The organism is Armatimonadia bacterium, assembly GCA_039679385.1.
GTDB lineage: Bacteria > Armatimonadota > Zipacnadia > Zipacnadales > JABUFB01 > JAJFTQ01.
Map to the genome: position 1 here is coordinate 1 of JBDKVB010000068.1, position 57,671 is coordinate 57,671.

Below are 57,671 nucleotides of genomic sequence, written 5' to 3' on the forward strand. Positions count from 1 at the left end.
TTCCTATCACTGACCCGACACGTGGCACACCTCGAGCAGGAGTTGACGACCCGTGACCTTTGATGCCTCCGCCTCCGAGCAGCAGTCCACGCCGGCCCATGCGGCAGATCTGGCACGCCGCCTTTCCGAGACCCTGGGCAAGGCGATCGTCGGCAACGAGAACACGATCCAGGCCTTGTTGGTAGCGGTCCTTGCCGGCGGGCATGTGCTGCTGGAGGGCGTCCCCGGCACCGCCAAGACCCTCCTGGTCAAGGCCCTCTCCCTGGCTCTGGGGATGGAGTTCAAGCGGGTGCAGATGACCCCCGACCTGATGCCCTCGGATATTGTCGGGACGAACGTCTACGACGCGAACGCCCAGAGTTTCCGGCTGCGTCGGGGTCCCATCTTCACGACTGTGCTCCTCGCCGACGAGATCAACCGAGCGCCTGCCAAGACGCAGTCGGCTCTGCTCGAGGGGATGCAGGAGCGCCAGGTGACCATCGACGGCGAGCGCCATCAACTCTCGGCCAACTTCACCGTCTTCGCCACGCAGAACCCGATCGAGTACGAGGGGACCTATCCGCTGCCTGAGGCTCAGCTTGACCGCTTCATGCTCAAGCTGCTGGTTCCCTATCCGGCGGCCCAGGCCGAGGACGAGCTGCTGAAGCGCTACAACGAGGGCTTCGATGCCGACCAGCTCGAGGCAGCAGGCGTCAAGCCCGTCACTGACGACGGTGAGCTTGCCACCGTGCGCCGACAGGTCCGGGCGCTGTCTGCGGAGCCGGCCGTCTTGCATTACATCGGCGAGCTAGTGCGGGCGACCCGCCTCAACCCCAACCTCGTTCTCGGCTGCAGTCCAAGGGCCGCCGTCATGCTCCTCCAGGCCTCCAAGGTCTTGGCGGGGCTTCGCGGCAGGACCTTCGTGACACCCGATGACGTGAAGGCGATGGCCCTGCCCGTCCTGCGCCACCGGATCGTTCTGCGGCCAGAGGCCGACATCGAGGGTCTCAGCGCCGATGACATCTTGCAGGGAGTGCTGGCGACGGTGCCGGTCCCACGTTGAGTTCGCCGGCAGGTTACCGGGTCTGAAGGAAACGCGATGCAACTGACACTCTCGGGTCTGGCGCTGCTTCTGGGCGCCGTCCCAGTCTTCCTATCAAGCGCCTACGAGCCACGCCTCGCCCGGGTCGGGGGCTGGTGGATGGCGGCTGTTGTGCTACTTGCGCTTCTCGACGCGCTGGTCACTCGTCGCGTGGCGCGGGTCGAGGCCCTCCGCGAAGTCGACGCCAAGCTCTCCCTTGGCGCGGCGAATCGCGTCCGGATCAAGCTCCGCAACCGTTCGCGCTGGCCCCTGAAGCTGCAAGTGAAGGATTCGCCGCCGGTCAGATTCCGCACACCCGAGCGGATGCGGTCGCTATCCCTCGAGCCCTTCGGCAGCGGCGAGGTCACCTACGTGACGACGCCGCTGGAGCGGGGCGACTTCACCTTCGGCGACCTGTACCTGCGCGGCCGCGGGCGTCTCGGACTGACCGCCTGGCAGCGTCGCCTGCCGGCGACCCAGGAGGTCAAGGTCTACCCGAACCTGGTGGAGGTGGAGCGCTACGACCTCCTCGCACGGTCGCAGCGGCTGACGGAGGTCGGCTTCCATGCGCTCCGGCAGAGGGGAGAGGGGACGCAGTTCGAGAGCCTGCGGGAGTACGTGCCCGACGACGAGTTCCGCAGCATCGACTGGAAGGCCACGGCCCGGCGTGGCAAGCCCATCACCCGCCAGTACGAGGTGGAGCGCAGCCAGAATGTGATCCTCATGCTCGACACGGGGCGCATGATGCGGGCGCAGGTCAGCTCGCGTCCGCCGGGGACGGCCGGGGGAGAGCCCTTGCCCATGTCGAAGCTCGACCACGGCATCAACGCCGCGCTTCTGCTGGCCCACGTAGCGGTTGCCCATGACGACGCCGTCGGGCTGGTCGCCTTCGGCAGCAGCCTTCACTGCTTCCTCCCGCCACGCAAGGGCCGGGCGCAGATCGGGCGGCTCGTGGACCAGATGTACGCGCTCCAGCCTGCCCTGGAGGAACCGGATTACCCCCTGGCGTTCTCCCTCTTGACGCAGCGTTCGCGCAAGCGGGCGCTGGTCGTCGTCTTCACCGACCTGGTAGATGCCGACGCCTCGCAGCGGCTCCTGGCGCAGCTTGTGGCCTTGCGTCCGCGTTACTTGCCGCTGTTGGTGACGCTGCGTGATGGAGATCTGGAGCGCGTGGCTCGGGGAGTTCCGGCACAGGTCGAGGGAGCCTATCAGAAGGCGGTAGCAGGACAGGTGCTGGCCGCTCGCGAAACTGCTCTTGCGCGGTTGCGTGCGCGTGGTGTGCTCGTGGTCGACGTCCCTGCCGGGACCCTGTCGGTGGCCGCTGTGAATGAGTACCTGCGCCTCAAGAATACCGGACGGCTGTGACCGCCCAGGCGCGATCCTTACCGGAGTTCCGCGATGCCGACGGTGAACAGGCTGCCGCTCATCGGACAGTGCAACTGCTACCTGGTCGGCGACCCGGGAGCCTACATCCTCGTCGACGCCGGTTTCCGGGGTGCTGAGCGTCGCTTCCTGCGCCACCTCAAGGCGATGGGAATTGAGCCCGGCGACATCAAGCTCGCCTTGGCCACCCACGTCCATTTCGATCACGTCGGTTCACTATCTGCTCTGCGCGAACTCTGCGGGTGTCCGGTGATGGTCCATGCGGCGGAGGCCGATCTGCTGGCGAGGGGCGTCGTCGTCGTCCCGCCGGGCGCGACCTTCGGGGGACGCGTACTCTCCTGGTTCGGCAACCGTGTCACCCGATTCCTGCATTTCTCCCCGGTTCAGCCGGACCTCACCGTCACAGGGCCAACTTCGCTCGCAGAGTGGGGAGTCAACGCCCGGGTCGTACCGACGCCCGGACACACCCGCGGGTCGATCTCCCTCCTGCTACCGGACGGCGAGGCCTGCGTGGGCGACCTGATGGCGAACTGCCTGTTCTACGAGGGCTATGAGCTCTTCCCGCCCTTCGCGGAGGACATTGAAGCGATCTACACCAGTTGGGAGAAGCTGCTGGCGGTCGGCGTGCACACCTTCTACCCCGGCCATGGCCGCCCAATCCAGGCCCGCACACTACGCAACCACCTCGCCGGCGACGAGGCCGCACGTCGCCGTGAAGGCGCAGTCCCCGGCGAGGAACCGGCTGCGCCCTGACAGCTCCTGTCACCCGATCGCGCGATCACCCCGATCGCCCCGACACACGCTCTACCGGATTCGGAAGGTCCGGATCTGGAAGGGCTTGATCGCGAACCCGAACACCCCGTCCTCCATCGGCACCGGCTCCGCGTTCTCCTCGATCAGATTGCACGCCACGACCTCGCGCACCGGCACCTTTGTGATGTGCACCGTGACCTCGCCGCGGCTGCCGTAGGGCTCATAGAGCCGCAGGATGTCCCCGTCGCCGTCCTCGGCCGGCTTCCAGGTCTCCACGATGGCCGGTCCCTCCACTTGCAGGAAGGAGGTCGGCGGACGCTGGATGTCCGTCGGGATGCAGAACAGGGGCACGTTCAGCTCCCAACCACGCTGCGGGGTCCGTGCCTGTCGCCAGTCACCCTCGTGAGGGTATAGCGCATAGGTGAACTCGTGCTCGCCGAGGTCGGCCTTGGGGTCGGGGTATTCCGATCCGCGCAGCAAGGTGAGACGCAGGACGTTGCCCAGGGCATCATGGCCGTACTTGCAGTCATTGAGCAGGCTCACACCGTATCCGCCCTCGGACATGTCGGCCCAGTTCTGAGCGCAGACCTCGAACTTCTCCTCGTCCCACGAGGTATTCCGGTGCGTAGGCCGCTCGATGGCTCCGAACTGGATCTCGTAGGTCGCCTTGTCGGTGTGAATCGCCAGCGGGAAGGCCGCCTTCAGCATGGTCTGACGCTCTTGCCAGCTCACCCGGGTGCGGAACTCGACCCAGGGGATGTGGTGGTACAGGCTGATGTCCTGCACCAGCGTCGTCTCCCCGTGGGTGCGGGTGACCTGGATTGTCGCGCGGACCGGGCCGGTCTCGGTGACCTTGACCTCGGTGCCCGGATCCCAGTCATAGCGTCGCTGGGTCGAGGTCGTGTGGACGTTCCAGGCCGACTCGCGCTCAGGCCCATCCTGGAACAACTGGAGCTGGTTCGCGCACTGACCCTCTGCGATGACTTCCCGTCCAGCTCGCTTGTCCCACAGGCTGGTGATCTCGCCCTCTGCGTTGAGCTCGACGCGGAAGAAGTCATTCCCCAGGGCATGTCCAGACGCCGTCACCTTGCTGGTCTCAGGGAAGCCGGCCTCCAGCTCCAAGACAGCGCCACCGACCGGGGGTGTGCCTTCTCCCGCCACCAGGATCATCAGTTGGTCACCGCGGCGACCGACGATCTGCACCGGCACCGGCCGCCCACCGAAGACTGCGGAGAGGTCGTCGCCGATGTCCGGCACGAGGAGCTCCACCAGTCCGTCGCGCTCCCAGGACAGCGAGTTGAGGACGCCATAGCGCAGAGTGTCGGCAACGTCGCCGATGATCGGCCGGATCGCCTGGCTGCCCAGTGCAACCGCCGCCTGGAACACCTCGGTATGCGCCTGCCGGGCCTCTTCGTAGGTCTCGCCGACCGAACTCCCGGGCAGGATGTCATGGAACTGCATCAGCAGGACTTTCTCCCAGGCATCGCGGAGCACGGAGATGTCGACGGGGACACCGAGACGCCGGGCCACTGTCGCCGACATCTCGGCATTGCGCAGTGCCAACTCACACCGGCGGTTGGCGCGCTTGATCTGTCCCTGGGTAGTGTAGGTCGCCCGATGGGTCTCCAGGTACAGCTCGCCCACCCAGGTGGGAAGCGTCGGAGCGGCAGAACGGGTCTCGGCGAAAAACTCCTCACTCGTGCCCAGACGGCAGGCCGGTAGCCCTGGGAATCCCTCTGAGGACGAAGACTCCTTGTCACTGGGCTGAAGGCCCTCGCAGGCCCGAAGGGCAAACTCCATCTGCTCCTCGTTGACGCCGCCGCCGCCGTCCCCGTAGCCGAAGGTGAACAGCTCGTCCGGGTAGGCCTCCTTCTCAAGGTAGGTCCGCCAGGCCTCGGCCAACTGCTGCGGTGTCGGACTGCCGTTGTAGGCCCCGCCGCCGAGTTTCGGGATATGCGCCAGCACACGACTGCCGTCGACACCCTCCCACCAGAACAGGTGATGGGGGAAGGGATTGCGAGCCTGCCAGTGCAGCTTCCAGGTCCAGAAGTTGTCAATGCCGCAGCCGGCCAGAATCTGCGGCAGGCCGGCGTTGTGGCCGAAGACATCCGGCAGCCAGCACACCGTCGGCCGGGTCCCGAACTCCTCTTTCCAGAACCTCAGGCCGTACAGTATCTGGCGGATCAGCGACTCGCCGGAGGTTACGTTACAGTCAGCCTCAACCCACATGCCGCCGGTGGTCTCCCAGCGCCCTTCCGCCACCAACCTCTGGATCCGCGCGTAGAGCTCCGGGTAGTACCGCTTCGTGAAGGCATAGAGTTGCGGCTGACTGCAGGAGAACCGGTACTGCGGGTAGCGCTCCATCATCCAGCAGGCCGTGGAGAAGGTGCGGGCGCACTTGCGAAGGGTCTCCTTGATTGGCCACAGGTAGGCGACGTCGATGTGAGTGTGGCCCGTAAGGAAGATATGACCGCCCTCCGGGTCGGGGCTGATGCTGCTCACCCTCTTGGCCAGGAGCTCTCGGGCCTGGGCGACTTCGGCCAGGATCTGCTCCCGGTCGCCGGTGAGGCGGAAGGCCAGAAAGGCCTCCTCGAGGGCTGTGCCAAGCAGGGCCTTGCGTCGCTCATCGGTGATCGCGGCGAAAGCCTCATAGGCGAACCGCAAGTCCCAGTAGGCCGCTTCGAGCTCGGGGTTGACCTGCACCAGGTGCGCGCCGCCGAAGGAGCTGGTCTTGCCCGACAGGCCGGGCTCGCAGCGCACCCGCGGAACCGAATCGAACTCCAGAAGCAGGTCCAGCTCCTGCCCGACGGGAACCGGACACCGGCCATGCTGCCTGTCCACTCCGGCCCAGGGCTTGCCGTTCAGCGTCAGAAGCCCCTCCAGGTCGTCGATCCCGAAGCGCAGGAAGGTGCAGTCAGGGTCCCAGTCCGGTGGCACTTGCGCTTTGGTCCGCAGGAAGACGGTCACGCCGGCGGGCCAGCGAGAGGAGTCCGGGACTCTGTGCCAGTCTTCGAGATACTCGTACCGCTCAGGTCCGTGGTGGAGGGCGGTTCTTGCCTCCCAGGGGCTGACGCAGAGGCTGCGCTCTGTTGCCAGGCCCTGCAGTATCTGGAGCTTCTTGATGATGATGCGCTCATCCATCGGCCCAAGCCTCACCTTCTGGAGTGGCATATTGCTGTGTGGCAGGAAATGCATCCACTGCAACGAAGAAGATAGCGGCTGTTGACACTACCACAGGTCACAGCACACAGGACGGTGTGAATCATGCCTGACAGCCTGAATCTCAACGGAACATGGCTCGTGTCTTGGACAGAGGGGCTTCACGGCCGTTCCACTGACGTACAGCCCGAACCCGTAGATGCACTTCGGTACTTCCCTATACAGGTTCCCTGCGAGCTGCACCGAGCCCTTGCTGATTCCGGGCTTCTTGATGACCCCAATCTTGGCCTTAACAGTCTCAAGGCCCGCTGGGTTGAAGAGCAGCAATGGGTGTACCGTACGACCTTCAATGCCCCGGAGGAGGCGCTGCGCGAGCCCACCTGGCTGAGCTTCGACGGCCTGGACCTGAACGCCGTGGTCTATCTGAACGGTCAGGAGGTCGGCAAGCATAGCAACGCCCACCGGCCCTGCCGCCTCACGGTCACAGACAAGCTGCGCAAGGGCGAGAACACGCTGTGTGTCGTGCTGGAGAGCGGGCTGTATGGTGTCGCCGACCGCGAGGGCAAAGCCTACAGCCAGGCTACCGAGACACTGCTCAACAAGCGGCACTGGCTGCGAAAGGCCCAGTACCAGGTCGGGTGGGACTGGAACCCACGGATGATCAACGTCGGCATTATTGGCGATGTCCGCCTGGAATGGGGCGCACTGCCCTGGATCGACCAGCTTGTGGCCCTCCCGGACCTGGAGCGCGACCTTCAGACCGCTCGACTACTGGTGCGCGCGGTTGTCCACAACCCCGGAGAGACCACTTCCGGGGTTCTGCGGGTGGCAGTGTCTGATCCGGGTGAGACCCGCCTCAGACACGGGCATGTTGAGATGGAGCTTCCACCCGGCGAGAGTTGTCCCGAACTGACGCTGCAGATCGAGAAGCCGCAGTTGTGGTGGCCGGTCGGGCACGGCGGCCAGCCCCTTTACAAGGTCGTGGCAATACTCGAGGTCGGCGGCCGCAAGGTCTCGGAACGTCGCAAGCGCACCGGCCTTCGGCGAATTGAGATCGACCGCTCACCCCACGCAGAGGGTGGCGAACACTTCGCCCTCAAGGTAAACGGTCGCCCGATCTTCTGCAAGGGCGGGAACTGGGTCCCTCCCGACATGGTCGTGCCGGGCGTCGAGGAGCAGCGCTTCCGCGACCTTGTGAACCTGGCGATCGAGGCCAACTTCAACCTCCTGCGGGTATGGGGAGGCGGCTGGTATGCCTCGGACAAGCTCCTGAACGTGTGCGATGAGCGCGGTGTGTTGGTCTGGCATGACCTGGCCTTCGCCTGCTCCAAGTACCCGGGCGATGATCCCGGCTTCGTCTCCGAGGTGCGCCAGGAGATCACCTGGAACGCCAGAGACATGGCCTCGCACCCGTCACTGGTGGTCTGGTGCGGCAACAACGAGTTGGAGTGGGGCGCCTGGGCCTGGGGCTATGTAGACGGCTACAAGGCCCTGCCCGACTACCACCTCTATCACCACACCATCCCGGTGATCCTGAAGCGCGAGGACGACTCCCGGCCCTACTGGCCGAGTTCGCCCTACTCACCCGACCACCAGTTCCCCAATGAGCCGACGGTGGGCGATCAGCACCCATGGTCGGTGAGCCTGGGCGAGCACGGCCCCGACTTCTGGGCCTACCGCACCTTTGTGGACCGGTTCCCGAACGAGGGCGGTGTCCTGGGCGCCAGTTCTCCGGCTACCCTGCGGCAGTGCCTGGGCGACGACCTGAAGTTCCGCTCGGTCGCCTGGGAACACCATGACAACGCCGCCAACTTCTGGCGGCCGGAAGAGGGCCTTACGTACCGGGCCGTCAAGTTCTGGCTCGACCGCGACCCGCGGAATATGGACCTGGAGCAATACTGCTTCGCCAGTGCGCTCCTGCAAGCGGAAGGCCTGGCCGAGTATATCAGCAACTACCGGCGGCGGATGTTCACCAGCTCCTCGGCGATCTTCTGGATGTACAACGACTCCTGGCCCACCACTCACGGCTGGACGATCGTAGACTACTACCTGCGCCGCAAGCTGGCCTATCACCCCGTGCGCCGGGCCTTCCAGCCGATCACCGTCGTTCTGGCCGAGGAGGGCGACCAGGTGACGGTCTGGGGTGTGAACGACAGCCCTGACGACTGGAGCGGGGTCCTGCGCCACGGGCTGTTCCGCTTCGACGGCGCAACACCCCGTGACGAGACTTTCGCTGTTACGCTTCCGGCAAACATGTCGGCGCCGCTGACCCAGATCCCACTCAAGGACTGGGACAAGCAGGGGCCCAAGCGCACCGGGGCCTTCGGCGTGTTGCTCGAGGGTGACCGGGTCGTTGCCCAGCACCGTCTGCTGCGCGAGCGGTTCAAGTGCCTGAAGCTGCCGCGGCCGGAGATCGACGTGGTCGTTGAGAACGGAGTTGCGCGTTTCCGTTCGTCGGGCTTCGTATGGGGCGTGTGCCTCGACCTGGACGGCGAGGCCCCGCTGGCGGACAACGCCTTTGACCTCCTGCCGGGCCTTGAGTACGTGGTGCCCTGGCCGGAGGGTCTGGAGGCTCCTCGGGTGCTCCACACCGGAAATGAGCTGGTGCGGCAGTAGGCTCCGGGGCGCCTGACAGGCTGTTTGCGATTGCATAGCCACCTGACACCTGCTGTCAGGTGGCTATGTGAGTTCTACAGCACCTCTGGCCAGGGCATCAAGCTTTGCTGGAGGCGTGTCGGGCGTCGCTGGGCTGCCCATGCTGACGACGAGTCTTGGGCCGGCGGCGTCCCACTGGCGTCTCACGTCGGCGGCGATCCGCTCCGGACTGCCATCACGAAGCAGGACGGCGCTGGTGTTGCCAAAGAGCAGTTGTTTCGCCCCGAGCTCCGCCCGGAGCTGCCCCAGGTCAACCACGAACCCCTTCTTGGACTCCTCGAAGGCCAGGGCGTCGGCCTCCAGAGCGCCGAGATGCTCCAGACGACCTGCCGGCGATCCGCAGTAGTAGTAGATCACGCGCAGGCCCAACTGCTTGAGGCCGTGGATCAGGTCGCGGGTCGGCGGATAGGCGACCTTCAGGTAGTCCTCCGGCGAGATCAGGTCGGCGCTGGACAGACACTCCTCGACATAGATGCAGGGAACCCCGGCATGGCGCAAGGCTTGGGCCTGAGAGAGAGACTGCCGCAGGCTTAGCTCGCACAGCGCCTCCAGGACCTCGGGACGCTCGCGCAGCGCGACCATCATCCCCAGGAACCCCAGGCGACTGTAGGCGTGCCACATGGGGCTTCCCAGTGAGGCGGTCAGCAGGTAGCTGTCGCCGAATCGCTCAACCGCACCCGCTGGGAGCTCCGTCTTCCCGGCGTCAATCAGCTCCTGTGCCGAGGCGACCGGCTGGCGGCGCAGATCCTCGGGCTCCGGCAGGTCACCCGCATCCCACACATCCGGCACCGAAGCGTCGTAGGGTGCCAGTAGGTCTTCCGGCTCGCGGCGCCGTGGTGTGTGGCGCAGGCACTTGCCGGTCGGGAAGGTGACTTTGACGGTCTCAAGGGCTTCCCGGCCCGACCCGAGGCGTGTTGGTAGCCAGGCCGGTCGCTCGGTGAAGACCGCACAGGCCCGGGCAAAGGCCTCAAGCTGCGCCTCGATCTCCTCGGAGTGGCTAAGGCGCAGGCTGCTGTCGCCCTCTGCCAACTCGGCATAGACCTCGGCCAGACGCTGACGCCGCAGCGGCTCCAGGTACAGATCCAGGTACAGCGGCGCAAAGGCCGGCGGCCTCGGAGCATCACCCTGAAGGGCCGCGACCAGAAGCGCCTTCTGCGGTCGTTGCTCACCACTCATCTCGGGCACCCTCCCCTGGTTGAACCTTCGCAGTATGCTCGGCCTCGCTGCACGCGTCAGGTCAGTTCGAGGAAGTCCTCGGTCTCACGCATCCACTCAGAGAGCCGCTCCCGCAGCTCCTGCCGGACGGGCTGCTTGGCGCTGTCGCCCGCCATGTTGCGCATCTCGTAGGGGTCCTCGCACAGGTCATACAGCTCGTCGATATCCTCAGCGTTCCAGATATACTTGTGGTCGCCGCTGACCACGCAGCGCTGGTAGAGGTCTGGTGCGGCATTGCCGTTGTACTCGCTGAAGGCGGCTTCGCGGACCCCGGTCGCGCTACCCTCCAGAACGCCGCGCAGGGAATGGCCCTGTACCCGCGAGGGCACGGGGATGCCGGCGTAGTCCAGGAAGGTCGGCAAGAGGTCAACGTGGCTCGTAAGGCAGGACCGACGGCCGGGGGTGATACCGGGGCCGCTGATCATCAGCGGCACATGGGCCGATTCCTCGTAGCAGACCATCTTCTGGAAGTAGCTGTGGACACCGAGCATCTCCCCATGGTCGGGGTGGAAGGCGATGAGCGTGTTGTCGGCGTCGCCTCGCGCCTCCAGCGCTGCGAAGACCTTGCCGATGCACTCATCCACCAGGGTTACACAGCCCCAGTAGGCTGCCCAGGAAGCCCGCCATTCGTCGAGAGAGCGGCCTGCTCCCACCTGACCGGGGAGGTGCCGCAGGTGCATCCGGGGCTTGCCCTCCTGGGTTCCGGGCAGGTTCGGCGGGAAGGTGACTTCCTCGGGCGAGTACATCGACGCATAGGGTTCGGGAATCACAAAGGGCGGATGCGGGAGCCACAGGAAGCACAGGCAGGCGAAGGGCTGATCCTGTGGCGCCTGCGCGACAAACTCGGCCGCCTTCCGCGCATAGAAGACGTCCAGGAAGTCCTCCAGCGGGAAGGGATGCACCCCGGGCACTGGGGAGGAGTAGAACATCGAGCGTGTCTCGTCGCCGACGCGGGTCGGGCACTCGTGTTGGTGCGGCCGCATCGAGGGGAAGCAGAGCCCCCTCTCCTCCGCGTACCGGGTGTGCTCGGCCTTGCTGAGGTAGGTCGAAAAGCAGCCACGTTGCCGCAAGGGCGGCTCAGCACGCACGTGGTCGACGCCGGTATGCCCCACATGGTAGCCCGCCTGCGCCAGCAACTCCGGCAGCGTGACCTCGTCCGGCTTCAGAACGCTGTCCTTACGGAAGCGCGTCGATCCGAAGCCGTTGATGATCGCGCCGCAGGAGTGGGTGTACCGTCCGGTGTGGAGAGAGGACCTCGCGGGAACACAGAGCGGACAGGTTGTGTAGTGGCGGTCGAAGACGACCGACCGACTCGCGAGACGGTCCAGGTGCGGGGTCCTGACCGGCGTCTCCGCATAGGCCCCGACGCAGTCCAGGCGATGCTGGTCCGTCATGATCCAGAGGATATTCGGCGGCATCCTGTACCTCCCGGGTTCTGCCTCAGCCCTTCTCGCTTCCCGACCGACACACCTGCAAGCTGAGCGTCGGCGGCGCGCTCTCAAACAGAGGAACACAGGAGGGAGGTCTTCGCGCACCTAAGGGACAAGGTGTATACTCTGGCTTCCGCCGATCCCACACCCACCGCAAAGGAGAGCCGTACAATGCCCGGCACACTATCCATCCGAGAAGGTGTCTTCGGCTCCTGGCAGAACGCCGTGGAGTACGCCCCGACCGCTGGTATCAACGCCCTGGAGATTGGCGTCCGTCCCCTGGACCAACTCAAGGAGCTTGCCGCTGCAGCCGAAGCCGTTGGTGTGCAGATCCTGACCCTGGCGGGAAGCGTGAACCTCGACCAGGAGGAGTCCATCGACGCCGCCATCCAGACCCTCGAAGCCTGCCATCAGCTACGGGTGGGCATCTTCTTCTGCTCCGCCACCGGCAAGGAACTCGACCGCGAGATCCACATGGCGAGGCTCCGGAACCTGGGCGACGAGGCGAAGACGCGCGGCGTGACGATCTCGCTGGAGACCCATCCGCCCTTCTGCCAGAATGCCGACGGGATGCTCCAGACCATGAGCGAGCTCAACCATCCCAACGTGCGCATCAACCTGGACACCGCCAACATCTACTACTACAACGAGGGCCTCTCCAGCGCCACGGAGCTCGAGCGGGTCATCGATGTGGTGGCCAGCGTGCACCTGAAGGACACCGACGGCGGCTTCCACTCACCGAACTTCCCGGTTCTGGGAGAGGGCATTGTCGACTTTGCGCGGATCCGCGGAATCCTTGAGGCAGCCAGTTTCACCGGCCCGATGACGATCGAGCTTGAGGGCCCCGTCGTGTCGGGTAAGGACCTGCCTGCATGCGTGGCCATCTGCAAGGCCTGCACGGACTTCGCGAAGAACAGCGGGCTCGTGTAGCTGCTGACCACGCCCCGTTGGGAGGCTGTCGCATGGCTAACAACTGCTTGTTCTGCAAGATTGCAGACGGCTCGATCAAGAGCGATATTGTCTATTCGAACGACCACGTCGTCGCCTTCCGTGACATCAACCCGCAGGCGCCGGTGCATGTGCTGGTGATTCCCCGCCGGCACCTCGAGAACGCCACGGCAGTACTGCCGGAAGACGATGCCATGGTCGCCGAACTCCTGCGGGCCGCGGCTGAGGTAGCTCGTCAGGAGGGCATTGCTGGGTCGGGCTATCGTCTGGTCATCAACAACGGGCCGGATGCCGAGCAAAGCGTGCCGCACTTGCACGTGCACGTTCTCGGCGGACGTCCGATGAGCTGGCCTCCGGGATAGACCCTGTGAGAACCGCCGGACTCGCACCGCCTTGAGCGGCCACGCGGGAATCTGAGCAAGAACGAACCGGACCGGACCCTTGCGCCTTCCCCTGTAGGAAGCTGCCCTGGTCCGGTCCGATGGTTCTGGCTCTGGGTTCACGTGGCCCTGCGCCACGGCGGGACGCTAACCGGTTATCTGCCCGAGCGCGGCCAAGGCATCATCGTAGTCGGGCTCGGAGGTCATCTCCGGGACGATCTGCACGTACCTGACCACGTCGTCAGCGTCGAGGATGACGACTGCGCGCGCCAGTAGACCGAGTTCCTTGATACGCAGGCCCCAGGCGAGGCCGAAGTTCTGGTCGTAATAGTCGGAGGTGGTGATGAGGTTCGACACGGACGCCGCCTGACACCATCGCTCCTGGGCAGGGGGCAGGTCCATGGAGGCGGTGACGATGACGGCCTTGTCGCCAAGCGCCCCCGCCTCCTGGTTGAAGCGCCGGGTCTGGAGGTCACAGACCGGGGTATCCAGCGACGGGACGACGTTGAACAGGCGGAGCTTGCCGGCATCGGTGGCGAGGGTGTAGGCGCTGTCCGGCGCCAGGCCTCGGCGAAGAGTGAACTGGGGAGCCTTCTGACCAACCTGCAGGGCCGGGCCGAGAAGGGTCAGTGGATTGCCCCTGTGAGTGACTACTCCGCCACGCTCGATGGGTGTTGCCATGACGATCCCTCCTTGTCTGGTTGCCTGTCGAGGTGCTCTGGACACTAGCGTATACCCAGTACGCACCGCAGCCACACCCGGAAGAGTCGGATTCTGCGACCGACTCACAGGCCGGCGAAGCGGAATCTCGTATGTGGCGGAACCCGCCGATGGGCGTGGTGAAGAACCGGGACATGGCCACGAAAACACCATCAAGAGGGCGCAGTTGCGGTTGTTTGACTTGCCCGGAATCGCCGTGCTATACTTCGCCCAAAGGCTTAGTGGTTTGGGGAGAGGCCGCTCAGGATCACAGTCCGCCCCAGGGGGAGTCCGCGTCGTGGGACAGCTCATCACGATTGAGAAGTGGGCCGAGAACCTCGAGGAAGTGACCCTGAACCGGTGGCTGAAGCAGGAGGGGGATCGGGTTGAGGAGGGCGACTCGCTGTGCGAGATCATCACCGACAAGGTGACCTTCGAGTACGAGCTTGAGACGCCCGGAGTGCTCCTGCGCACCTACTGCCCCGAGAGGAGCGTCCTGCCGATTGGGTTCGCGATCGCTTTCCTTGGTGCGGCTGACGAGGCCCTTCCTGAAGGCGTTGAGGCCGAGAATCAGCGGCTCCTGCAGGCACACACTGCGAAGGCGGCTCTGGAGCTTGACCTGGAGGTTCCGGCCGGCAAGGCGGTCCGGCAGCCTCAGCGGCCGGTCGCCGAGCATCGAGTTCGCGCGACACCGGCCGCCCGCCGGGTCGCTCGCGAAGCCGGCGTGGCTATCGAGGAGGTCGCGAACTGGAAGGATGCGCCAGAGGCGGTCACTGAGGCCGACGTGGAGGCGTATCTGCAGCAGCGTTAGCACCCCCTCTCGTGAAGAACGGGAGGTGTCGATCCGGCGGATTCATGGCTGGTGGCGGCCCGGTCGTCCGGGGAGGCCCCTGCAGTGTGGAAGCTCAGAGGCAGCGGCAAAGCGAGCGAGGACAGCGGGCGTGTGCCGCCTGCACCTGCGGAGGTGAAGCCCGAGGAAGAGGAACCTTCGGGCAAGCTGCGTCGTCGTGCCGGTTGCCTGTGGAGCTTCTTCACCGAGCCCTTCGGCATTCTGGCCGCGACGATTGTGGTGGCGATCTTCGGCCGTGCCTACCTGATCCGCCGTGCCAAGAAGCTCCGCGAGCGACGACGTACCCACGAGGAGTCGCCACGACATGAGTGATCTCTCCGGCAAGGTGGCCCTGGTCACAGGTGCCTCCCGGGGCCTTGGTCGCGCGATCGCACTGCGACTGGCCCAGGCAGGTGCGGACGTCGCGGTCAACTACGCTTCGAGTGACGAGGCTGCGCGGAAGGTGGCCGAGGAGATCACGGCTCTGGGCCGTCGCTGTCTGGTCGTCAAGGCTGATGTGCGGGACCAGGTGGCAGTGGATGAGATGATGGCGGCCATCAGCGCGGAGTTCGGAGGCCTGCACATTCTCGTCAACAACGCGGGCGTCGTCCGCGACCAGTACCTGACCTTCATGAAGGACGAGGCCTGGGACGAAGTCGTCGATGTGTCGCTGAAGGGCTCCTACCGAGTCACGAAGCGGGCAGTGAAGCTGATGCTCAAGGCGCGATGGGGGAGAGTGGTCAGCATCGCCTCAGACGCGGGGCTGATGGGCGACCCACGCCGCACGAACTACTCGGCGGCCAAGGCCGGACTGATCGGCTTCACGAAGGCGCTGGCCCGCGAAGTGGCTGCCCAGGGCATCCTGGCGAATGCCGTCGCGCCGGGGATCATCGAGACCGACCTCACGGCCGACATGGAGGCTCCGCGTCAGGAGGCGCTGCTCAAGATGATCCCGCTGCAGCGCTTCGGAAAGCCCGAGGAGGTCGCCGGCCTGGTAGCCTTCCTGTGCTCAGAGGAGGCCTCGTACATCACGGGTCAGGTGTTCGTGGTCGATGGTGGGCTGAGGATGTAGGCGGGGCAGCCCTGCATCAGTTGATGGATAGAGAAGAGCCGTCCTCGTACTCCAGCACGACGACCTGGTCGCCTTGCTCCCGCACGAAGGCATAGCCCGCATCCGTGGCCAAGTCCATGCCTCGTGCCATTCCCCCTGCCGCATCTCTCCGCCGCACCACGATTCTGTCTTGCTGGTTCCCGCTGTGCACCTCGATCAGGTAGGCCTGCGGGGTCTGTGTCGCCTCGACAGTGACCTCAGGTTCCGTGCCCTTGAAGGGCTGCAGCAGGACGCAGTAGGCACCCGTTGCCCGGGGTGCGATGACCTTGCGCAGGCCGATGTAGGGGATGGTCTCCCAACCGGGATCGCCAGGCTTGAGTGCGGGACCTCCGGGCAAGGGATCGAAGGCCGGCGAGACGCCATCGTAACCGCCACAGAGACCCTCGTCGATCGTCGCCCCGCGAAGGCCCAGGCCACGAGCGAACACCGCAGACAGCCCAAACCCTCCCTCGCGCCAGAAGACGAAACGCCCCGCAGTCCCGGATTCCCGTCGTCCGCCAACGTGCAGCAGCCACTCCGCCGGTCGCTCTCGGGTCGCGCGATTCAGCAGCTCATCCAGGATCAGGAAATAGCCCCCGCGGGGATGGAACACGGTGCGACGGTGCGTCAGGTCCGGGTAGGCCTCGTGCTCCGCAGCCACCACGTCGTACCTGGGGCGGCTATGGAAGGCCACTAGCTTGCCGTCCACCGGGCCCTGCGATTGGCCATCCACCAGGACTGTATTGTGCGCCAGGGTCTGACGGTGCCAGGCTTCCTGCTGGTCCGGTGCAGCGTTGGGCTCGGGAGCGCACCCGGCATCAAGCACCCAGGGCTGGCCCTGCGCGTAGAGGAGGAAGCTGAGGCGGTCGAAGTGCCCATGCTCGCCACCATGGCGTCCCCAGTCCAGCAGCAGGTAGTTGGAGGTTTCCGACCAGTCGTCGCGCAGGACCGCGAAGCCCGTGTCGGGGAGCAGGACAGAGCGGGAGTCCGGATCACGGGGCTCCAGGCCTGCGGCGATCGGATGGAGGAAATCGACCTCCGCCGGCGTGATGCGACCGGCCTTCAGCCAGTCCCCGCGCTGGAAGAGGTTGAGCGCATCGAGAAACCAGGGGCAGGCGGCGAGCGGAGTGGTGAGGGAGTCGTTGATCCCCGGCAGCTCTCCGAGGGGTGTCGCGATCTGCGCCGCCCAGTTCAGGGCCGCCTCCAACGTGACCTCGGTCTCGCCCCACTTGCGCTCCATCAACTGGTTGTCGCCGAGCTGCCGGGCGACCTTGAGGTAGCGGAGAAGCTGATCGAGAACCAGCGCCTGGCGGCCCGGGTCGGACTCGATTTGCCCGCCGTCGGCCATGAAGTCGGCCATCACGTTGTTGAGCCGCTCCTCGACAAGCGCCCGCCAGTGTGGTGCCTCCGGCAGGCTCGGAGCGTAGAGGGCGATGGAGCCCAGGCCGCAGGTCCAGACGCCCTGGTCGGCACCGAGTACCGGGGAGAGCTCGACGGCGTAGGCCGCCCGTTGCCCCAGCCGGCGCAGGTAGTTGAAGACCAGCGCATGGTCGAGAGGATGCAGGCCCTCCCAGTGGGCGATCAGATCATAGGCGGAGGCGGCGTCGTAGAGCTCGTAGCCCTCGCTGAGGGGTGACTGCCAGGGCAGCGGCGTCTTCAGCACCCCGGAGAGGTAGAAGCGAGAGATGCAGGCCTGCATGGCCTCCCAGGACTTCTGAGCATAGCGCTCCTCGCCCGTGACGGCGAAGGCCAGGGCGCAGGACTGGCGGAGCGCGATCAGCGCGGACATGGTCTGGGCGCTGTCTCGGGGTGGTTGAGGAGCAGTGCCCTCCGGCGCGGTAGTGGGCTCCTCGCCGGGCAGAGGACGGTCGACTGCCTCCTGGACGCTCTGGAGGAAGCTCTCCACTTGCTGCTTCACCGCACTGTCCTTGAGTAGGGCGTCCTGCAGGGCCCTCACCTGTGCCGGTGCGAGCAGCAGGTAGAGGCCCGAGGAGGTGTAGAAGTCGCGGAACTGCAGCAAGGAGGCAGGCTCCAGAGGCTGCTCGAAGGGCTGGTCCGGGTAGAGCTCGCGCTGGAGTAGTCTGGTCGGGTCGGCCGTCGGGAGCTCCTCGACTTGGCCCGCAAGGAAGCGCGCCGAGACACCGGGCACCTCGCCTGCACAGTTGGCAGGCAAGGTGCCCGACAGGAACCACGCACAGCCCACAACCCAGAGGAGCCCGTAGAGCGTGGCGCCTCGTCTGGAACAGCAGGTGTGGTCCGTCGGCAGGTCACGCCGACCTGTCCTATCGCGTGCTCGGCGCGTCATTGATGCTTCCCGAATCTACGCAGGATACCCCGCATAGACGAGGAGATTGCGGATCAGTTTGGTGCAGACCTCGCGTTTGGCGGCGTCCTGGGAGCCGGGATCAGCCACCGGTCGGTCGAAGCTGGGGTTGACCACCAGCACTTCACCTGCGCCAACCTTCGCCTGCAGGATCGCAGGGCTACCGTTGAGGGTGGAGGCCAGAGTCTTCCAGCCCGGTGCTGCGAGGGCCACAGTGTCGTAGCTCGTAACTTCCGACAGGTCCTGGATCCGGTTCGGTGTGCTGAAGAGCGCATGCCCCGGTGTCTTGATGTCTCCCGTCCTGTCGTCGGTGTCGCTGACTGCCAGGTCGAGAGGCAGGAAGGCGGGCGACCACTGGTCGTCGTTGAGCTGCCCGACGATCAGCTTGCCGCCGGCCGCGACCCAGCGCTCCAGACGTTGAGTAGCGGAGCGGATCTTGCCGAAATCCTTGGTGTATGCCTCGTCGCCCACGATCAGCGTCCGGTAGCGGAGAAGGTCGCTATCGCTGAGAGCCGACAGGTCGGCGATGACCTCAGGCTTGACGCCGACTGCCTCAGCGGCCTGCGCCAGCGGGTCGCCCTCGCCGGTCACCCAGCCGATGCGGTCGCCGAGCTTCTGCGGAGCGACCACGGTGACGGACAGGGGAAGAGGAGTGTTGCTCGCCTCACCACGCTGCAGACTCAGGGTTGCGGTATACGTGGTGCCGTCGGCTGCGTTCTGCGGCACCCGCACCTCCACAGCCGGTCCAAAGGCGGTTCCGACGGGCGCTTCCCATTCCGCCTGTCTGGGTAGTTGGAGCCAGTTGTGCGCATCGTCGGTCACCGAGAGCTTGCAGGCAAGAGGCTTGCTGCCCGCGTGGACGATCAGAGGGTTGACTTGCCTGGTCTCGCCGGGTGCGAGATACACGTGACTGCGCATCTCGGCACGCTCCATATCCGGCCCAAAGGTCAGCTCAGGTGCGTCGGCGAGGCCCAGGGCGTTAAGCTCGGAGAGCATCCAGGGCATGAAGCAGGTGAACTGGGTGAAGGTCTTGCCGAAGGAGCTGAGGCCGCCGCGATACATGAACATTGAGGTGGCTTCGAGCAGCAGGTCCTTATTGGCGTGTTCCGGGTCGATGCGGCAGCCATAGGCCAGGCCGTCTCCGTTGAGGCTGACGGTCCAGGCGCCTCCCTTGGTCTGGAAGGTCTTGCACTGGGAGTAGGCAAAGCCCTTGTCGGCCGGCACGTACATCTCCCGCCACTGCGCCTCGCAGCCCTTGAGGTAGGCGGCCCGCAGGTCCTCCCGGGGCTGAGCGAGATCGTACATTTTGAGGCCGTGAAGGAGGACGCCGGTCATGAAGGCCTTGCAGCCCCAGCAGCGCGGCGTGTGCTTGCACTCATTCGGGTCCTGCCAGTGACCCCAGATGCCGCGGTCGGGGTGCTGCGTCCAGATCATGGTATCGGCGACGAGTTTGGAGGCGTTCAGGTAGGTCGGGTTGCTGGTGATGTTGTAGGTGCCCATCAGGCCGGTCATGGCCCAGCCAGCCTGCCGCTCAGCGCCATAGCGGAAGTCGGTGGTACGGGCGGAGAGCCACTCGGCGACGCTTTGTGCCGTCTCGAGGAAGCGTGGGTCGCCGGTCAGGGCGTACACGTACGCGTGGCCCTCGCACCAGCTGTGGCCGGAGTCATGAGGACCGGTGTTGAACCAGCCCATGTCCTTCCAGGACTGGTCGAAGTAGCCGCCGGTGTGCCCGGTGCAGTGCTCGTACTCAGCCCCGATGTTTGAGGGGTTCGACCAATAGTGAACCGTGTCCACGTCGGCCTTGTGACGCTCCATCTGCTCGGCACGCCAGAGCATGTCGAGGTTGCCCGTGCGGGCAAAGTTGGCGGCCATCGCCCACTGGGTGTCGTACTCGCCGTTGCCCCAGTTCCAGGTCCGTTCCCCGAACCAGTCGCCGTAGTTCATGAAGCCGTACTCGCGAATCTGCTCGCGTCGCTGCATGAACTGGCCAAAGGCGCTGTCCAGGGTCGTCTCGTAGCCATCGAACTTGCCCGGCGTGCGCGGGAACATCGGACCGAAGGCGCCACTTGCGCAGTACCACTGAGGGTCACAGGCAGCGAAGAGAGGCTTCTGCCAGAAGAGGCCTGCGGAGTACTGACCAGCTGCCGCCGAGATGGGAGAAGGCTGGTAGTCTACGGCAAACTCGGTGTTGAGTCGGACGCCCTGTCGGACCTTGTAGCGGCCCTTGTCGCACCAGAAGTAGAGCTTGTTGACGTCGTCGTCGCTAGCGCCTGCGTACTGGTCGGCGGGGAGCTTCGGATGGAGCTCGACTAGCAAGCCGTTGTCGTCGGCGCTGAGGGCCTTCGGGTAGAGTTGCCAGAAGTCGCGGATCACCACTGCGAGCGACTGTGGCCCACGGGCCAGGAGCCAGCCATTGGCACGCTTGCCCGCAGTCTCGCCGGCGGTGAAGCGGTTGTCTTCGTCCTGCAGCAGGCGTTCGCCCGCCTTGAGGGGCAGGGCTTTGCCGTCGCCGCCGCAGGTGAACTGAGCCCCCGCGAGTGCCGCCGGGATCCTGACCCGTACTCCCTGGAACAGGCTCATGTCGGCGGTGGTCACGTCGTTGTCGAGGCACAGGCTGGTCTTGACGAAGGGCTGACCAGCCCAGAAGGTCAGGCGGCAGACGTAGCGCATGAAGCCGGTGCCGGTGGCGCTGACCAGCTTGCCCTTGATGCACAGGGTCGTGCGGACCGGACCAGCGTCTTCGACAAGGATCTGCTCGGGCGGTGCAAGGGCCGACGAGTAGACGACACCCTCGGCGTCAGTGATCTCGAACCCGCAAGCCCTGGGGTCTCCTGCCGAGACAGGCTTGCCCGCGACGCTTACCTGCGCGAAGGGAGCGAAGCCGTCAGCGGCGATCTGGAGGGTCACTGCCCCGGTGTCAACCACTACCGGCGCTGTGAGGACTGCGAGGGGTTGGCCGACGGTGGTGCCCTTCGAGGCAGCGGAGGTCACCGTCACTCCGGGCTTGGCCTCGGCGGCCGCCACCGGGCATTCCAGGACATAGGTGGCGTCCTCGGAGGTTGCGGTCTTCGCAAGGAAGTCGACCAGCATCCAGCGGATGTCACCACTGGGCCAGCGCGAGGTTACCTTGAACTGCGCGGGAACCACGTCTCCCTTGCTGTCCAAGAGGCGGCACTGGGCCGGGTCGGCGACCGTCCCGTCGGGTAGCGGAACGCCGGAAGTCACAGGCCAGTCCGCCCGGGGCCGGTAGGTAGGCTCGTGGACGGTGAGCGTGATGCGCTGGGCGGTTCTCGCCCTGTCCGCAGCCAGGCCCAGTTCATTGCGACGGTGGGCTGCCGCGTTGCGCCAGACCCGGTAGGAGGCTGTGGCAGTCTGGGCCTCGTAGGCGGTCTGCGGCGCTTCCTTGCAGGTGATGGTGAGCTGGTAGGCCGAAGCTCGCAGGTCTGGCGGCAAGTAGATCATGTGGTTGTTGGTGAAGCCACGGTTTTCGGGCAGGTCGCCGCTCTGCTCAAAGGCCTCAGGTCCCGCAAGGGCGTAATGGACCGTTGCCTCAGTGGGGCGGTTTGTCGTCCAGGCGACCATCACGCGACCTGCGGGCTCTCCGGGCACGTCAGGGAGGTGCCAGGCAGCGAGGTTCTCGACCACCAGTTTGGGCGCCTGAGGCTTGCTTGCGAGCAGGCACACATTGAGGAAGCGGGCGGTGCCTCCGTTCTCGGCGGTCCGGACCTCAACCGTCTGGCCTTTCGTGATGGCCACCGGCTCGGCGGTGTAGTACAGAACATCGCGCGAGGATGGGGAACTGCCCACGATGGTGCTGACCTTGCGTCCGTTGACCAGAACGTCCAGGGCTTCGGGACGGGCTGCGTCATCGTGAAGCACCAGGCCGACCCGGTACTGGCCCGACACGGGGCTCTTCCAGCTAACGCTCCCGGCACCGTCGAAATCGTCGCTCATGAGGAGTGTGTAGCCCTCGACGGTTGCGTCGCCCGCCTTGAGACGCACGTTCTGCGGGTCTTGCCACAGGCCATAGGTGAGCTGAGGGAAGTCGCTCATGTACAGCCCCTCCGAGTTCTCCGGCGTGGCGAAGGGCGACTTGGGAAGGACACGTTCGGGATGCAGCGGCACCTCGGCATACACCCAGTCAGCCGTGTCGCTGTCGCTGGGCTTCGAGGCGATGTGGCTCAGCACGTACATGCGGAAGTGGGTCTTGCCGTCGATAGCTTTGATGTGGACGTCGTCGGCGATGTAGAGGGTGTTGCCCTCGAAGACCATCCGCACAGGGATGGCGGCATTGACGCGCGGGGCGGGATTGAGGATGCGCGGGTCTGTACGGGCATCAACCGCGCTGTACATGACGTCAACGCCGCGTACCCAGTCGGCCTCCTGGCGGCCGGTGGTCTTGTCGTCATCCAGGTCCGTGTAGAGGTGGAAGACGACGTCTGTTGTCGGGTAGTCTGCGGCGAAGGTGACCTTCCATACATAGCGGTCGCCGGCGACGTGGGCGAAGTAGACCTTGTCGACATCCGGGGCCGTCGGGCCACGTCCGGACTTATCCGTCTGACCTCGCAGGCCGTCGTCGATGACCACCTGCAGGCCCTCATCAAGATCGGGATTGGTGCCGAGCTTGACTTCCACGGCGTCGGGGAGACCATCACGGTCTCGGTCCTGGGCCAAGGCAGGAAGGGCGAGCATTATAAGGAGCAGGGCAGCGGCAAGCACGCGGTTCATCGTCATCACCGTTCTCCGGGCGGAACTTGGTACGGATGGATCGATACGGGCAGCACAAGAGACACTCCGTCAAGCGGCGGCAGGCAATCGTGGTGGCGCCGGATAGAGGACTATCCCCGCACGGCGTTGAACTACCGGTTCCCTCCGGCTGCCGAAAGACCACAAAGACTGGTGAGGGTCTTTCGCGCTATCGTGAGACATGACCTTCCCGAGGGGCTTGAGCCTTGCGGGCTGCTTACAGACATGTAGAAGAGAGGTTACGCTCGTGGCCGAGGAGATCACCCTTACGGTTCTGGGCACAGCTACTTGCACGCCGGAGGCCGGTCGCGATTCCAGTTGCTACTGCGTGAACGGTTCGCTGCTGGTAGACGCCGGCTGGCACGTTGTCGCCGGGCTTACCTCCGCCGGCCTTGACCCGCTGGACATCGACGCGCTGATTGTGACGCACTGTCACCACGACCACTACATGGGGATCGTGGGGCTGCTGTTCTACCTTGGACTCGAAGGCCGTCGGGTGCCCGAGAAGCGGTTCCTGCACGTCTACGGGCCTGCGGGCGAGATCGGGCGTGTCGTCGAGGACGCCCAGCGCTTCCTGCAGACCGACCGGTACCCGGAGCTGGAATTCCCTGTGGAAGTGCATGACGTAGCGCCCGGTGACCAGTTCACGGACTGCGGGCTGGAAGTGAAGGCCGTGAAGGCCCTGCACAACGTTCCCAGCCTCTGCTACCGGGTGGAGAACGCGAGTGGCGTCTCGGTGACCTTCTCGGGTGACACGCCTTTCAACCCGGCACTGGTGGAGCTCGCCCAGGGCACCGACCTGTTGCTGCACGAGATGTCCTTCGGCCCCAACTCGACCCGTGACAAGGAAGGGGCGGCGCACTCCGGATCACCGGAGGCGGCTGAAGTGGCAGCGCTGGCCGGTGCTCGTCGGCTCGCCCTGGTTCACGGCTATGTGGCCGCACAGGCTGCCTCCCTGGCCGCCGCCCAGGAGCGTTTCCCGGCGACCTTCGTTCCCAGGGAGGGCGACGTGCTGCACGTGGGCGGCTGAGGAGGAAGGGCGCGTCTTCGCAGAGCAGTTGCGGCGGACGTGATTCCGACGAATCGCAGGGGGACAAGGATCGATGCAACTCAAGCTCGAGCGCATGCAGACGGTCTATGCCGATGGCAACCACAACGCCTTCACTGATCTGTGCTGGTTCAAGGGCCGCCCGTACTGCACTTTCCGGCACGCCACCAACCACCTGTCGCAGGATGGGCGAGTTCTGGTGCTTCGCGGGACGGCGGAGGGCGACCGCTGGCAGGTCGTGGCGTCGATTCGCGCTGCCGCCGACACTCGTGACCCGAAGCTGATGGTGACGCCGGAGGGGCTGTTCTCGTACTCCTTCGTGCGCTACCCCGATGATGGCGGGGTGCAGTTCCATCGGGCAACCGGCTACAGCTTCAGCCCGGACGGAGACAACTGGACGCCCTGGTGGTTCATCGAGGGCGAGGACATCTACTGGCGGCCACGCTGGTACCAGAATCGGGGCTATGTCGCGGCGTACCGGGGGACGGACTGGAGCGTGATCTTCAAGGCCACCAAGGACGGGCGGATCTGGGAGAACATCTCGACGGTGGCTGTGCGTGAGGGAGAGCCGCGGCCGAATGAGACGGCCTTCGAGTTCGCGCCGGACCGGACCTGCTGGGCCCTGGTGCGGCGGGAGTATGCTGAGGGTCACCCCTTGCTGGCGAAGTCGCGGCCGCCCTACACGGAGTGGTCCTATGAGGAGCTGGACATCAAGCTGCAGGGGATGTGCCTGTGGTTCGTCGGTGACCAGCCCTTTATGTCCGGGCGCTGGTACCAGCCGAGCGGGTATGTGAACACGGCGGTGTTCCGCCTCGACGGCACGACGCCGGTATGTCAGGTGGTGCTTCCGAGCGGTGGTGACACCTCCTACATGGGGGTTGCTGCGCATCCGAAGGACCCGCAGCGGTACTGGCTCTCCTACTACTCGAGTCACGAGTACAACCCGAAGCCGAATTCGCACGAGCACCCGGCGAACATCTACCTGGTTGACGTGGTGATCACCGGATAGACGGATCGTCCCGACGGTCCACAGATTGCAGGACCTCCCCGGTCAGGGTCCGGTGCCGGGCACTGGACAACCGTGACAGGGTTTCGCTAAACTAAGGTCACTGGTGGGCCAGCAGGTGGCGTGGCTGATAGGGTTGAGGGGCAGCCGTCCTCATGGCTTGGTCTGTGAGGTCGGGGCGCGATGCGAGGAAGCACGCAGCCGGCCGGGGGAAGTGACCGTTCGGGGAGTTGTTTCTGCTTGTCCGACAAGCCGAAGGTACTGCACATCATCACGAAGATGGTAGCGTGTGGAGGGGCTTCACTCACCGCCAAACTCCTGGCGGAGCACCAGGCGTCGGAGCAGTCCGCCTTTGAGCCCGCCCTGGCCTATGGGTTGGGGACGGAGGAAGAGGAAGAGGCGCTGAGCGTCGCCGGTAGCGTGGAGCAGTTCCAGGTCGCCAGCCTGGTTCGGCCTCTGAGGCCCCTGCAGGACTGGCGTGCCCTGGGTGAACTGCGGGAGGTCATCCGCAGCTACCGGCCCGCGGTGGTTCACACTCATAGCTCAAAGGCCGGCGTTCTGGGGCGGCTTGCCGCTCGTAAGGAACGAGTGCCGGTCATTGTGCATCATGTCCACGGGTGGAGCTTCCATGACCGGATGCCGGCATGGGAGCGTAACCTGTTTGTCGGCATTGAGAGGTACATGGCGCGTCGCTGTCACGGGTTGCTGATGGTCGCTCGCGAGGACCAGCGGATCGCTGCAGAGCGCAGCATCGGGGCCTCCTCGCAGTGGCACATGGTGCGCTCGGGGCTGCGAATGGAAGAGTTCGCGCCCACTGACCCCGAAAGACGCGAAGCGGCTCGTCGTGCACTGGGGATCGACGAGGGGCGGTTCGTGGTCGGAACCGTGGCTCAGTTGCGGCCGCAGAAGTCGCCGCTCGATTTCGTGAAGGTCGCCAAGGCTGTCACGTGCCAGCACGAGGACGCACTCTTCGTGTGGATCGGTGACGGGCCGATGCGTGGTGAGGTGGAGATGGCCATTGCCCAGGAGGGGCTTGGTGAGCGTCTCAGGCTGGTTGGCAGTCGCACGGACGTGCGCGACCTGTACCCGGCCTTCGATGTGTTCCTGCTGACCTCCCTGTGGGAGGGTCTGCCCCGAACGGTGGTGGAGGCCTCGGTGGTGGGGCTCCCGGTCGTTGCTACTGCGGTCGCGGGCACGGCAGAGGCGATCCGGGACGGTCATAGCGGTTTGTTGGCGGAGCCCGGCGATGTTGCCGGGTTGACGTCTTGTATCCTGCGTCTGTACGAAGACCCAGCGCTCCGGCGTGGGCTCTGTGCCCATGCTCAGGCCATGCGCGAGGAGTTCTCCATCGAGCGGGTGGTGGCGGATTTGGAAGGCCTGTACCTGAGCCTGCTATCTGAAGGCAAGGGTGGTCAGGCAGCCTTCGGTACCGCAGGAGAGTCGGACCCGTAGCACCGGTCAAGGAGTCAACCACGCGCAGTATCGCGTTGCCGAGGTGCCACCAATGGCTGTGAGCACGAAACAACCGATCACCGACGATATGATGCCCGGTCCCTATGGCTGGCAGCAGGTGCCGCAGAGGGACCTGTGGCATTACGCCAGGATTCTGTGGCGGCGGCGTTGGTGGGTAGGTACCGGGCTTGCCGTCGTGCTTGCTTTGACCGTCGCCTACGTGGCCTTCGCACCCCGAGTGTGGGGCGCTCGTGCCAGGCTTCTCGTTACCGGCCCCGGTCGAACTCCCCTTGTCTCAACCACCGTCAGTGAAATGGCCACGGGCGTCACCCAGTCGCCCTTCAACTTCGGAGGTTCCAGCGACCTCTCGACCCAGGTGGCTATCCTCGACAGCAGGCCGATCGCCGAGGCCGCCCTGCTTTTGATCCAGCGACGGCCTGAGTTGCTGAGTAGCCTCAATGAAGGGCGCAAGCGGGGTCTCACCACAGCGGACATCCGCGAGTTGATGGCCGACCCGACGCTCAAGAACCCACCGGCGGTTGAGGGCCTGGAAGCACGGGTGCTGGTCAGTTCGCTGGAGGTCGGCCCGGTGGAGACCACCAATGTAGTGCAGGTGAAGGCTTCCGCCGCGACGCCGGAGAAGGCCAGTGAGTTTGTCAACGCGGTGTGCATCAGCTACCTGATCGCTTCCCTCGAGCGCACACAGCGGGTTGCGTCCGGCTGCCTGGAGTACGTCAACGAGCAGCTGCGGGACGCGGAGCAGAAACGCGAAGCGGCAGAGCAGAAGCTGGTCACGTACACGGCGCGCCTGAAGCTGGGTGACCCCGAGACCGGTGTGAAGCTGCAGGTCGAGCAGTACGCTGAGCTCAGAGGCCAAGTCGGGAAGCTGAAGGGTGAAGTTGCCCAGAAGCAGGCCCAGTTGGGCGAGTGCACTCGGCAGTTGAGCCGGCAGGAGCGTGTTGTAGTCCAGCAGTGGACCGAGACGAAGAACCCCGTCGTAAGCGCCCTGGAGCAGAAGCTTGTGGAGCTGAACCTCCAGCGCTCCTCGCTGCTCAACACCTACACCGAGACCAGCAGCAAGGTGAAAGCGCTGGACGCCGACCTTGCCGCCACGAAGGCGGCGATTGAGCGCCAGACCAGCCGAGTGTCGGACGCGACAACGCGTGCGGTGAACCCCTTGCGTGCACAGCTTCTGGCCTCTGCGGCTACGCTTCGGGTCGAGCTCCGCTCGGCGCAGGCAGCCCTGGCGCAGGCACAGGGCATGCTCTCGCAGCAGGATGCGCAAGTGGCGAAGATGCCCCAGGAGCAGCAGAACTACGCCAGGCTTCGCGCCGAGGTTGAGCTCACCGAGAGCCAGTACCGGCTCCTGCGTCAGAAGCAGGCGGAATATGCCCTCGCCAAGGAGTCACAGGTGAGCGGCAGCGAGTTGCTGGAGCCGGCAACGCTGCGGGAGCGTGTGAAGGTCAGCCCGCGGACCTTGCTGACTCTCCTGGCAGGCTGCATGTTTGGCGGTTTTTTGGGGATCCTGCTTGCGTTGGTGGCCGAAGCACGTGACGATCGCTATCTGGACGCCGCAGAGGCTGAGTATGATCTTGGTTTGCCGCTGCTGGGGAGCATTCCGGCCATCGCGTCGAAGGGCACGGAGGCGAAGGGTCGGGGAGAGGAAGACCCCGCCGTCCGCGAGGCCTTCCTGAGCCTGCATGCGACCCTTGGGTTCTCCGGCCCGGTTGACCGGCCGTTGACGCTTCTTGTGACCTGCGGGATGCGCGGTGAGGGCGCCACCACTGTGGCATCAGGCCTGGCTCTGGCTGCAGCCCAGGCCGGTGAGCGCGTTGCCCTGGTTGACGCGAACCTGCGCAGCCCGGCGGTCTCGGAGCGGATGGGGCTTGCGGTAACGCCCGGGCTGGTTGAGGTCGTGACGGGGCAACGAGCGCTTGCCGAGTGCTTGCAGGAGCGGACTCTGCCTGGTGGGGGAGTGCTGTCGGTGTTGCCGGCGGGAACCCCGGAAGTTGTGACGCCGCAGGCTCTGCTGGAGTCGCAGGCCCTCTATGAGGTCCTCAGAAAACTCCAGGCGCAGGCAGACTGCGTGGTCATCGATGCACCGCCTCCAGGTGAGTTCAGCGACGCCTTGATACTCTCTCGGAAGTGTTCAGCAGTGCTCCTGGTGTTTGCTGAGACGCAGGCTCGGAGGCCGGCGCTGCGCAGTGTCCGCACGATTCTCGCGCGGGCCGGAGCTAACGTACTGGGATTGGTTGCGAATCGGTCGGGGGCAAAATGAACCGCGGCACGTGAGCTGCTGTGCTCCACGCAAGGCCGGGGCTCTGTGCGGGCGGCCTGACGGCCGCAACGGAGAGAGCGTCGGGTTGGTTGTAGGTTGTCTTGGCATCCCATTTGATCGCCGGCTTGTCGCACATGCGACGACGTGCTTGTGCAGGTTCTGCTTCAGCCGGCCTCTCCCAGTGTGTGCACGCGAATGGCCTTACCCCAGGGTGAGACGCGCCCAGTCGAGCGTGAGATTCGCACCCTTGCCAGGGGCAGCCTTATCAGCCTGTGTGGCAAGCTGCTGACGAAGGGTGCGCGGGTGGTCGGTGGGCCTGTGATGGCTCGCCTGCTCGGCGTCGACGGCTATGGGCTGTACTGCCTGGTCGACACCAGCATCAACTTCGCCATGCTCGTCCTCGGTGCTCCGCTCTCGCTGGGGACTGTGCGGCTAGTGGCGGTGCATGACGGCGCGGGTGAGGACGACCGCGCCGCGGGAACCGTAGTCTTCGGCGGTGTCGTCTCGCTGCTGGCCGGTGTGCTGGCGGCGCTTGCCATGACGCTTGGCGGCGCCCGGTTGGTGGCGGAGGATCTGTTGCATCACCCCGCGGTTGCCCCGATGCTGGAGGTATCCTTCTGGGCGCTGCCACTGCTGCTCCTGGGCACGAACCTTGCTTCGGGATGCCTGGGCAAGCGCACGGTCGTATATCAGGAGATGGCCGAGTTCAGCATGCGGGTGGGTGCGCTCGTGGGTGGCGTGGCCCTCGTGCTGGCCCTGGCGCGGACGTCGCCACCGTCTGAGAGAGCCTTCTGGGCCTGTGCGGGTGTGCTGTTCGGGGGCCTTGCGGCCGTCTTGGTTGGTCTGTTGGGGATGCGCCGCTGCTTCCCACGGGTGAGGCTCGGAAGCTGGCGGATGTGCAATGTGGCCGGGCTGGTTGGTGTGGCGTTGCCCTTTGTCATCATTCTCGTTTCAGAGTTCGGCGTCGGGCGCGTCAACGTGTTCCTGACCGGGCTGTGGCTCTCGACGCAGGATGTGGCTGTCTACGGAGCGGTTGTGGCGGTCACCTTCGTGGATTCACTGGGCCTGAGCGTGGTCGGTGGGATCCTGCAGCCGACGATCGCCGACCTGTACGAGAGAGGGGAGATGGAGAAGCTCCAGTCGGTGTTCTACACCGCTACTCGCTGGGTCTCCCATCTCACCCTTCCGCTGATCGTGTTCTGCATGTTCAAGGCGCACAGCATTCTGGGGGTGTTCGGCCCGAGTTTCGTGGTGGGCACCCTGGCACTGCAGATCGCGTATGTGGGACAGGCAGTGAACGCCTCGGCGGGGCACACTCGCTGCGTGCTCGGGATGGCTCGAGGCCAGTGGGTGCTGGCCGTCACGCACAGTGTGGCCATGTTCTCGAACCTGGCACTGTGCTATCTGTTGGTCAGGGTACACGGTCTGGGGTTGGTGGGCTTCGCGGTCTCTTCGTCCATCTCCGTCGCACTGTCGGCGCTGCTGCCGATGGTGGCCATCCGGTGCCAACACGGCCTGCGGACCTACTGCTGGCGAAGCGCCAAGCCGGTTGCTGCGGCCGTCCTTGCAGCCCCTGTGCTGCTGTGGTACCCGGGCGGGATCTGGGTCGACCTTGCAGCAGGCTTCGTTCTCTATCTGGCGGCCTATGTAGCCGTCAGTCTTGCTCTTGGCCTTGAGCCCGAGGACCAGATGCTCTTGCAGCGGGTGGCTGCGCGTTTCCGCAAACCATCGGCTACGGCCTAGTACCTGCTGCCTGGACGGTCGTGTGCGTACTCTCTCCTGGAGGAGGAGGACTTGGGCTTCACCGGATGGGCCTATAGCGGGGCCATCGCCTGCGCCGCCGTCGTGATCTGCGCGATCGTCGCGCGGCCCTCGCGCCCTGCCCTCCGGGAAGCGGCGCTCGTCTTTCTGTTGGCGGTTGGCGTACGGCTGGCGGCACCGGCGCTGATGGCACTGGCTACCGGCGACTCGTACTGGGTTACCGATCCGCGACCCCAGAGCGACGAAGGTGTTTTCACCCAACTCGCAAGCACCTTTGAGGGCAATCCGCGGCTGCTGATCGACGAGTTGCTGCTGCGCCAGAACACGCGGTTCGGCTGTGTACTCTACATCATGCAGAGCCTGGCCTTTGACGCGGGCCCACCCGGGCTGCGGATGATCAGCCTGTGCGCCGCGGTGTCAGGACTACTGGCGGTGTGGGCAATCAGTCGGCGTCGCTATGGTGCCCGGGCTGCGGTCTTCCCAACGGCGGTGGCGATCCTGTGGCCCTTCGCCGCGAGTCATGACGCGAGCTACTTCCGCGAGCCCTGGCTGACCTTCGTGACCGGCTGGTCGCTGCTGTGGATCACGGTCTTCGAGGAGCGTCGGTGGCTGCGAGGCCTGGGGATCGCAGCCGGCGCCTATCTGGGGTACCTGGTCCAGCCCATCGCCGGGATGTCGATGGTGATGGCCTACGGACTGACCGACATCTCGCGCGGGATTCGGACAATGCCGAGCCGGCTGCGGAAGCCCGCCTGGGCGATGGCGGCCCTGTGTGGGACTGTTGCGGTCGGCGTCGTGGCGATGCGAGCCTTCTTCGGCGAGACCGACGTTCTGGAGCAGTTGGACTATCAGGCGCGGTTCAGGGCCGGTGGTGCCGCCTACAAGATGGCGTCGCTGCAGAGCGCCTCGCTGGGCTTTGTGGTCCTGATGAACGTCATGCAGTATTTCGTAGGGATTCTGTTCGTGGGAGTGGGCGGGGCGAAGCGGCTGATGGCTCTCGCTGACTATGTGCAGTGGCTGCCGGCCTACGGCTACATCGGGTACCGTCTGTGGCAGGGGAAGTGGGAACGCTACGGTCGCCCGGAGCAGTACGCGCTCGGCGTCTTTGGGTTCTACAACTTGGTTTCCGCAGTGTATGTGACGAATGTCGCCTGGGCTATCCGTAAGCGCAACTCCGTGGCGATCTGCGTGTTCATGCTCCTTGCAGGTGCGATCAGGAAAGCCGAGCAGCTTGCTGAGGAACGCAGAGGCAAGGCCCCTGAGATGCGTTCCGCTCAGAGCGAGGCGTCACGCCACCCAGAAGGATCGATCGGATGAAGCGTCTTTTGGCTGTCGGCCTGAGCCACGATGTGTGGCCGCCGCTCATGTACCGGATCAGCGAGCAGCTCGCACAGGAAGGCTGGCAGGTAACCCATATATACAGCGCCCAGGAGGCTCTCGACCGCGCTCTGGCCTCTGCGGCAGACTTCGAGAACATCGTCGTGGATCGGCCGGAGCTAACGCCGACGAATGTCCTGGGGACCATCGGGGCCATCAAGGGCGCGGTTCGGCAGTACCTGTCGCAAGGTGCTGCCGACCTGGTGATCGCCCACCATGCAGCGGCTCTGCCGGCGCTGGTTCACTGCCGGGGTGCGCAGCCCCTGGTCTACCTGGCCTCCGATCTGTACGACTTCAATACGCTCAAGCCCCTGATGAACCGGTGCGCCGAGAACCACTACCAGCGCTACTTCGCCGGCGCGATCGTGAACAATCAGGCCCGCGTGGACATCCTCCGGAGTCGCTACCACTGGGGCTGTCCGATGGTGGTCTTGCCGAACGCGCCCTCGATCAGCGAGCAGCCGCCGGTGGAAGCTGACGCCCGGGAGCGAGTACTGGAGCTTTTTCGGCGACAGGGCACTGAGCCAAAGCACGTTGCGTACTACGCCGGGTCGATCTCCGACCAGCGTTGCGTCGTGCATCTGGTTCAGGCTCTGGCTCAGTTGCCGCCCGAGGTGGGCCTGCTGCTGGTCGGCTTCCGGCGACGTGAGGCGGACCCCTACGAAAGGTCGGTACTGGAGGAGATCGCGAAGCAGGGAGTGGGCGACCGCGTCGTCTGCCTGGATCACCTGCGCCACCCTGACATGCTGACCTATACGATGGGCGCCGACGTGGGGATGATGCTGTACCGGCCGGACGGGCCAAATACCATCTACTGCGCCCCCAATAAGCTGTTCGAGTATGCCATGTGCGGGGTGCCCGTTCTGTGCTGGGAGCACCCGCACCTCAAGGACCTGGTTCGCGGTGAGCTCGAAGGCGAGTGCATCGCGCAGATAACGCCGGAGGCGATTGCCGAGGCGATTCGCAAGGTGCTGGCACGGGCTGACGCCGGAACGTCGGAACGACTGCGGCGCCTGTTTGCCGAGCGCCTGTGCTTCGAGCGCCACTGGGAGCAGCAGCGAGCGCAGTTGCTGAGCCTGGCGGGAGGTGGGGCGTAGTGGACAGTGCGAAGGCACTTGAGGCTGGGAGCGGCGCCCCGCGACGCAAGCAGTTTGCGAGCGTCTTCTTCCACCGCAGTTCGGTGCACAGCGAGCTGGCGCTGGTCAAGTACGTGCGTCAGGCGCGTCCCGAGTGGGACCTGCAGATCGTGACTGCGCCGAACCATGTGAAGACCTCTGAGGAGTTCATCGAGCGGTGGAAGCTGGAACGCACGCAAGTGCACGCGATGCCGGTGCTGCGTCTGCCCGGGTTCGCTGCTCATGCAGTCGGGTGCTACTTGCATCCCTTCGCGCCGTGGCCGATTCCTGACCCGCGACCGGACTACGTGTTCGCGTGGCTGCAGCCCTTCGTACCTCATGCGTGGCAGTTGGCGGCTCGAGTTCGGCACTGGAAGTCGAACCCGGTGCTAACCTTCACGCTGGAGCAAAACATCCGACTGTCGATGGAAGGCATCTGGCGGTTGTTTGGGCGCGGTGCCTACCGACGGTGTGACTGGTGCGCCGCGCTCGGACCTGAGCATCGGGACGTGGGGCGACTCGCGGGCTATCGCGGACCGGTGGAGTACGGCCTGCTGGGCTATGACCCCGATCTGCTGGGGCCTGATGCTGAGGCTGGCCGCGAAGCGCGTGGTGAACTGGGAATCGAGGACTTGCTGATCCTCTACGTGGGGGGAGTGGAGCGCTCAAAGGGAGTATTCACGCTCCTGGAGGCCTTCGGACGACTTCGCAAGGAGGGCGTGAAGGCGACCCTCCTGCTTCTCGGGGACGGCAGGGACTACAATGCGCTGAGCGTGAGGGCCCGTGAGATGGGGCTCGCGCGCGACGTACTGCTGCCGGGAAAGGTGCCTCACACGCGGCTGCGCGGGTACCTCAATGCGGCGGACGTCATGGTCGTGCCCTCGGAGCTTCGCCAGGAGAGCAATGACCGGCCCTGGCTGAGGATCCCGTGGAAGGAGCAGTTTGGTCGCGTCGTCGTCGAGGGGATGGCTTGCGGCTGCCCGGTGGTGGGTTCTGACAGCGGGGAGATTCCGCGGCTGATCGGGAGAGAGGACATGATCTTCCAGTCCGAACGCCCCGACGAGCTGTATGCGACTCTGCGTCGACTGCAGGCGAGTCCCGAACTGCGGCAGGAGGTCGCGGCCTACAACCTCGAGCGGGTGCAGCGCTACCGGCTGGACAACATCGCTCGGGCCATCTGCGACAACATGGAGAAGTACGAGGGCCTGAAGGGCTAAGGGCAGGGCCTGGGCGAGGATATCACGAAACCGACGAGGAGCCTTCCGCCTTGGCGACGGTTCTGGTCACCGGCGCTGCCGGGTATCTCGGGTCACATGTGGCTGATGCCCTGATCGCCCGCGGGGACAGGGTGATTGGGCTGGACAACTTCGACCCGGTCTACCCGCGCTCGGTGAAGGAAGCGAACCTTGCGCAGGCGAAGGCCGGCCCGGGGTTCTGCCTGGTCGAAGCCGACATACTCTGCGCCGACCGCCTGGGTGAGGTCTTCACTCGGTATCGGCCTGACAGCGTCATGCACCTCGCCGCCCGTGGTGGTGTGCGGGAGTCGATCCGGCAGCCGGCGGAGTACCTGTCGGTCAACGTCCAGGGAACCCTGAACGTGCTCCAGGCAGCCGCTGAGGCTGAGGTGTTACGCTTCGTCTTTGCTTCCTCCTCGTCGGTGTATGGGATCGGGACGCCAACTCCCTTCTCTGAGGACGCCCTTCTGAACCATCCAGCGTCTCCCTATGCGGCCTCGAAGATCGCGGCGGAGGCCTACTGCCACGTCTACCACCATCTGCGCGGTCTGCCCGTGGTAGTCGCACGCATCTTCAATCCCGTGGGCCCCCGACAACGTCCGGGCATGGCGATCCGCAAGTTCGCTCGCAGGATGATGGAGGGGCTGCCGATTCCCGTCTATGGGGATGGCTCGACCAGCCGTGACTACACCTCCGTGCATGACATGGTACGCGGTCTACTGATGTGCCTTGAGGTTGACCGTGACGACGAGACCATCAACCTGGGGCACTGTGAGCCGGTGGCTCTGCGCGACCTGATCGCATGCCTGGAGGAGTGTCTGGGAGTGAAGGCGCGGCTGGAGAGGATGCCGGAGCAGCCCGGCGACGTGCCGGTGACCTGCGCCGACCTCCGCAAGGCGGAGCGGCTGCTGGGCTGGGTGCCGGAGATACCCTACCAGCAGGCCGTTGCGGAGTTTGTGGACTGGTACCGGGTGGCAGGCGAAGTCTGCGAAGACAGCCCCGAGGGGTAGAGCCGGGCTATCGGACCTGCAAGTGCTCACGGACGTGCGTGGACTTGAGCCACTTGCAGTGTCCGTCGAGGAAGAGGCAGTTGCCGCCGCCGTTGTGGCGGGAGAAGATCGTGCGGTGTGGACTCGCCCCGTGATTGGGGTCCTCGGTGTAGTCCGTGCCGTCTGTGTCGCGGAAGGTGTCGTTGCCGGTGTACGAACAGGAGACCTGCATGCCGTCGAGGCTGCAGATGAGAACAGAAGGGTCGTCGATCTCGCTCGCCCAGCGGCCGTTCAGATCGCGGTTCCAGACATAGGAGAGCGTGAGGTCGGTGGGACCGGAGTAGGTGTCAGGCTTGTTGGTCGGGCACTCGTAGATGCGGTGGTTGCGGGTGTAGGCGTCGAGACTGCTCAGCCAGTTGACATAGGTCGAGGACATCCCGACGGCGATGAGATGGTAGGGGAAGGTGTCCTCGTAGTCGGATAGGTACATCGTGAGGGACAGACCGAGCTGACGCAGGTTCGAGGCGCAGGTGACTTGCCGCGCCTTCTCGCGCGCCCTGGCGAAAACGGGGAAGAGGATGGCGGCGAGGATGGCGATGATGGCGATGACAACCAGTAGTTCGATCAGTGTGAAACCGTTCCGCTTCGACAACGTTGTGCTCCGCCTCTCCTGGGGGCCGCCCCGGTTTCGGCCCGATCATGTACTTGCCTACTATACCCTCCCAGGGCGGTGCGTCAAGCGGGAAAAGGCCGGGCGGGTTCGGGAGAGCGGCCGGGACGGAAGGCGTCCGCAGGGAAGCGACTTTGGGCGGTCGTAGGTCGTGCGAAGGAAGCTTGACAGGCGGCGGAGGCTTCGAGTATTATGACCCGGTTACAGCCGGAGGGCCTCTGAGGCCGACCGGGCAATTGTGGCTGCTTTTTTGCCATCCTGTTATCCGTGCCCAGCCACTGCGCTGGCGTGGTGGGAAAGGACCGAACGGACGATGTACGCAATCTTCGAAGCAGGCGGTCGTCAGCACCGCGCAGAGACCGGCAAGGTTGTCAAGATGGACCGCCTGGACGCCCAGACCGGGGACACCGTCGAGTTTGACAAGGTGCTAGCCGTCTTCGACGGTGACGACGCGAAGCTTGGCGAGCCCTATCTGTCCGGCGTCAAGGTCGTTGGTCGCGTCATGCAGCAGGGCCGCGATCGCAAAATCATTGTCTTCAAGTACAAACCCAAGAGCGGCTGGAAGCGCACGCGGGGTCATCGGCAGCACTTCACCCAGGTTCAGATCACTGAGATCGCCGGGTAGCTGGAGTTCGTCTCGCGTCGTAAGCACGGATCACTTCAATGGTATGGATGGCCGGGCTCCTGCGATGGCCTTGAGAGCCCGCCTCGACCCAGGCCTCTGAGGAAGGAGAACCTCCCATGGCACATAAAAAGGGAGCGGGTAGTTCCAAAAACGGTCGCGACAGCCAGCCGCAGATGCTGGGTGTGAAGGTGTACGCAGGGCAGACAATCCGGGCCGGCGGCATCATCCTGCGCCAGCGCGGCAGCAAGTTTGTTGAGGGCGAGAACGTCGGTCGCGGCAAGGACGACACCTTGTTCGCCCTGGTCGACGGCACTGTGCAGTTCCGCACCAAGGCCGGCGACAAGAAGCACGTCGAGGTCGTTCCCGCAGCCACCTCCTAGGCTCGGCTCCGCACTGAGGGTCGCTTCGTCGAGGGTAGTCGTGGGATGAGTGGGGTGGCCTGTGACGCGGTTGAGGACTGTGCGGTAACTACGAATAGCAACGGTGCCGGCACCTCACTGGTGCCGGCATCAGTTTTTCTGGGGATCGGGTTATGTTTCTGGATACTGCTGAAATCACGGTGCGCTCGGGACGTGGTGGGAACGGCGCTGTCGCACTGCGGCATGAAGCTCACATGCCGCGAGGCGGGCCTTCTGGTGGCGATGGGGGCCGTGGCGGCAGTGTCTACCTGCGGGTGGACGGTAGCAAGCGGACGCTGATCGACTTCCGCTACAAGACGATTTTTGCGGCCGTTCACGGCAGGCATGGCTCGGGTGCAGAGAAGACGGGCAAGTCAGCCCGTGACCTGTACATCCCGGTTCCTCCCGGGACGATGATATATGACGTGGATACCGGGGAACAGCTCGCAGACCTGGTAAACGCCGGCGACACTCTACTGGCGGCGCGAGGTGGTCGTGGCGGGCGTGGCAACGCGTCCTTCGCGACTCCCTCTCGGCAGACGCCTCGTTTCGCTGAGATGGGGGAGAAGGCGGAGGAACGTCGGCTGCGCGTCGAGATGAAGCTGATTGCGGACGTGGGTATCGTTGGCTTCCCGAATGCCGGCAAGTCCACACTCATCAGTTGCATCTCGGCGGCCAGACCGAAGATCGCGTCCTATCCCTTCACGACGCTGCAGCCCAACCTCGGCGTCGTAGAGGCCTCGGGTGGCAGGTCCTTCGTGGTTGCCGACGTGCCCGGGCTGATCGAGGGAGCTCATGAGGGCATCGGCCTGGGTCACGAGTTCCTGCGGCATGTCGAGCGCACGCGGATGCTTGTGCATGTGGTCGACATCGCCGGCACCGATGGGCGCGACCCCGCTGAGGACTACGAAACGATCAACCGCGAGCTCCACCTCCACGACGAGCGACTGAGCGAGTTGCCGCAGTTTGTGGCCCTGAACAAGATGGATGTCTTGCAGGACCCCGAGGCGGTGGCTCGGGTACGGTCTCTCGCCGAGCGGGACGGCAGGCAGTGCTTCCAGATCTCCGGCGTGACCCATCAGGGCGTTGAGACGCTCGTGAACGAGGTGGCCCGAAAGCTCGACGAAATCGCGCCTGTCGACGAGTTCGCCGACAAGAAGGTCAAGCCCCGCAAGTTCGAAGCGCCACTGCCGCCGGTGCACCGTCTGGAAGTCCGACGGATGGCTCCGAACGTTTACGTCGTTCGAGGGTCGGAAGTTGAGGCGATCATCCAGAGGGTGAACCTGGAGTCGCAGTACGGCGTCGAGTGGTTCCACACGCAACTGGACGAGATGGGGATTCTGGAGCAGCTCGATGCGCTGGGCGCTGAGCCTGGGGACACGGTCTTCGTGGGGGATATCGAGCTCGAGTACGGTATGGGGTAGTGCCCCCTCGCGAGGGTCGTGGCAGCGCCGAGTAGGACTCGGAAGGCGAGCCCGTCGCAGCGACGGCAGGGGGTCTCTGCCTCTTGCCAGTCGTCCTGCGCTAAGGTAAGATACGAACAACGAGGAACTCACACACAGCGTATGAAGCAGCGACTGTTGACCACTCCAGGGGGAGTATGCCGGTGCGCCGGGACCCTATTGTAGCCGGCATCGACGTCGGGACCACCAAAATCTGTACCGTCATCGGACGTCCCACACCCCGTGGCGCCCTGGACGTGTTGGGGGTTGGCCTGTACCCCTCAGACGGCCTGCGACGCGGCGTCGTCGTTGACCGTGAACTTACCGTCAACTCGATTCGGGAGTCCGTTGCGGCAGCCGAACGCATGGCAGATGTGAAGATCGCGGGTGCCTACGTGGGCATCACCGGCGACCACATCCAGTGCACCAATGTGACTGGCCGCGTGCGCACCGGCAGCACGGCCGAGGTCACGGCCGAGGACGTCGAGAAGGTCATCCAGAGCGCGCGCGACAGTGTGGCCCTGCCTTCGGATCGGCAGGTCGTGCACACGATCGTGCGCGATTTCGTTCTCGACGGCCAGAAGGGCGTCCGGCGTCCGATTGGGATGTCGGCGACGCACCTGGACGCTGAAGTGCACGTCGTCACGGGCATGGCGAGCATGATCTGGAACGTCGAGAAGTGCGTGGTTGAGGGTGGCGTCGAGGTTCAGCAAAGCGTCCTCGAGCCGATCGCGACCGGCCATGCGGTGCTTACCGAGGTCGAAAAGGACCTTGGCGTGATCCTGATCGACATCGGGGGCGGCACCACCGACATCGCCGCCTTCGAGAACGGGTCAATCTGCCACTCCTCGGCGATTCCCGTGGCCGGAAACCACCTGACGAGGGACATCGCGCGCGTCCTGCACATCAGCCTGGAGGACGCTGAGGCCCTGAAATGCCGGTTCGGTCGCGCGCTGGCCGAGATGGCTTCTGCGGACGACTATGTTCAGATCACGCTGACGGGAACCGGGGAGACCGAGCGGATCCCCCAGAAGCTCATCTCCGAGATCATCGAGCCACGCCTGGAAGAGATCTTCACCCTCACCAAGAGCGACCTGAAGCGTGCGGGTGTGTACCGCTCGCTCAACGGCGGCGTAGTGATCTCGGGTGGCGGTGCGCAGTTGAGTGAGGCATGGCGGCTTGCCTCGACGGTGCTCGACGGCCTGCCGGTACGTGTCGGGTCACCGCGTAACCTCGTCGGGCTGGCAGAGAGCGTGGCGACACCCGCGCATGCAACGGGCGTTGGTCTGGCGATTCAGGCGGCCGAAGAGGGCGCTGACGCAACGGCCGGCGCGGTCGCGGAAGGCTTCTCGGTGCGGCAGCTGATGCACCGAGCACGAGCCTGGTGGCAAGACTTCGCTCCACGGTTTCAGAATGCTGCGCTTCGGGTGACGCGCCGCTACTGACCGCCGCAGACATACTCAGAAGCCACAGCGACGCGCCCCCGAGGGCAATCATCCCGGAGGTGGCCGATGCGTTCCTCATTGCTGTGGTGGGTTCTACTCCTCATGCCGTGCTTCGCAGCCGGCGATCCCCCTCAGGTTCTGGTCCAGCGCGACTTCGAGACGGATCTTGGCGGCGTGTTCACCATGGACCGCCAGGCGACCCTTGCGGTGTGCCACGACGAAGGCGCTGCCTTCGCGGGCAAGGGCGCTTTGCGGCTGGTCTACACGCAGCGGCTCATTCCCCAGACGCCAGGCGTGCCCGACCTTCCTGGGTCGGTATTGATGCCGGTGATGCCCGCCCAGCCGAAGCTCGGCGCGATGTCCTTCGCGCTCCGCACGACTCTTGCGGGTCCCTTCGCGTGCATGCTGGGCGAGGGCGACAACGGGCCACGCTACGCGGCGATGCTGTGGTCTCAGGCGAATCAGTGGCAGCCCTTCACGCTGCGGCTGAAGGACTTCACCTTCGACCGCGACGGACCGGCCGACCCGGACGGCAAGCTTGACCCAGAGCGGATTTCGGCGCTCGTGCTGATCGACCTGCAAGCGATGCTGGGGCAGTCCGGTGAAGCGAACACCCTGTTCTACATGGAGCCGGCCGGCGAGCAGACGCTGTTGCTGGATGACCTGAAGCTTACGGAGGCCGTGCCTGAGCCGACGCCCGCGGTGCCGGCGCCGATGGTCTCCTATGGTCTACCGGTGAAGGGGATGGCCTTCGTTGGAGGCCTGAACGTGAAGCTCACGGAGGATGCGGACGACGCCGGCGAGCCGGTGCTGAAGGTGGAGTACCTGGTTCCGAGCCGGACGTTCTTTGCTGTCGCCCATGCACTCAGGCCTGGAGCGCTGAGCGGAGCCGGCGCAATACAGATCCGGCTCCGCTCAAGTGGCAAGGCAACCTTCATAGTCGGGCTGGAGGAGCAACGCGGCCCGGGTGACAAGTCAAGCTACAACACGAGCTTCACTCTGAGCGGGCTCGACGGCTGGCAGACCGTCACGCTGCCGCTGGCGCAGTTCAAGCTCGATGGCAACCGTCCCGACCCCGACGGCAAACTCGACCCGGAGCAGGTCGGCATGCTGATCCTGGGCGACCTGTCCGCCATGGGCGCGGAGACGGACCTGAGTAACGTGCTGTGGCTGGACTGGCTGACTCCGGTGCCGGAGAAGCCTGCGCCCTGAGCTTAGCCCAGCCGCCAGGCCTTGCGGCGGCGGAAGGGCTGGTCAAAGGTGTTGCCGAGCTTGCCCTGTTCCTCCAGGTGGACCATGCAGGCGCGGATGCAGCCGCGTGCGCCCTCGAGCGCCCGACCGTAGTCATAGGTCGGCGAGACCTTGTACTGCTGGGCACGGCCGACGGGCTGCTTGAACCCGGCGCGGTCCTCCTCGCTGATCATGAAGGGGTTGAACTCCTCGGAGGCGCCGCAGAAGTAGCGACTGCACTTGTCGTAGTTGATGTTGCCCCACTCGATCTCTTTGCCCGCCAGGGTGATCTTGACGGAGTCGTCGGTGGGGATGGCATTGCCGGTGCAGTCCCTCGCGCAGAGCATGCAGCGGTCGCAGAGAGCCGGGCCGTCGTAGATGGGGTCCGGCTCCAGCGGCGCATCGGTGAGGATCGCTGCCAGGCGCTGGCGCGGCCCAAAGCGCGGCGACATGAACATCTTGGACCAGCCGATCTCGCCCAGACCGGCGGCGACGGCCGCGATTCGCATGTGGACGAAGACGTCGGGTGCGGGCTTGCCGGGCTCTACAGGGCGGCTCCAGTTGGGGTTTGGCTCGCCGGTGCCGCTGCTCATGTTGCACCAGGGGAAGTTATTCGGGATCGGGCAGGCCTCGTAGCCGGCGTCCTCAATCATCGACGTGACCTGCCAGCAGACCATCGGCTGCAGGACGTGGTTGATTGCTGCGTAGCCCATCGAGCAGTAGGACACCCAGAAAGTGCCCTCCTCGATGCCTCGCAGTGACCCGCGCGGAATGCGGAAGCCCATCACGATCATCGACTTCGCGTCTGGAGCGATGTAGCGTGGATCGGCCTGCTTCGGCGCGCCCTCAAAGCGGTCCATCGAGGCGATGCCACACAGGTCGGCTCCGCAACTCAGGGCGTACTCTTTAACCATCTGCGACGTGAGCGCCATGACTGCCTCCCAAGTGATGCCCAGGGCGCCCTCAAGCGCCCCTGGACTGTCCTCTGACGTCTCGGGTATGTGTGCTGTGACCCCGGCACGGGTCCTACCCGTAGGTAGCTTCTAGTAGCGACCGTACCACCTCGCCAGCTCCATCACGCGGCAGTAGTCGGCAAAGCTGACGGTCTCGGGCACGGAGTGGTCGGAGTGGAAGATGTAGCCTCCGCCCTGCTTGAGGATCGCGAGCTTGGTGCGGATCTCCTCCTCAAGGCGTGCCCCGTCGGTCATGTTCCGCACATCGATGCCGCCCTCAATCGTGAGCTTGTCGCCCCACTTGGCCTTGATCGCAAGGGCATCCATACCGGCCTTCTGCTCCAGCGGCTGCAGCGCGTCTAGGCCGATCTCGACCCACTCCGGGATGAGCTCCATGACGTTCCCGCAGGAGTGGAGCATCGCCCGGACGCCACGATTGTGGCACCAGTCGATCATGCGCTTCTGGGCCGGCTTCACTACTCTGCGGTAGGTGTCCACGGAGAAGAGGAGACCATTGCGGTAGCCCATATCATCGGGCCAGCGGACGACGTCGAAGTGGTAGCCGCGATCCCAGATCATCTCGAGCATCTTGAGGTTGAGTTCGAGCGCCGTCTCGATCATGTCGCGGACCCAGTCGGGGTCCTCGATCAGCGCCATCAGAATCCGCTCGTAGCCGCAGATCCAACTGGCGAAGACGTCATAGCCGAACCAGGCTCCCGCGACGATCCAGGCGCCCTGGGCCTGCCATTGCGGGTAGTTGCGTTCGAGGGTCGCCCAGTCCACTCGCTCCGGCGAGGGTGTCATGCGCTGTTTCGCTTCGGCCCAGGAGTCGTGGTCCTTGATCGTGAAGTCGAGGAACTCGGGGACACCACCGTGGCTGCGCCAATTCTTGAGGGTCGTTCCCCAGAGGGTAGTGTGGATCGTGTAGTCTGCGGTCTCCTCGAGCGTCTGCACAGGATAGCGCGGGCTGTTGTCGTGGCCGATGGAGCCCTGCGCGTCCCAGCCGAAGAACTGGGCCGGTGAGACGCCTGCCGGCAAGCCCTCCCGGTGCCAGCGCTCGACGGTCGAGGCCCAGGGGCTGTCATGCATGGGCAGCCGGTCGGGCTCCTCGTGACGGTAGACACAGGCAAAACGCTCGCGCGAAGTCATCTCGGTCGGCATGGTCGGGTGTCCTTTGCCCTGGGCACGATGCGCCAGTTAGTGGCGAGAGCCGACGGGGACAGTTCGGCACGCGAGGCAGCAGACCTTCCCTGATGTCGGTTCGCGGGGAGAAGGAATCGTCTGCCGACGGGGCGAAGTGCGTGTCTCCCCTCGTCGCAGCATGGGCCGGCGACAGCCGGGGACGCTTGCCGAGCCGTAGGACGATGGCGGGGAAGCACCACCCCCGCAGTACCTTTTATCATTTCGGGTAACGAGAGGTGTTGAAGCTAGTGAGTGTTCGCAACCGCGTACTTGCGTGCCTGACCTTGCTGTTGCTGGTCGCCCAGGTGTGGGCCGCCGATGCTGTCGTGGTAAAGGTCGTGACGGACCGACCCGATGCCATGTACCACTGCTCCGAGCAGGCGCGTTTCCTGGTGTCCGTGACCAGGGATGGAGCGCCGGTGACGAGTGGAAACTTCGACTGGGTCCTGAGCCTGGACGGCGGCAGCACCCGCTTCGGAACCGGAAGTGGGCAGCTTGGTCTGGCCCCGGCGGAAGTAGTCGGGACGCTGGAGCAGCCGGGAATCCTGCGCTGCGCTGTGACGTACCGGGGAGGAGAGAAGCCGGTCACGGTTCTGGGTGGTGCCGCCTTCGACCCCGAGAAGATCAAGCCGACGGCGACAGAGCCAGCCGACTTCGACAAGTTCTGGCAGCGCAACAAGGAGAAGCTGGCGAAGACACCGATGGATGCGAAGCTCACGGAGAAGCCGGAGCTGTCCAATGATCGGATGAAGGTCTACAAGATCAACCTCGCCAACCTCCGTGGCAGCCGCGTGTACGGCTGGCTGGCAGTTCCGACGCTGCAGGGTCCGCATCCGTCGATCCTGACGATTCCGGGTGCCGGGGTATCTGCGATTGGTGCGAGCTGGGCTACCAGTTGGGCGAGCCGCGGCTTCACCGCGATGACCGTGACGGTGCACGACTATGACGTGGACCTCCCGGCGGCAACCTATGAGGTGCTGAAGCAGGGGCAGCTTCGGAACTACCAGCTTCAGGGCCGTCTCGACCGGAACTCCTACTACTACCTTCGTGTGTGCCTGGGCTCGGTGCGAGCGATCGACTATCTGACCTCGCGCTCGGACTGGGACGGCAAGAACATGATCGTGACTGGATCGAGCCAGGGCGGAGGCATGTCGATCATCACCGCGGGTCTCGATCAGCGCGTGACGGCCATCGCCGCGAATGTCCCGGCACTCTGCGATCACCCCGGCAAGCTCTTTGGGCGGCCGTCGGGTTGGCCGCAGCTCATTCCGGAGACGACTGACGCGGGCTACAAGAAGCAGATCACAGACACCGCGGCCTACTATGATGCTGTGAACTTCGCACGCCGAGTGAAGTGCCCGGCGGTCGTCGGCGTGGGGCTCATCGACACGACCTGTGCGGCGACGAGCGTTTTCTCCGCCTACAACTCGCTCCAGGGGCCCAAGCACATCATGGTGTACCCGCTGATGGGCCATGCGATCGACAAGGGGTACTCGGACTACACCGGCCAGTGGATGACGCAGCAGGTCTTCAATGCGACCTCTTCCTTCGAGATCAGGAGACCCGGCGTTCCTGTCGAGTAGTCCAGGCAGCGTGTCCGAAGAGGGCAGTCGGCAGCGTACCGATCAGGGGCGGAGACTGTCTCCGCCCCTTTGTGCTGACTGCCCAGAGAGGACTTGGGTGCGCAGGCAAGCAGAACAGAAAGGCGGCACCGCCCTGGGGACGGTGCCGCCTTTTCATGTGTGGACAGGTGAGGCAAGCGCGCTCTGAGGAACGGGTCAGGTCGGCTCGCGCTGGTACGGGCTACCTGCTGTTGATCGTGATGCCAGGCCACTCGTCGGTGCGGAAGGGGCTGGCGGGAATGGCGGTGCTGTTGGACAGGTTGCACTCGGGGTTATCAGCCCAGGCGTAGCGGACGGCGACTGGTGCTGCCACCTGGTCACTGGAGACGACGACGGTGTCGCCGTCGATCCTGGCGTTCGCCCAGACGAACTTGCGGTCTCCGCCGGCGATCGAGAAGCCCTTGAGCGGCTGACCGTCCTGAGAGGCGAGGCCGCCGAAGATGCAGTCGAACTTCAGGCGGATCTTGTTGCCCTCGACGGACATGGACTTATAGACGGGGCCGGAGTAGGGAATATCCTGACCGTAGGTGATCTTCTGGGCCTGCAGGCCGAGGCGCTTGCCGACGTCCTGCTTGTTGGTCGGGTGGATGTTGCCGGCGTCGCCGATGTCGATGATGACGGCCTGGCCGACCTTGGGAAGGAGCGTGGTGGTCATGCTCTGCGCCTCGCGAAGCTCAGCCCAGGCGCTGTCGCCGGGGTTGTCCTTGCGGGCCATGTAGTTCGCGAGCTGGACCATGAGGAAGGTGAAGTCACCCTCCTGCCAGTTGTTGCGCCAGTCGCTGATGAGCATGGGCATGAGCCTGCGGTACTGGTAGGCACGCCCGGCGTTGGACTCGCCCTGGTACCAGATGGCGCCCTGGATGCCGAAGGGCACGATCGGGGCGATCATGCCATTGTACAGGTTGCCCGGTCGGTGCTGGCTAGCCGGTCCGAGCGGGCCAGTGGGCTGCCGAGGAGGTTCCTTACCCGCGGCCTTGGCCTTCTCAACGTCGGCGCGCCACTTCGGCAGGACCTCGTTGTTGTAGCGCTCCATATTCGCCGGGTAGGTGGCGATGTTGTTAGCCCAGCGGTCGAAGAGCGGCTGGAGGTCCGGCTCAATCTGCATGGCGGGGACGCTTGTCCAGGCCTCAGAAGGAGTGCCGCCCCAGGAGGTGCCGATGAGACCGACCGGGACCTTGAGAGCCTTGTGCAGGTGACGGCCGAAGAAGTAGCCGACGGCGGTGAAGCCGGGGACCGTCTGCGGGGAGCAGGCGACCCACTTGGCCTTGACGTCCCTTTGCGGGGTCTCAGCGGTGACGTTGGGCACCTGGAACAGGCGGATCTGTGGGTAGTTGGCGTCGGCGATCTCCTGCTCCGAGTTGATGGCGCTGCGGAGGTTGAACTGCATGTTCGACTGTCCGGAGCACACCCAGACCTCGCCGAAGAGGACGTCGGTGAGGGTGACGGTGTTCTTGCCCTTGACGGTGACGTCAACCGGGCCGCCGGCCTTGAAGGGGCCAAGAAGGACCTTCCAGTCGCCGACAGCATTGGCGACGGCGGAGGCTGATTGGTCGCCGATGGCGACGGTGACTACCTCACCGGGATCAGCCCATCCCCAGATGGGGAGGTTCATGTTCTGCTGCAAGACCATACCGCTGGACAGCACGGCGGGCAGCTTGACGTCGGCAAGCGCTGGGACTGCCGCGAGGAGGCAGACGGCGAGGCTCAGTGCCAGTACGGCTAGGGCGGTTCTGCGCACAGTGGGTTCTCCTTTCGGTGTCCTGGCAAAGGCCAGAGACGACATGGACGATGTGGTGGTGTTCGCCGGGGCAGGGGCACCGACCTTCTGCACAGGCTTCTGATGAGAGGAGACTAGGGGAGGGAACGCTCAAGGCGACCGGGGGCCGCAAGGCGGACAGACCGGGCGACGATCACGAGGAGAGTCGCGCTGTTGGTCTGATGATGTGCGTCGATCGTCCCGACCACGACCGCGCGTGAGTGGGGAAGAGGAAGGTCCTGGTCAGTGAGGACCGTGAGGCTGCCCGTGCCATCCTCGAGGCGGAAGGCAGTGGCACCGGCGAGGTCTACGGCGCCGAGCACCTCACCGGAGACTTGGACGGTGCGCCCGTGCCAGTCCGCAGCCGCCGCGCGGATCTCACTGACGGTGACCGGCTTCGCCCGGTGGCTCATGAGGCTGCAGGCAACCCCGACGGCAAGGAAGACGACGAGCAGAAGCGCGGCTCGTGGCAGCACTGGGGTAAGGCGTGCCAGGGTTGCTGCCTGTGGGGAGGGCCGTGTCTCCGGCGGCGGAGGCTGTAAGACGCTGAGCTCGGCCCCGTAGCGCTCGGCCATTCGCGAGAGTTGGTCGCGTTCCTCAGCGGAGAGCTCGCCGCCGACGATGAGGAGTGCGTGGTCGTCCTGCTCAAAGCCCTGGGCCATCACGCCCTTGCGGACGAGAAGGGAGCCGTCCTGCGAGGTCTTCACCCACAGCATCCAGCGCAGGGCCTCGTTCAGCCGGTCGATGCGGTCGAAGGTGAGACGGAAGACGGGCTTGTTGGGGTGTGTGGTACGGACGCGTTGGAGGAATTCGTCAACTGGCTGCATGATGGTGTGGTTGCTCTAGGGTGCGGACTGGTGGCAGAAAGAAGGGGCCCGGGCACAGAGTGCCACGGGCCCCTTCGCACACCGATAGGGGAATACCTCTAGCCGCCTGCTCCTGCTCCGCCGCCTGCCCCCGGACGGAACCCGCCCTGGCCGCCACCGCGACCGGCCGGCATCGGGAGCTGAACCTGGCCGACGAGCTTGAGGCCATCGATAGCGAACTGGAAGAGAGTGCCGCCGGAGACCACGAAGACATAGCCGTCAGCGACAGCAATCGCCGGGGCCTGCGGCATCATCATCATACCGCGCATGCCCTGTCGGGCCTGATCTCCGCCCTGACCGGCTTCGCCCGGGGGCGGCGCTGTCGGCGGCTGAGCGGAAGCGATCGATGCGACTGCGCTTACGAGGAGCACGCACATCACGACGGACAACAAGGTGCGGGTACTCATGGAACCCTCCGACTCTGGGGGCCCAGCCGGGGCCGGCCCTCCTGGGATCTGCGGCACGCCGGGCGCACCAGGCGTTCGCCGCTTGCACTGTCTGGATAGACGTGCGGCACGCGAGGAAGGTTCGTTGGGCCAAGCGGCCCGGTAAGGGTCAGAAGTCTGACTGTTCTGTGATGGTGAAGAGGGCGCGGCAGACCTTGCCCACGGCAAAGCCCGGGAGATGCCGGCGGCCGACCGTGGTCCTTACTTCGACGGGACCGGGCGTCATCCCTGCGTGAGCCCTGGAGGAGGCTTGAGCAGGGGATATGGCGAAGGCACAGGCGGTTGGTGGAGGATAGCTGACGGACAAGGGAACCCGAATCTGGAGGAGTGAAGCGGATGCTGATGGCACTGCTTCTTGCTGCAACGGTGAGCGCCGGCGCGGCCGTCGTGGATGTGACGCCTGCCGGTGTGACGCTGAACAAGCCGCGAGGGATGAGCTTCGCCGACGGACGCCTGTGGGTGTCAGACTCGGAGGCCGGCCGGGTGCTGGCGCTCCCGGTGAAGGTGGACGGGTCTCTGGAAGCCCCGGCTCTGACCATCACCGGGCTCAAGCAGCCGATGGAGCTTGCAGTCGCTGCGGGCAAGCTCTACGTTGCGGAAACCAGCGGTGGTCAGGTGTCCATCTTCGATGCGGCCACGGGGGAGGGACGTGGCACCATCCCGGTTCCGGCTCCGCGGGGAGTCTGGATGCTTCCAGAGGGTCTGTTGGCGGTCACCAGTGGCCCCTCGGCAGCGGCAGCCAGGGTGATGGTGTTCGATACCAAGGCCGAGGGGATGCCGATGGTTCGGAGCATCGGCCCTGGTCCCTTCGAGGTGCCCTGGGGAGTGATGGGTCTCGCGGACGGTAGCCTGCTGGTGGCCGACATGGGCAAGCGAAGAGTACTGCGGTTCAAGGCCGACGGTACGCCTGACGGAGAGTTGCCTGGGACTGTGGAAAGACGAGTGACAGTGATGACGCTCTCGGAGGGTGTGCTGAAGGTGGCGGAGTCTCCCGCGCACCGAGTGCTGACGATCGACCCGCAGACCGGGGCCCTCAAGGACGAGACGCCTTCAGGGGCAGAGACCTACCCGCAGGGGATCGCCACGGACGGACAAGGGCACCTGTTCCTCGCGCTGACCGGCACCCATCGGATTGTGCGGCTCGGTGAAGCGGGGACGGAGCCGACCGCACCGAGTCAGGTAGCCCCGGCCCAGGCACCGGCTCCGCTGGTGAGTGCGCCGCGGATCCTTGGGCGCGAGAAGCTGACGGTGGTCTGCCTGGGCGACTCGGTGACGATGGGCGTTGGGGCTCCGGAGGGACAGTCCTACCCGGACCAGTTGCAGGGGCTGATGGACGCGCGGTACGGGCGGGGCATCGTCAAGGTGGTCAACGCGGGCGTCGGGGGCAACACCTCCGCCCAGGGGCTGGCGAGGCTTGAGACCGACGTGCTGGCTCACAAGCCGGAGGTGGTACTGATCAACTTCGGCCTGAATGACTCCTCAAAGAACGGGCCTCAGGACTACCGGTGCTCGCCGGAGGAATACCGGCGCAACCTGGAGACGCTGGTGACGAAGGTTCGCGCCGCCGGTGCGGAGCCGATTCTCTCGACCGTGACGCCGGTGCTCGAGGAGTACTACTTCGACAGGCACCCGCAGGAGGCCTACGGAGGAGACGGCGGAGTGCAGGGGCTCCTTGGACGCTACAACGCAGTGGTGTGGGAAGTCGCAGCATCCCGAAATGTGGCGGTGTCGGACCTTCACCGCGCGGTCCTTGGCGGCGAGAGAGAGTTGCTCCGAACAGAGCAGAACTCCGGCGTTCGCGACGGTGTGCATTTCACCGCTGAGGGCTACCGAGCGCTCGCGCTGGAGTTCTTCGTGACCCTCGGCCGGGTCCTGGAGCACTAGTCGGACTGTGAGGCCCCAGGACCTCAGGGAACCGACGGCGCCGAGGCCCTGGTCAGGAACTTGGCGTGCCCGTCCACCCACAGGCAGTTGCGGGCGAACTTGGCATCGCGACCGCCATGCCAGAAGTCCTCGGCGTCGGTGAAGCACGGGACGTCGGTGAGGTCAACGCCGAGGAAGGACGGATCGTCCAGGGACTGGTCGTTGAACAGGTCGGTCCACAGGTAACTGGAGTACTCGGTCTTGTAGTAGGCGCTGTCGCTGGGGCAGCGGAAGAGTTCACGGTTCCTGGTGTAGGGGTGCAGCACCTCGGTCATGACGGGCACGCCGGGCTCGGTAGAGGGCTTCACCGCCATCGTCGGGAGGATCCCGTCGTAGTCCTGGCAGTACATGTGCAGCGCGGTCCCTATCTGGCGCAGGCTCGCCAGACACCTCGTCTTGCGCGCCTGCTCCCGGGCTCGTGCGAACACGGGAAACAGGATCGCGGCGAGGATGGCGATGATGGCTATGACAACGAGCAGTTCGATGAGGGTGAAGCCCCGGTAACGTCTACGCACGCCTATACCTCCCGGCAGTCTCGGATCAGAGGCCCGAGTTGGTCTGCAGCTCACCAGCCGAAGCCCCTGAGAGCCTTCATGAGCGGGGTCAGCTCGCCGCGTGTCTGTGAGGGCAGGCCGATGTAGGCGCCGATGCCGAGGGCAAGTGCAGGCTGGCCGACGGACTTGAGCTTCTGCTGGGTCTCAGGTGAGAGACGCCTGGTGACGGCGGCGAAGCGCTGGACCAGTTGCACCCCACGGTTGACGAGTGCCTGGCGGTCGGCGGGCTCGAGCTGGCCGAACATGCGGAGGCTGTCGTCCATTGCACTGCGAACCTGGTCGGGGGACTCACGGACCGGGTTGTTCTCCGGGGTGACCCCCTGCAGGCGCTCCGAGAAGAGCTTCTCCAACTCTTGGTCGGACATCTTCTCTACGCGGTCGAGCATCTTCTCGGCCGGGATGTTCTCAAGGCTGAAGCCGGTCGTGCAGGCACAGTTGAGCTTGCCGGCGAGGGCCTCCATGAGCTTGGACGCCGTGATCTTGTCGGCCTCGAAGGTGACCTTCTTCTTGGCGAAAGAGGGCGTGACTGCCAGACCGACGTCAGCGATCTCGGAGATGTAGCGGAGGGCATCGGCGACGACGACGTCCTCCAGCTTGACCTTGAGCTGCGGGTCAGTTGTGATCTGCGGTTTGTGCTTGCCTTCCCGCACCTCGGTGTCTGCGCACAGCACCCAGGCAGGTCGCGGGTAGTGGACTACGGCTGCGCAGGCCCTGGTGAGCGCGTCGGACTCCGGGACCGTCTGGTGGCTGTAGTACTTGAGGTTCAGGAGCTTCTCATCGTCGCACACCACCAGGACCTTGAGGCGGTCTGCGAGTGACTTGAGCACCTCGGAGAAGGGCGTGCCGTCATAGGCGAGTTCGACCTTCTCCTCCGGCTCGGCCTGCCCTGCGGCAGGAGCCTTCGCCACCTCGGGAGTGATCGCAGTGGGCGCTGCCTCGGCCGGGAGCAGTTCGACGCTAACGCCCAGAGGTGCAGTGGGCGTGGTCTCCTGCTGGGCGACAGCGGGGAGCAAGGATAGGCCTAGTACGAGGACTGTCAGAAGCAGAGGCAAGGGTCTCATGTGCACCACCAGTCAAAGGTGAAAGCAACCTTCACGGGCCTTCCGGCGGACAGCGCTACTGCGCCGGTAGTCAGAGTATAGAGAACACCGAGGTCTCGGCGAAGTGCCTTGTAATCGTGCGGGACTTGCGCTATATTGTAGCAGGTGGGTGCAACTCACCTTCACAACTTCATATGTGCGACTGGCGATGAAGGGGACAAGTAACCTTCAGGAACCCTTGGGAAGGCGGTAGCGCTTTCCCTCAGCGAGCCGGAGACGGTGCGAGCCCGGTAGGAAGCCTGACGGCGAATATCACCCCTGAGCCGCGGATCAAAACGTCCGGCGCGAGCTGTCAGGTTGACTGGCGGCAGAAGCTCCCGGACTGAGTAGACTCCGCCGGAGACTCCCACCGTTAGCGGGGAGACGGCATCGGTTGACGCCCTGCGGAAAATCGGGGAGCGATCAGCCCGTGCCGGGCCGAGTGAGTCACTATGCTCCCCAGGGGCAGTAGTGGCTAACCAGGGTGGTACCACGAGCTTACGAGCCCGTCTCTGAATCAGAGACGGGCTTTTTTGGTGCCCCCATACCGGGTGCACAAGCTCGCGGACAGGTCGCGACGTGTTGGTCGCAGAGCCGCCACTCGGCATCCATCCTGCTCCAGGTTCGGGCCTGGAGCAATCTGGCCAGACGCGCAATCCCGGGCTTACGAGCCCAACCGAAAGGTGGAACGGAACGCACATGGCTAAGACAGTTCGGATCTATGATACGACGCTCCGGGATGGGTGCCAGGCAGAACGCGTGGCCTTCAGCGTGAAGGACAAGCTGCGGGTTGCGCACCGCCTCGATGAGTTGGGAGTCGCCTACATCGAGGGCGGCTGGCCCAATGAGACCAATCCGCGTGACCGCGAATTCTTCCGGCTTGCGCAGAAGGAGACCTGGACCCACGCCAGGATCGCAGCCTTCGGTAGCACTCGCCGAGGAGGCGTGCGGCCCCAGGAGGATGCGATTCTCGCCGAGCTGGTGGCCTCGCGTGCGCCCGTCATAGCGATCTTCGGGAAGTCCTGGGACATGCATGCCACGGACGTGCTGCGCGTCTCTCTGGAAGAGAACCTGGCGATGATCCAGGACTCCGTAGCCTTCCTGAAGGAGCACGCCGAGGAGGTGATCTTCGACGGCGAGCACTTCTTCGACGGCTACAAGGCGAACCCGGAATACGCGCTGGAAACCCTGGAAGCCGCGGTGGCCGGTGGTGCTGATCTGGTCTGCCTGTGTGACACAAATGGCGGCTGCATGCCCTGGGAGATCGAGGAGATGGTGGAGGTCGTGGCAGAGCGGCTTGCGGTTCCGCTGGGCATCCACTGCCACAACGACAGCGGAACGGCGGTGGCGAACTCCCTGGCGGCGGTCCGTGTGGGCTGTGTGCAGGTGCAGGCGACGATGAATGGATTCGGTGAGCGAGCCGGCAACGCGAACCTGTGTGTGGTAGTCCCGAACCTGGAGCTCAAGCTCGGCGTCTCCTGTCTGCCGGAGGGGAACCTGCTCGACATGACCGCGGCATCCAAGTTCGTGAGCGAGCTGGCTAACCTGCCCCATGACCACCGGCAGCCCTATGTAGGCGAGTCGGCCTTCGCCCACAAGGGCGGGATGCACGTCAACGCGGTGCTGAAGCGTCCGGACTCCTTCGAGCATGTGCCGCCGGAGACGGTGGGCAACGAGCGGCGTATCCTCGTGAGTGACGTTGCGGGTAGCAGCACGATCGCCCATAAGCTCCAGAAGATCTGGCCGGGTCTCGACCGTCGCGACCCCTTCGTGAAGGACGTGCTGGAGCGGGTGAAGGCCCAGGAGAATCAGGGGTACGAGTACGAGGCCGCAGAGGGTTCGCTGGTGCTACTGGCCCAGGAGCTGAGAGGCGAGAGACCGGAGCTGTTCAGGCTGCACGGCTATCGGGTCCTGGCGGGCAAGCACGAGGAGACGTCGGAGCCCTTCGCCGAGGCGACGGTGGAGATCGACATCGACGGCGAGTCCTTCCACACCGCGGCGATGGGTACCGGGCCGGTGCATGCCCTCGACCTGGCGCTGCGGAAGGCGCTCCAGGAGAAGTACCCGAAGATCAACCTGATGGAGCTCATGGACTACAAGGTCCGCGTCCTGGAGGGCACACACGGAACAGCGACGGGCGTCCGTGTCATTATCGAGACGAGCGACGGCAAGGCGAGTTGGGGTACCGTGGGTGTGCACCAGAACATCATCGAGGCCACTTGGCGGGCCCTGGTCGACAGCATCGTGTACGGCCTGCAGAAGAACGGCGGCGACAAGATAGAGGGATAGGTAGTCTGTGAGCAAAGCATGGGGCCGGACCGAGGGCACACGTCAGCAGGTACCCTTGGCCCGGCCCCTTTCGTTGTCTTGTGACCGGCAGCCAGGTGCTGCTACTGCGCCGGCTCGACTGTGGCGTGCCACAGGTAGCGGATGCCACCGGGCTTAACGGGCTGCGGCGCATGGGTGTAGAGGTACTCCAGGGCTGCCGCGGTGACGGAGGTCGAGACCTCCGGGTCAGGATAGAACCCGCCCAGACGCCAGAGCCATCCCCAGCCGTTGAGCCGATAGCCGCCGATGAAGTCGTCCTCTGGGCCTGCCACAAGCGTCACGTGTCCGGGATCCTGAGAGGAACGAGGAAGCCCGCGGTTGACGACGCTGATGGACCGGTTCACCCGGGCCGTCAGCGCCTCGCCGAGCCAGGCACGACCCTCCTCGGGGACGTGGAGAGGGACGGCAGGTTCCTCGACATCCCCACTACCCACAGGCAGACCGAAGAACCCGGTGCCGGAGGGACCGACCGCCTCGGTCTGGACTCCCGCTCCTTCCGACCAAGTAGCGGAGTGCAGGGAGTAGCCGCCGGTCTCCCACCAGCTTCCACCGTTCTCGACGTACTGACGGATCAGGGCGAGCATCTCGCGCCAGGTACCGGGGCCGGTCACCGGGAAGCGCTCCCCGTAGGGGTTGATGATCGCGAGCCAACCGGTCGCGCCCGTCTTGAGAGCGTTGAGAAGGTCCGGCACCGTGCGGATGGGCTTGATCGGTACGCCGAGCTCCTGCGTCAGCCGTGACTTGCCGAGCGCCTCGAGCCACTGGGCGGGAGTGATGGTGGTCCAGCTAAGGCCCCACGCGGGCCCCAGATCGAGGACGCCGACAGCGGGCTTCGCACCCGGCCAATCGCGGGGAGCCCTGGCGGCGAGAGCAGCGGGCGGCTCGACGCGCTTGGCGGTATCCCGTCGCGGAGTGCGGATTTCCAGGGTACCCTTGGTGCAGGCGACCGTTTGGGCTGCTGCGCCGTCCAGTTGCACTACGGCGCGCGGAGCAGTCCAGTCCGGAAGGCTGACGGCAATCCGCGATTCCTGGGGAGCGTAGACCCACAGGTCGGTGCCGTTATTGCCCTGCTGTGCCACGTAGTCAACGGTGTCGGTGCCAGCACTCACGTTGGCCGCCACCATACCGGGCGCCGTGGCGTAGAAGCCGTAGGAGGGCAAGCTCTGGCCGGCCTCCTCGCGGGTGGCGGGGCCAAGGTTGACAGCGAGCTTCACGTCGCCGTAGGTGGCGCGGATCACGCCGTCGTCCTCCACCGTGGGCTCTGGGCCTCGGTCATGGCGGAAGTCGACCACGGGCTCGCCGATGTAGCGGGCGCAGACGGACTTCTGGAGGCGGTCGAGCCAGAGCAGCCATTCACGGGAGGCATCGCTGGTCAGGCCGGCGGCGGAGGTGCGGTAGCTCAGCGAGTACCCCAGGCCGAGGGTCCAGGCCAGCACCTGGCGGTTCGTCACGAACTGGCCCAGGTCATGGTGTAGCATCTGGGTCTTGTCGTGGGCGAGGTACTGCGCCAGCGGGAAGACCTCCCAGGTGTTTGGCGGGTACTGCGTCTTCATCAGCCGACGCCAGGCAGGGCCGCCCTCAGTCGGCACGATGCTCCAGGTCATCCCGCAAAGCTGCGCCTCGTAGTTGACGACGCGATCCCAGCCGTTCTCGGTGGACAGCGGCACGGCCTTGCAGTCCTCGGCGACCATCGACACGAGACCATCGCTGTAGGCGTAGGGAGTGGGCGAGGCGGGATTGGTGTCGTAGCGCCAGCCCCGGGCCCCGCACTGGTCCTGGAACAGCACGTCGACGGGGTACTCGGTGGTGAACTGCTTCACAGTGAGGCGATTCGCCGCCTGGACTGCCGGGTGCCAGTGGCAGACCGTCCAGCCGTCGTTCGCGCTGTACTTCTCGTAGACCGGCTTGCCGTCGAGGCCTCGCAGCAACGGCTCCTCACCCTCACGAAGGAAGGTTGGGCCACGCGGATGATCGCACCACCAGGTCGGGTTCGTGTAGGGCATGACCAGTAGACCCAACTCATGGCAGCGGTCGAAGAGCCTGCGCAAGTCATCGCCGGTGCCGAAGCCGGGATTCGGCGGCAGATGATCGGGGTATTCCTTGTCGAACCCGCCCTTGAGGTAGTCGGCGAAGTGCACCAGGGTCGACTCGGGCAGCAGGTCGAGGTACTTGATCTTGTCGGCGGCATTGCCCGCGTAGTAGACGAGGACGGAATCCTTGAGCTTGGTCAGGAGTTCGGGCGACATCTTGTCTTCGAGGCGACGGTTGATCTGGTTGCTTGCGGCGTAGTCGCGCAGGCTGTCCGGTGCAGTGCGTCCGAGGCTCATGCGGACGAGTGGGGTGCGCCAGCTCTGCCCGGCGTTGACAAAGGTGCTGAAGGGCCGGTCGCAGTAGCCGCCAAGCTCATCGCCACCGCAGGCGATGCGTCCGGGCACGAAGAGGGCCTCGGGGTTCCTGGCGCCTTCCCAGGGCGCCCACTGCTGCGGCTGCACGCGATAGACCGAGCTGGAACCGTTGCGGGAGTCCAGGTGGAAGAAGTCGGCGAAGGCCGCCGGGTAGTTGGTTCCGCAACTGAAGTAGCGAAGCGGAACCATGCCGTAGTAGAAGGGGTAGCCGCCGGTCTCGAACCAGTTGCCGCCTGCGCGCACGAACTTGCCGACGGCTTCAACGGTCTCGGCCATTCCCGCGCCCGGCAAGATCGGAGCCCACTCACCGTAGGGGTTGAGGATGACCAGGTAGTCGGGCGATGCGAGGGCCTCCATCATCGCGCGGGCAGTCGCGATCTGCTCCAGCTTCGCACGCCCCGAGGTGACTGCACGAGTTGAGGCCAGGCGGGTCGCCCAGTCGCGAAGGGTCACCTCTGCCCAGGCGCCACGTTCGGGTCCGGAGGTCAGTGAGAGAAGGCCGATCTTGGTCCGTGGCGCAGAGGCCGAAGCTGCGAGCTTGTCGACGGTCTGGACCACCATGTCAAGGGCATTCGGGGCGTCCGCCTGTCGGACCGCGCCGCCCAGTCGCCACAGGTATCCCGTGCCGCCCAGATGAGAAGCCGAGAAGTAGGGACCATTGGCGGAGTCGACGAGCACCAGGTCTGCCTGCGCGCGCGTCGGAGGCCGGTTCACAACGGGCGTCGCCGTGGAGAGACGCTGCACGAGGGAGGCGCTGAGCCACTGCCGCCCCTGGTCGGTCACCTGTATCTGGACCGGCGGGTCTGCATCAGCACGCTGATCGAGTTGGCCACCGTACAGCGTCTCATATCCAACGGTTCCGAAGGGCTTGGGCTCCCATCCTCCGGGAGTCTCTTGTGATTGGGCCTCGAAGAACCGGTTGTTGAAGGCGGCGCCCACGGAGGAGCCGCCGCTCATGGGAGACACGAAGCGCTGGACGCTCTGGGGCTCAAAGCGCAGACGGGCCGGGAGTGCGAACTCCAGGATCGTCTTCTCGCGGGGCTGCACCTCGGCGCGGAAGTCGGCGCTACCGGAGCCGGCAGTCACCGTGACGATGACGGCGATCTCGGGCGCGGAGTACTCGAGCTTCAGCCCGCCCTCGACGGTCGACCAGTGGAAGGTGCGCTCGCCGGTCGGCTTGAAGGCGGCAGCCTTGACCTCGGTGTTGTCACGGAAGCGGGCGTTCCACAGGCCTTGCTCGCCGCTCTTCCAGATCGAGCCGGTCTTGCCCGCCTGGTTGACCGACAGGAGGGATCCGTTCTCCTTGCTGAAGGAGAAAGAGTAGGTGTCACCCGTGAGCTCTATTGCGTTCGCGCTCTGGGTCACAGCCGCCGCAGCGGGCTGGCAGAAGGAGACCACGGCAGTAAGGGCAGCCAGGTATGCGATCAAGGCAATCACGACCTCCGGAGGTGTTGCGGGTACGGATAGCGACGGACGCGTATGACGGGAAGGACAGGTCTCAGAGGAGCTCGCGGGTCTGCCGCCAGGCGGACTCGTCAACGGCGAAGGCCTGCGCATGGTCGACGCCGATCTCGATGCCGCGGATTCGCGTCTGGGCCTCGTAGCGGTCCCAGTAGGGATAGCCGCCCTCGCCGCGACCGATGGCGTAGCACTTGCAGGCCCTTTCCCAGTCGGCCATCTCCTCGCTAATGTCAGTGTAGACGAAGGGACGGAACTCGCCCGGGTCTTCCCAGTTCTCGGGGAAGTACTGCCGTGCCCAGCGCATCGGGGGCAGACCGTCTAGCTCGAAGTGTCGGTTGCAGGCCATGAAGACTGC

42 protein-coding genes (1 of these 42 running past the window's edge) are annotated in these 57,671 nt (G+C 65.2%); 26 read left to right on the forward strand and 16 right to left on the reverse strand.

Annotated features, from left to right (window positions below; all coding sequences use genetic code 11):
- Positions 1-52 precede the first annotated feature (52 nt).
- Genes ABFE16_07045 through ABFE16_07055 form a run of 3 tightly spaced genes read left to right on the forward strand, consistent with a single transcriptional unit; the run spans position 53 to position 3,196 of the window.
- Positions 53-1,042, forward strand: coding sequence for a MoxR family ATPase (locus ABFE16_07045; protein MEN6345048.1), 990 nt, complete (start codon positions 53-55; stop codon positions 1,040-1,042).
- Positions 1,043-1,078: 36 nt separating this feature from the next.
- Positions 1,079-2,425 (forward strand): DUF58 domain-containing protein, encoded by a 1,347-nt coding sequence (locus tag ABFE16_07050; protein ID MEN6345049.1) that lies wholly within the window; start codon positions 1,079-1,081, stop codon positions 2,423-2,425.
- Positions 2,426-2,458: 33 nt separating this feature from the next.
- Positions 2,459-3,196, forward strand: a complete 738-nt coding sequence (locus ABFE16_07055; GenBank protein MEN6345050.1) for an MBL fold metallo-hydrolase — start codon at positions 2,459-2,461, stop codon at positions 3,194-3,196.
- Between the two features lie 51 nt (positions 3,197-3,247).
- Here the strand turns inward: ABFE16_07055 and ABFE16_07060 are convergent, their stop codons facing one another.
- Positions 3,248-6,337, reverse strand: a complete 3,090-nt coding sequence (locus ABFE16_07060) for a glycoside hydrolase family 38 C-terminal domain-containing protein (protein MEN6345051.1) — start codon at positions 6,335-6,337, stop codon at positions 3,248-3,250.
- 123 nt (positions 6,338-6,460) lie between these two features.
- On the opposite strand from ABFE16_07060, the gene ABFE16_07065 reads away from it, so the two are divergent.
- Complete coding sequence (locus tag ABFE16_07065; protein MEN6345052.1) at positions 6,461-8,971, forward strand: sugar-binding domain-containing protein; 2,511 nt, start codon at positions 6,461-6,463, stop codon at positions 8,969-8,971.
- 63 nt (positions 8,972-9,034) lie between these two features.
- Here the strand turns inward: ABFE16_07065 and ABFE16_07070 are convergent, their stop codons facing one another.
- A complete protein-coding gene (locus ABFE16_07070) occupies positions 9,035-10,186 on the reverse strand; it encodes a uroporphyrinogen decarboxylase family protein (GenBank protein ID MEN6345053.1) in 1,152 nt (383 codons plus the stop codon).
- Between the two features lie 56 nt (positions 10,187-10,242).
- On the reverse strand, positions 10,243-11,643 hold the full coding sequence (locus ABFE16_07075; protein ID MEN6345054.1) for a sulfatase-like hydrolase/transferase: 1,401 nt from the start codon (positions 11,641-11,643) through the stop codon (positions 10,243-10,245).
- 183 nt (positions 11,644-11,826) lie between these two features.
- Here ABFE16_07075 and ABFE16_07080 point away from each other — a divergent pair, with 183 nt between their 5' ends.
- Together ABFE16_07080 and ABFE16_07085 are read left to right on the forward strand one after the other, a co-directional pair.
- Positions 11,827-12,585: a sugar phosphate isomerase/epimerase family protein gene (locus ABFE16_07080; protein ID MEN6345055.1), complete on the forward strand. Its 759-nt coding sequence runs from the start codon at positions 11,827-11,829 to the stop codon at positions 12,583-12,585.
- A gap of 32 nt (positions 12,586-12,617) precedes the next feature.
- A complete protein-coding gene (locus ABFE16_07085) occupies positions 12,618-12,965 on the forward strand; it encodes a histidine triad nucleotide-binding protein (protein ID MEN6345056.1) in 348 nt (115 codons plus the stop codon).
- Between the two features lie 165 nt (positions 12,966-13,130).
- Here the strand turns inward: ABFE16_07085 and tpx are convergent, their stop codons facing one another.
- Positions 13,131-13,664, reverse strand: coding sequence for a thiol peroxidase (gene tpx, locus ABFE16_07090; protein ID MEN6345057.1), 534 nt, complete (start codon positions 13,662-13,664; stop codon positions 13,131-13,133).
- A gap of 316 nt (positions 13,665-13,980) precedes the next feature.
- Between tpx and ABFE16_07095 the strand changes: the two genes are divergently transcribed.
- The 3 genes from ABFE16_07095 to fabG all read left to right on the forward strand — a co-directional run bounded on the left by ABFE16_07095 (position 13,981) and on the right by fabG (position 15,583).
- A complete protein-coding gene (locus tag ABFE16_07095; GenBank protein ID MEN6345058.1) occupies positions 13,981-14,493 on the forward strand; it encodes a biotin/lipoyl-containing protein in 513 nt (170 codons plus the stop codon).
- Positions 14,494-14,577: 84 nt separating this feature from the next.
- On the forward strand, positions 14,578-14,844 hold the full coding sequence (locus ABFE16_07100) for a hypothetical protein (GenBank protein MEN6345059.1): 267 nt from the start codon (positions 14,578-14,580) through the stop codon (positions 14,842-14,844).
- Positions 14,837-15,583 carry a 3-oxoacyl-[acyl-carrier-protein] reductase gene (gene fabG / locus ABFE16_07105; GenBank protein MEN6345060.1) on the forward strand — a complete coding sequence of 249 codons (747 nt, stop codon included), beginning with the start codon at positions 14,837-14,839 and terminating at the stop codon, positions 15,581-15,583. Before ABFE16_07100 ends, fabG begins: the two co-directional genes overlap by 8 nt.
- A 16-nt stretch (positions 15,584-15,599) precedes the next feature.
- Here the strand turns inward: fabG and ABFE16_07110 are convergent, their stop codons facing one another.
- Positions 15,600-17,906: an alginate lyase family protein gene (locus ABFE16_07110; protein ID MEN6345061.1), complete on the reverse strand. Its 2,307-nt coding sequence runs from the start codon at positions 17,904-17,906 to the stop codon at positions 15,600-15,602.
- Between the two features lie 15 nt (positions 17,907-17,921).
- The gene (locus ABFE16_07115) at positions 17,922-22,658 is read right to left on the reverse strand and encodes a hypothetical protein (GenBank protein MEN6345062.1); all 4,737 of its coding nucleotides are present in this window, start codon (positions 22,656-22,658) and stop codon (positions 17,922-17,924) included.
- A 259-nt stretch (positions 22,659-22,917) separates the two neighbouring features.
- Between ABFE16_07115 and ABFE16_07120 the strand changes: the two genes are divergently transcribed.
- From ABFE16_07120 to ABFE16_07160, 9 genes are all read left to right on the forward strand, one after another.
- Positions 22,918-23,700: a ribonuclease Z gene (locus ABFE16_07120; protein MEN6345063.1), complete on the forward strand. Its 783-nt coding sequence runs from the start codon at positions 22,918-22,920 to the stop codon at positions 23,698-23,700.
- A gap of 73 nt (positions 23,701-23,773) precedes the next feature.
- Positions 23,774-24,727, forward strand: a complete 954-nt coding sequence (locus ABFE16_07125; protein MEN6345064.1) for a hypothetical protein — start codon at positions 23,774-23,776, stop codon at positions 24,725-24,727.
- Between the two features lie 237 nt (positions 24,728-24,964).
- Positions 24,965-26,176 (forward strand): glycosyltransferase family 4 protein, encoded by a 1,212-nt coding sequence (locus tag ABFE16_07130; protein ID MEN6345065.1) that lies wholly within the window; start codon positions 24,965-24,967, stop codon positions 26,174-26,176.
- A gap of 58 nt (positions 26,177-26,234) precedes the next feature.
- Entirely contained in the window at positions 26,235-28,454 is a 2,220-nt protein-coding gene (locus tag ABFE16_07135; GenBank protein ID MEN6345066.1) for a Wzz/FepE/Etk N-terminal domain-containing protein, read from the forward strand.
- A gap of 195 nt (positions 28,455-28,649) precedes the next feature.
- On the forward strand, positions 28,650-30,197 hold the full coding sequence (locus tag ABFE16_07140) for a lipopolysaccharide biosynthesis protein (GenBank protein MEN6345067.1): 1,548 nt from the start codon (positions 28,650-28,652) through the stop codon (positions 30,195-30,197).
- A gap of 51 nt (positions 30,198-30,248) precedes the next feature.
- Entirely contained in the window at positions 30,249-31,532 is a 1,284-nt protein-coding gene (locus ABFE16_07145; GenBank protein MEN6345068.1) for a hypothetical protein, read from the forward strand.
- Positions 31,529-32,689: a glycosyltransferase family 4 protein gene (locus tag ABFE16_07150; protein MEN6345069.1), complete on the forward strand. Its 1,161-nt coding sequence runs from the start codon at positions 31,529-31,531 to the stop codon at positions 32,687-32,689. The genes ABFE16_07145 and ABFE16_07150 overlap by 4 nt, the downstream gene beginning before the upstream one ends.
- A complete protein-coding gene (locus tag ABFE16_07155) occupies positions 32,689-33,924 on the forward strand; it encodes a glycosyltransferase (protein MEN6345070.1) in 1,236 nt (411 codons plus the stop codon). The genes ABFE16_07150 and ABFE16_07155 overlap by 1 nt, the downstream gene beginning before the upstream one ends.
- 50 nt (positions 33,925-33,974) lie before the next feature.
- The gene (locus ABFE16_07160) at positions 33,975-34,952 is read left to right on the forward strand and encodes an NAD-dependent epimerase/dehydratase family protein (GenBank protein MEN6345071.1); all 978 of its coding nucleotides are present in this window, start codon (positions 33,975-33,977) and stop codon (positions 34,950-34,952) included.
- Positions 34,953-34,959: 7 nt separating this feature from the next.
- Here the strand turns inward: ABFE16_07160 and ABFE16_07165 are convergent, their stop codons facing one another.
- Positions 34,960-35,583 (reverse strand): DUF1559 domain-containing protein, encoded by a 624-nt coding sequence (locus ABFE16_07165; GenBank protein MEN6345072.1) that lies wholly within the window; start codon positions 35,581-35,583, stop codon positions 34,960-34,962.
- 331 nt (positions 35,584-35,914) lie between these two features.
- On the opposite strand from ABFE16_07165, the gene rplU reads away from it, so the two are divergent.
- The 5 genes from rplU (at position 35,915) to ABFE16_07190 (ending at position 40,723) form a co-directional block, all read left to right on the forward strand.
- Positions 35,915-36,226, forward strand: coding sequence for a 50S ribosomal protein L21 (rplU, locus tag ABFE16_07170; protein ID MEN6345073.1), 312 nt, complete (start codon positions 35,915-35,917; stop codon positions 36,224-36,226).
- A gap of 116 nt (positions 36,227-36,342) precedes the next feature.
- On the forward strand, positions 36,343-36,606 hold the full coding sequence (gene rpmA, locus ABFE16_07175; GenBank protein MEN6345074.1) for a 50S ribosomal protein L27: 264 nt from the start codon (positions 36,343-36,345) through the stop codon (positions 36,604-36,606).
- A gap of 152 nt (positions 36,607-36,758) precedes the next feature.
- The gene (gene obgE, locus ABFE16_07180) at positions 36,759-38,048 is read left to right on the forward strand and encodes a GTPase ObgE (GenBank protein ID MEN6345075.1); all 1,290 of its coding nucleotides are present in this window, start codon (positions 36,759-36,761) and stop codon (positions 38,046-38,048) included.
- A 182-nt stretch (positions 38,049-38,230) separates the two neighbouring features.
- Positions 38,231-39,511, forward strand: a complete 1,281-nt coding sequence (ftsA, locus tag ABFE16_07185; GenBank protein MEN6345076.1) for a cell division protein FtsA — start codon at positions 38,231-38,233, stop codon at positions 39,509-39,511.
- 66 nt (positions 39,512-39,577) lie between these two features.
- The gene (locus tag ABFE16_07190; GenBank protein ID MEN6345077.1) at positions 39,578-40,723 is read left to right on the forward strand and encodes a hypothetical protein; all 1,146 of its coding nucleotides are present in this window, start codon (positions 39,578-39,580) and stop codon (positions 40,721-40,723) included.
- Between the two features lie 2 nt (positions 40,724-40,725).
- Here ABFE16_07190 and ABFE16_07195 read toward each other — a convergent pair whose 3' ends face one another.
- Together ABFE16_07195 and ABFE16_07200 are read right to left on the reverse strand one after the other, a co-directional pair.
- Positions 40,726-41,673, reverse strand: coding sequence for a hypothetical protein (locus ABFE16_07195; protein MEN6345078.1), 948 nt, complete (start codon positions 41,671-41,673; stop codon positions 40,726-40,728).
- A 111-nt stretch (positions 41,674-41,784) separates the two neighbouring features.
- Positions 41,785-42,855, reverse strand: a complete 1,071-nt coding sequence (locus ABFE16_07200) for a uroporphyrinogen decarboxylase family protein (protein ID MEN6345079.1) — start codon at positions 42,853-42,855, stop codon at positions 41,785-41,787.
- A 269-nt stretch (positions 42,856-43,124) separates the two neighbouring features.
- Between ABFE16_07200 and ABFE16_07205 the strand changes: the two genes are divergently transcribed.
- Entirely contained in the window at positions 43,125-44,459 is a 1,335-nt protein-coding gene (locus tag ABFE16_07205; GenBank protein ID MEN6345080.1) for an acetylxylan esterase, read from the forward strand.
- A 220-nt stretch (positions 44,460-44,679) separates the two neighbouring features.
- Here the strand turns inward: ABFE16_07205 and ABFE16_07210 are convergent, their stop codons facing one another.
- The 3 genes from ABFE16_07210 to ABFE16_07220 form a co-directional block, all read right to left on the reverse strand.
- Complete coding sequence (locus tag ABFE16_07210; protein MEN6345081.1) at positions 44,680-46,236, reverse strand: sialate O-acetylesterase; 1,557 nt, start codon at positions 46,234-46,236, stop codon at positions 44,680-44,682.
- Positions 46,237-46,349: 113 nt separating this feature from the next.
- Positions 46,350-47,081: a hypothetical protein gene (locus tag ABFE16_07215; GenBank protein ID MEN6345082.1), complete on the reverse strand. Its 732-nt coding sequence runs from the start codon at positions 47,079-47,081 to the stop codon at positions 46,350-46,352.
- 98 nt (positions 47,082-47,179) lie between these two features.
- Complete coding sequence (locus ABFE16_07220) at positions 47,180-47,527, reverse strand: hypothetical protein (GenBank protein MEN6345083.1); 348 nt, start codon at positions 47,525-47,527, stop codon at positions 47,180-47,182.
- Positions 47,528-47,902: 375 nt separating this feature from the next.
- On the opposite strand from ABFE16_07220, the gene ABFE16_07225 reads away from it, so the two are divergent.
- A complete protein-coding gene (locus tag ABFE16_07225; protein MEN6345084.1) occupies positions 47,903-49,450 on the forward strand; it encodes a GDSL-type esterase/lipase family protein in 1,548 nt (515 codons plus the stop codon).
- A 23-nt stretch (positions 49,451-49,473) separates the two neighbouring features.
- Here ABFE16_07225 and ABFE16_07230 read toward each other — a convergent pair whose 3' ends face one another.
- Complete coding sequence (locus ABFE16_07230; GenBank protein MEN6345085.1) at positions 49,474-50,004, reverse strand: prepilin-type N-terminal cleavage/methylation domain-containing protein; 531 nt, start codon at positions 50,002-50,004, stop codon at positions 49,474-49,476.
- Positions 50,005-50,054: 50 nt separating this feature from the next.
- The gene (locus ABFE16_07235) at positions 50,055-51,104 is read right to left on the reverse strand and encodes a hypothetical protein (GenBank protein ID MEN6345086.1); all 1,050 of its coding nucleotides are present in this window, start codon (positions 51,102-51,104) and stop codon (positions 50,055-50,057) included.
- A 717-nt stretch (positions 51,105-51,821) separates the two neighbouring features.
- Between ABFE16_07235 and cimA the strand changes: the two genes are divergently transcribed.
- Entirely contained in the window at positions 51,822-53,411 is a 1,590-nt protein-coding gene (gene cimA, locus ABFE16_07240; protein ID MEN6345087.1) for a citramalate synthase, read from the forward strand.
- 101 nt (positions 53,412-53,512) lie between these two features.
- On the opposite strand, the gene ABFE16_07245 is transcribed toward cimA, so the two are convergent.
- The gene (locus ABFE16_07245) at positions 53,513-57,283 is read right to left on the reverse strand and encodes a DUF6259 domain-containing protein (GenBank protein MEN6345088.1); all 3,771 of its coding nucleotides are present in this window, start codon (positions 57,281-57,283) and stop codon (positions 53,513-53,515) included.
- Positions 57,284-57,353: 70 nt separating this feature from the next.
- On the reverse strand, positions 57,354-57,671 hold the 3' end of the coding sequence (locus tag ABFE16_07250; protein MEN6345089.1) for a PIG-L family deacetylase. The gene runs 381 nt beyond the window's last position; the window shows 318 of its 699 coding nt (coding positions 382-699); its start codon lies off the right edge, out of view; it ends in the stop codon at positions 57,354-57,356.

What these genes read in the sequence shown, in the direction of transcription:
- ABFE16_07140 (MEN6345067.1), top strand. Translation starts at nt 28,650, where the DNA reads ATGGCCTTACCCCAGGGTGAGACGCGCCCAGTCGAGCGTGAGATTCGC.
- tpx (MEN6345057.1), bottom strand. Translation starts at nt 13,664, where the DNA reads ATGGCAACACCCATCGAGCGTGGCGGAGTAGTCACTCACAGGGGCAAT.
- ABFE16_07050 (MEN6345049.1), top strand. Translation starts at nt 1,079, where the DNA reads ATGCAACTGACACTCTCGGGTCTGGCGCTGCTTCTGGGCGCCGTCCCA.
- ABFE16_07190 (MEN6345077.1), top strand. Translation starts at nt 39,578, where the DNA reads ATGCGTTCCTCATTGCTGTGGTGGGTTCTACTCCTCATGCCGTGCTTC.
- fabG (MEN6345060.1), top strand. Translation starts at nt 14,837, where the DNA reads ATGAGTGATCTCTCCGGCAAGGTGGCCCTGGTCACAGGTGCCTCCCGG.
- ABFE16_07200 (MEN6345079.1), bottom strand. Translation starts at nt 42,855, where the DNA reads ATGCCGACCGAGATGACTTCGCGCGAGCGTTTTGCCTGTGTCTACCGT.
- ABFE16_07125 (MEN6345064.1), top strand. Translation starts at nt 23,774, where the DNA reads ATGCAACTCAAGCTCGAGCGCATGCAGACGGTCTATGCCGATGGCAAC.
- ABFE16_07115 (MEN6345062.1), bottom strand. Translation starts at nt 22,658, where the DNA reads ATGACGATGAACCGCGTGCTTGCCGCTGCCCTGCTCCTTATAATGCTC.
- ABFE16_07080 (MEN6345055.1), top strand. Translation starts at nt 11,827, where the DNA reads ATGCCCGGCACACTATCCATCCGAGAAGGTGTCTTCGGCTCCTGGCAG.
- ABFE16_07070 (MEN6345053.1), bottom strand. Translation starts at nt 10,186, where the DNA reads ATGAGTGGTGAGCAACGACCGCAGAAGGCGCTTCTGGTCGCGGCCCTT.
- ABFE16_07110 (MEN6345061.1), bottom strand. Translation starts at nt 17,906, where the DNA reads ATGACGCGCCGAGCACGCGATAGGACAGGTCGGCGTGACCTGCCGACG.
- ABFE16_07220 (MEN6345083.1), bottom strand. Translation starts at nt 47,527, where the DNA reads ATGAGTACCCGCACCTTGTTGTCCGTCGTGATGTGCGTGCTCCTCGTA.
- obgE (MEN6345075.1), top strand. Translation starts at nt 36,759, where the DNA reads ATGTTTCTGGATACTGCTGAAATCACGGTGCGCTCGGGACGTGGTGGG.
- ABFE16_07060 (MEN6345051.1), bottom strand. Translation starts at nt 6,337, where the DNA reads ATGGATGAGCGCATCATCATCAAGAAGCTCCAGATACTGCAGGGCCTG.
- ABFE16_07085 (MEN6345056.1), top strand. Translation starts at nt 12,618, where the DNA reads ATGGCTAACAACTGCTTGTTCTGCAAGATTGCAGACGGCTCGATCAAG.
- ABFE16_07225 (MEN6345084.1), top strand. Translation starts at nt 47,903, where the DNA reads ATGCTGATGGCACTGCTTCTTGCTGCAACGGTGAGCGCCGGCGCGGCC.
- ABFE16_07075 (MEN6345054.1), bottom strand. Translation starts at nt 11,643, where the DNA reads ATGCCGCCGAATATCCTCTGGATCATGACGGACCAGCATCGCCTGGAC.
- ABFE16_07235 (MEN6345086.1), bottom strand. Translation starts at nt 51,104, where the DNA reads ATGAGACCCTTGCCTCTGCTTCTGACAGTCCTCGTACTAGGCCTATCC.
- ABFE16_07150 (MEN6345069.1), top strand. Translation starts at nt 31,529, where the DNA reads ATGAAGCGTCTTTTGGCTGTCGGCCTGAGCCACGATGTGTGGCCGCCG.
- rpmA (MEN6345074.1), top strand. Translation starts at nt 36,343, where the DNA reads ATGGCACATAAAAAGGGAGCGGGTAGTTCCAAAAACGGTCGCGACAGC.
- cimA (MEN6345087.1), top strand. Translation starts at nt 51,822, where the DNA reads ATGGCTAAGACAGTTCGGATCTATGATACGACGCTCCGGGATGGGTGC.
- rplU (MEN6345073.1), top strand. Translation starts at nt 35,915, where the DNA reads ATGTACGCAATCTTCGAAGCAGGCGGTCGTCAGCACCGCGCAGAGACC.
- ABFE16_07215 (MEN6345082.1), bottom strand. Translation starts at nt 47,081, where the DNA reads ATGCAGCCAGTTGACGAATTCCTCCAACGCGTCCGTACCACACACCCC.
- ABFE16_07195 (MEN6345078.1), bottom strand. Translation starts at nt 41,673, where the DNA reads ATGGCGCTCACGTCGCAGATGGTTAAAGAGTACGCCCTGAGTTGCGGA.
- ABFE16_07055 (MEN6345050.1), top strand. Translation starts at nt 2,459, where the DNA reads ATGCCGACGGTGAACAGGCTGCCGCTCATCGGACAGTGCAACTGCTAC.
- ABFE16_07065 (MEN6345052.1), top strand. Translation starts at nt 6,461, where the DNA reads ATGCCTGACAGCCTGAATCTCAACGGAACATGGCTCGTGTCTTGGACA.